58 protein-coding genes are annotated in these 57,671 nt (G+C 35.8%); 28 read left to right on the top strand and 30 right to left on the bottom strand.

Annotation, left to right across the window (positions count from 1 at the left end; translation table 11 throughout):
- Window positions 1–5 precede the first annotated feature (5 nt).
- Entirely contained in the window at window positions 6–617 is a 612-nt protein-coding gene (locus CM19_RS10500) for an IclR family transcriptional regulator (protein WP_048100398.1), read from the top strand.
- Window positions 618–697: 80 nt separating this feature from the next.
- Here the strand turns inward: CM19_RS10500 and CM19_RS10495 are convergent, their stop codons facing one another.
- From CM19_RS10495 to CM19_RS10470, 6 genes are all read right to left on the bottom strand, one after another.
- On the bottom strand, window positions 698–2,509 hold the full coding sequence (locus tag CM19_RS10495; protein WP_048100397.1) for an AMP-binding protein: 1,812 nt from the start codon (window positions 2,507–2,509) through the stop codon (window positions 698–700).
- A 446-nt stretch (window positions 2,510–2,955) separates the two neighbouring features.
- The gene (locus CM19_RS10490) at window positions 2,956–3,375 is read right to left on the bottom strand and encodes a Zn-ribbon domain-containing OB-fold protein (protein ID WP_048100396.1); all 420 of its coding nucleotides are present in this window, start codon (window positions 3,373–3,375) and stop codon (window positions 2,956–2,958) included.
- The gene (locus CM19_RS10485; RefSeq protein ID WP_048100499.1) at window positions 3,376–3,897 is read right to left on the bottom strand and encodes a Zn-ribbon domain-containing OB-fold protein; all 522 of its coding nucleotides are present in this window, start codon (window positions 3,895–3,897) and stop codon (window positions 3,376–3,378) included. It abuts the gene before it with no gap.
- 10 nt (window positions 3,898–3,907) lie between these two features.
- Entirely contained in the window at window positions 3,908–5,086 is a 1,179-nt protein-coding gene (locus tag CM19_RS10480; RefSeq protein WP_048100395.1) for a thiolase domain-containing protein, read from the bottom strand.
- Window positions 5,083–6,165, bottom strand: coding sequence for a thiolase domain-containing protein (locus CM19_RS10475; RefSeq protein WP_048100498.1), 1,083 nt, complete (start codon window positions 6,163–6,165; stop codon window positions 5,083–5,085). Before CM19_RS10475 ends, CM19_RS10480 begins: the two co-directional genes overlap by 4 nt.
- A gap of 95 nt (window positions 6,166–6,260) precedes the next feature.
- On the bottom strand, window positions 6,261–7,337 hold the full coding sequence (locus tag CM19_RS10470) for an acyl-CoA dehydrogenase family protein (protein ID WP_048100394.1): 1,077 nt from the start codon (window positions 7,335–7,337) through the stop codon (window positions 6,261–6,263).
- Between the two features lie 50 nt (window positions 7,338–7,387).
- Here CM19_RS10470 and CM19_RS10465 point away from each other — a divergent pair, with 50 nt between their 5' ends.
- Both CM19_RS10465 and CM19_RS10460 read left to right on the top strand, forming a co-directional pair.
- Entirely contained in the window at window positions 7,388–9,223 is a 1,836-nt protein-coding gene (locus CM19_RS10465) for an AMP-binding protein (protein ID WP_048100393.1), read from the top strand.
- A gap of 24 nt (window positions 9,224–9,247) precedes the next feature.
- The gene (locus CM19_RS10460; RefSeq protein WP_048100392.1) at window positions 9,248–9,979 is read left to right on the top strand and encodes an enoyl-CoA hydratase/isomerase family protein; all 732 of its coding nucleotides are present in this window, start codon (window positions 9,248–9,250) and stop codon (window positions 9,977–9,979) included.
- A gap of 172 nt (window positions 9,980–10,151) precedes the next feature.
- Here CM19_RS10460 and CM19_RS10455 read toward each other — a convergent pair whose 3' ends face one another.
- The 4 genes from CM19_RS10455 to CM19_RS10440 form a co-directional block, all read right to left on the bottom strand.
- Window positions 10,152–10,721, bottom strand: a complete 570-nt coding sequence (locus CM19_RS10455) for a 2-oxoacid:acceptor oxidoreductase family protein (protein ID WP_048100497.1) — start codon at window positions 10,719–10,721, stop codon at window positions 10,152–10,154.
- Window positions 10,709–12,523, bottom strand: coding sequence for a thiamine pyrophosphate-dependent enzyme (locus CM19_RS10450; protein WP_048100391.1), 1,815 nt, complete (start codon window positions 12,521–12,523; stop codon window positions 10,709–10,711). Before CM19_RS10450 ends, CM19_RS10455 begins: the two co-directional genes overlap by 13 nt.
- A gap of 251 nt (window positions 12,524–12,774) precedes the next feature.
- Window positions 12,775–13,068, bottom strand: coding sequence for a zinc ribbon domain-containing protein (locus CM19_RS13560; protein WP_081801270.1), 294 nt, complete (start codon window positions 13,066–13,068; stop codon window positions 12,775–12,777).
- Window positions 13,069–13,618: 550 nt separating this feature from the next.
- A complete protein-coding gene (locus tag CM19_RS10440) occupies window positions 13,619–14,017 on the bottom strand; it encodes a PaaI family thioesterase (RefSeq protein WP_048100390.1) in 399 nt (132 codons plus the stop codon).
- A 426-nt stretch (window positions 14,018–14,443) separates the two neighbouring features.
- On the opposite strand from CM19_RS10440, the gene CM19_RS10435 reads away from it, so the two are divergent.
- The gene (locus CM19_RS10435) at window positions 14,444–15,451 is read left to right on the top strand and encodes a hypothetical protein (RefSeq protein WP_048100389.1); all 1,008 of its coding nucleotides are present in this window, start codon (window positions 14,444–14,446) and stop codon (window positions 15,449–15,451) included.
- A gap of 442 nt (window positions 15,452–15,893) precedes the next feature.
- On the top strand, window positions 15,894–17,207 hold the full coding sequence (thiC, locus tag CM19_RS10430) for a phosphomethylpyrimidine synthase ThiC (RefSeq protein WP_048100388.1): 1,314 nt from the start codon (window positions 15,894–15,896) through the stop codon (window positions 17,205–17,207).
- Window positions 17,208–17,209: 2 nt separating this feature from the next.
- Here thiC and sepP read toward each other — a convergent pair whose 3' ends face one another.
- From sepP to acs, 3 genes are all read right to left on the bottom strand, one after another.
- Window positions 17,210–17,839 (bottom strand): undecaprenyl-diphosphatase SepP, encoded by a 630-nt coding sequence (gene sepP / locus CM19_RS10425; RefSeq protein WP_048100387.1) that lies wholly within the window; start codon window positions 17,837–17,839, stop codon window positions 17,210–17,212.
- A 27-nt stretch (window positions 17,840–17,866) separates the two neighbouring features.
- Entirely contained in the window at window positions 17,867–19,081 is a 1,215-nt protein-coding gene (locus tag CM19_RS10420; protein ID WP_048100386.1) for an MFS transporter, read from the bottom strand.
- A 512-nt stretch (window positions 19,082–19,593) separates the two neighbouring features.
- On the bottom strand, window positions 19,594–21,582 hold the full coding sequence (gene acs / locus CM19_RS10415; protein ID WP_048100385.1) for an acetate--CoA ligase: 1,989 nt from the start codon (window positions 21,580–21,582) through the stop codon (window positions 19,594–19,596).
- Window positions 21,583–21,671: 89 nt separating this feature from the next.
- On the opposite strand from acs, the gene CM19_RS10410 reads away from it, so the two are divergent.
- Together CM19_RS10410 and CM19_RS10405 are read left to right on the top strand one after the other, a co-directional pair.
- Entirely contained in the window at window positions 21,672–22,235 is a 564-nt protein-coding gene (locus tag CM19_RS10410) for an acetate uptake transporter (protein WP_048100384.1), read from the top strand.
- Between the two features lie 81 nt (window positions 22,236–22,316).
- Window positions 22,317–23,747, top strand: coding sequence for an MFS transporter (locus tag CM19_RS10405; RefSeq protein WP_048100383.1), 1,431 nt, complete (start codon window positions 22,317–22,319; stop codon window positions 23,745–23,747).
- A 1,079-nt stretch (window positions 23,748–24,826) separates the two neighbouring features.
- Here CM19_RS10405 and CM19_RS10400 read toward each other — a convergent pair.
- Genes CM19_RS10400 through CM19_RS10375 form a run of 6 tightly spaced genes read right to left on the bottom strand, consistent with a single transcriptional unit; the run spans window position 24,827 to window position 31,363 of the window.
- Complete coding sequence (locus tag CM19_RS10400; protein WP_048100382.1) at window positions 24,827–25,360, bottom strand: hypothetical protein; 534 nt, start codon at window positions 25,358–25,360, stop codon at window positions 24,827–24,829.
- The gene (locus CM19_RS10395) at window positions 25,347–25,682 is read right to left on the bottom strand and encodes a hypothetical protein (protein WP_048100381.1); all 336 of its coding nucleotides are present in this window, start codon (window positions 25,680–25,682) and stop codon (window positions 25,347–25,349) included. The genes CM19_RS10400 and CM19_RS10395 overlap by 14 nt, the downstream gene beginning before the upstream one ends.
- On the bottom strand, window positions 25,679–26,950 hold the full coding sequence (locus tag CM19_RS10390) for a (Fe-S)-binding protein (protein WP_048100380.1): 1,272 nt from the start codon (window positions 26,948–26,950) through the stop codon (window positions 25,679–25,681). Before CM19_RS10390 ends, CM19_RS10395 begins: the two co-directional genes overlap by 4 nt.
- Window positions 26,931–27,818: a hypothetical protein gene (locus CM19_RS10385; protein WP_048100379.1), complete on the bottom strand. Its 888-nt coding sequence runs from the start codon at window positions 27,816–27,818 to the stop codon at window positions 26,931–26,933. The genes CM19_RS10390 and CM19_RS10385 overlap by 20 nt, the downstream gene beginning before the upstream one ends.
- Window positions 27,819–30,056 (bottom strand): nickel-dependent hydrogenase large subunit, encoded by a 2,238-nt coding sequence (locus tag CM19_RS10380; RefSeq protein WP_048100378.1) that lies wholly within the window; start codon window positions 30,054–30,056, stop codon window positions 27,819–27,821. It lies immediately after the preceding gene.
- A gap of 5 nt (window positions 30,057–30,061) precedes the next feature.
- Entirely contained in the window at window positions 30,062–31,363 is a 1,302-nt protein-coding gene (locus CM19_RS10375) for a hydrogenase small subunit (RefSeq protein ID WP_048100377.1), read from the bottom strand.
- Window positions 31,364–31,528: 165 nt separating this feature from the next.
- Between CM19_RS10375 and CM19_RS10370 the strand changes: the two genes are divergently transcribed.
- Both CM19_RS10370 and CM19_RS10365 read left to right on the top strand, forming a co-directional pair.
- On the top strand, window positions 31,529–32,203 hold the full coding sequence (locus tag CM19_RS10370; protein WP_048100376.1) for a type 2 periplasmic-binding domain-containing protein: 675 nt from the start codon (window positions 31,529–31,531) through the stop codon (window positions 32,201–32,203).
- Window positions 32,200–32,661 (top strand): hypothetical protein, encoded by a 462-nt coding sequence (locus tag CM19_RS10365; protein WP_048100375.1) that lies wholly within the window; start codon window positions 32,200–32,202, stop codon window positions 32,659–32,661. The genes CM19_RS10370 and CM19_RS10365 overlap by 4 nt, the downstream gene beginning before the upstream one ends.
- On the opposite strand, the gene CM19_RS10360 is transcribed toward CM19_RS10365, so the two are convergent.
- Together CM19_RS10360 and CM19_RS10355 are read right to left on the bottom strand one after the other, a co-directional pair.
- Complete coding sequence (locus CM19_RS10360; protein ID WP_048100374.1) at window positions 32,635–33,120, bottom strand: hypothetical protein; 486 nt, start codon at window positions 33,118–33,120, stop codon at window positions 32,635–32,637. The genes CM19_RS10365 and CM19_RS10360 overlap by 27 nt on opposite strands.
- Window positions 33,107–34,354: a thioredoxin domain-containing protein gene (locus tag CM19_RS10355; RefSeq protein WP_048100373.1), complete on the bottom strand. Its 1,248-nt coding sequence runs from the start codon at window positions 34,352–34,354 to the stop codon at window positions 33,107–33,109. Before CM19_RS10355 ends, CM19_RS10360 begins: the two co-directional genes overlap by 14 nt.
- 146 nt (window positions 34,355–34,500) lie before the next feature.
- On the opposite strand from CM19_RS10355, the gene lrs14 reads away from it, so the two are divergent.
- Window positions 34,501–34,854 carry an Lrs14 family HTH-type transcriptional regulator gene (lrs14, locus tag CM19_RS10350; RefSeq protein WP_048100372.1) on the top strand — a complete coding sequence of 118 codons (354 nt, stop codon included), beginning with the start codon at window positions 34,501–34,503 and terminating at the stop codon, window positions 34,852–34,854.
- Here lrs14 and CM19_RS10345 read toward each other — a convergent pair.
- From CM19_RS10345 to CM19_RS10335, 3 genes are all read right to left on the bottom strand, one after another.
- Window positions 34,837–35,973 (bottom strand): YncE family protein, encoded by a 1,137-nt coding sequence (locus CM19_RS10345; RefSeq protein WP_048100371.1) that lies wholly within the window; start codon window positions 35,971–35,973, stop codon window positions 34,837–34,839. The genes lrs14 and CM19_RS10345 overlap by 18 nt on opposite strands.
- Window positions 35,973–36,743: a hypothetical protein gene (locus CM19_RS10340; RefSeq protein WP_048100370.1), complete on the bottom strand. Its 771-nt coding sequence runs from the start codon at window positions 36,741–36,743 to the stop codon at window positions 35,973–35,975. The genes CM19_RS10345 and CM19_RS10340 overlap by 1 nt, the downstream gene beginning before the upstream one ends.
- A gap of 117 nt (window positions 36,744–36,860) precedes the next feature.
- Complete coding sequence (locus tag CM19_RS10335; RefSeq protein ID WP_048100369.1) at window positions 36,861–38,336, bottom strand: APC family permease; 1,476 nt, start codon at window positions 38,334–38,336, stop codon at window positions 36,861–36,863.
- 234 nt (window positions 38,337–38,570) lie between these two features.
- Between CM19_RS10335 and CM19_RS10330 the strand changes: the two genes are divergently transcribed.
- The 9 genes from CM19_RS10330 to CM19_RS10290 all read left to right on the top strand — a co-directional run bounded on the left by CM19_RS10330 (window position 38,571) and on the right by CM19_RS10290 (window position 44,251).
- Window positions 38,571–39,554 (top strand): hypothetical protein, encoded by a 984-nt coding sequence (locus CM19_RS10330; RefSeq protein ID WP_048100368.1) that lies wholly within the window; start codon window positions 38,571–38,573, stop codon window positions 39,552–39,554.
- 165 nt (window positions 39,555–39,719) lie between these two features.
- On the top strand, window positions 39,720–40,775 hold the full coding sequence (gene hypE / locus CM19_RS10325; RefSeq protein ID WP_048100367.1) for a hydrogenase expression/formation protein HypE: 1,056 nt from the start codon (window positions 39,720–39,722) through the stop codon (window positions 40,773–40,775).
- A gap of 9 nt (window positions 40,776–40,784) precedes the next feature.
- Window positions 40,785–41,036 carry a hypothetical protein gene (locus tag CM19_RS10320; RefSeq protein WP_235185670.1) on the top strand — a complete coding sequence of 84 codons (252 nt, stop codon included), beginning with the start codon at window positions 40,785–40,787 and terminating at the stop codon, window positions 41,034–41,036.
- A 1-nt stretch (window position 41,037) separates the two neighbouring features.
- The gene (locus CM19_RS10315) at window positions 41,038–41,310 is read left to right on the top strand and encodes a HypC/HybG/HupF family hydrogenase formation chaperone (RefSeq protein ID WP_048100495.1); all 273 of its coding nucleotides are present in this window, start codon (window positions 41,038–41,040) and stop codon (window positions 41,308–41,310) included.
- Window positions 41,307–42,431: a hydrogenase formation protein HypD gene (gene hypD, locus CM19_RS10310; RefSeq protein ID WP_048100366.1), complete on the top strand. Its 1,125-nt coding sequence runs from the start codon at window positions 41,307–41,309 to the stop codon at window positions 42,429–42,431. The genes CM19_RS10315 and hypD overlap by 4 nt, the downstream gene beginning before the upstream one ends.
- Window positions 42,432–42,435: 4 nt before the next feature.
- On the top strand, window positions 42,436–43,161 hold the full coding sequence (locus CM19_RS10305; protein WP_048100365.1) for a class II aldolase/adducin family protein: 726 nt from the start codon (window positions 42,436–42,438) through the stop codon (window positions 43,159–43,161).
- On the top strand, window positions 43,133–43,357 hold the full coding sequence (locus CM19_RS10300; RefSeq protein ID WP_048100364.1) for a hypothetical protein: 225 nt from the start codon (window positions 43,133–43,135) through the stop codon (window positions 43,355–43,357). Before CM19_RS10305 ends, CM19_RS10300 begins: the two co-directional genes overlap by 29 nt.
- Complete coding sequence (locus CM19_RS10295) at window positions 43,357–43,665, top strand: hypothetical protein (protein WP_048100363.1); 309 nt, start codon at window positions 43,357–43,359, stop codon at window positions 43,663–43,665. The genes CM19_RS10300 and CM19_RS10295 overlap by 1 nt, the downstream gene beginning before the upstream one ends.
- Before the next feature lie 232 nt (window positions 43,666–43,897).
- Window positions 43,898–44,251, top strand: coding sequence for a winged helix-turn-helix transcriptional regulator (locus CM19_RS10290; RefSeq protein WP_048100362.1), 354 nt, complete (start codon window positions 43,898–43,900; stop codon window positions 44,249–44,251).
- Here CM19_RS10290 and CM19_RS10285 read toward each other — a convergent pair.
- Window positions 44,239–44,742 (bottom strand): helical membrane plugin domain-containing protein, encoded by a 504-nt coding sequence (locus tag CM19_RS10285; RefSeq protein WP_048100361.1) that lies wholly within the window; start codon window positions 44,740–44,742, stop codon window positions 44,239–44,241. The genes CM19_RS10290 and CM19_RS10285 overlap by 13 nt on opposite strands.
- A gap of 174 nt (window positions 44,743–44,916) precedes the next feature.
- Between CM19_RS10285 and CM19_RS10280 the strand changes: the two genes are divergently transcribed.
- The 4 genes from CM19_RS10280 to CM19_RS10265 are packed head-to-tail and all read left to right on the top strand — an operon-like array spanning window position 44,917 to window position 48,086.
- Window positions 44,917–45,882: an NADH-quinone oxidoreductase subunit B family protein gene (locus CM19_RS10280; RefSeq protein WP_048100360.1), complete on the top strand. Its 966-nt coding sequence runs from the start codon at window positions 44,917–44,919 to the stop codon at window positions 45,880–45,882.
- Complete coding sequence (locus CM19_RS10275) at window positions 45,875–47,407, top strand: nickel-dependent hydrogenase large subunit (protein WP_048100359.1); 1,533 nt, start codon at window positions 45,875–45,877, stop codon at window positions 47,405–47,407. The genes CM19_RS10280 and CM19_RS10275 overlap by 8 nt, the downstream gene beginning before the upstream one ends.
- Complete coding sequence (locus tag CM19_RS10270; RefSeq protein ID WP_048100358.1) at window positions 47,404–47,769, top strand: hypothetical protein; 366 nt, start codon at window positions 47,404–47,406, stop codon at window positions 47,767–47,769. Before CM19_RS10275 ends, CM19_RS10270 begins: the two co-directional genes overlap by 4 nt.
- On the top strand, window positions 47,715–48,086 hold the full coding sequence (locus CM19_RS10265) for a hypothetical protein (protein ID WP_048100357.1): 372 nt from the start codon (window positions 47,715–47,717) through the stop codon (window positions 48,084–48,086). The genes CM19_RS10270 and CM19_RS10265 overlap by 55 nt, the downstream gene beginning before the upstream one ends.
- Here the strand turns inward: CM19_RS10265 and CM19_RS10260 are convergent.
- Together CM19_RS10260 and CM19_RS10255 are read right to left on the bottom strand one after the other, a co-directional pair.
- The gene (locus CM19_RS10260; RefSeq protein WP_052349529.1) at window positions 48,083–49,237 is read right to left on the bottom strand and encodes a nickel-dependent hydrogenase large subunit; all 1,155 of its coding nucleotides are present in this window, start codon (window positions 49,235–49,237) and stop codon (window positions 48,083–48,085) included. The two genes, CM19_RS10265 and CM19_RS10260, sit on opposite strands and share 4 nt — an antisense overlap.
- 106 nt (window positions 49,238–49,343) lie before the next feature.
- Window positions 49,344–50,753 carry a cbb3-type cytochrome c oxidase subunit I gene (locus tag CM19_RS10255; RefSeq protein WP_150111428.1) on the bottom strand — a complete coding sequence of 470 codons (1,410 nt, stop codon included), beginning with the start codon at window positions 50,751–50,753 and terminating at the stop codon, window positions 49,344–49,346.
- A 188-nt stretch (window positions 50,754–50,941) separates the two neighbouring features.
- On the opposite strand from CM19_RS10255, the gene CM19_RS10250 reads away from it, so the two are divergent.
- From CM19_RS10250 to CM19_RS10240, 3 genes are all read left to right on the top strand, one after another.
- Window positions 50,942–52,324, top strand: a complete 1,383-nt coding sequence (locus tag CM19_RS10250) for an MFS transporter (RefSeq protein ID WP_048100354.1) — start codon at window positions 50,942–50,944, stop codon at window positions 52,322–52,324.
- A 188-nt stretch (window positions 52,325–52,512) separates the two neighbouring features.
- Window positions 52,513–52,737 (top strand): HypC/HybG/HupF family hydrogenase formation chaperone, encoded by a 225-nt coding sequence (locus CM19_RS10245; protein ID WP_048100353.1) that lies wholly within the window; start codon window positions 52,513–52,515, stop codon window positions 52,735–52,737.
- On the top strand, window positions 52,734–52,961 hold the full coding sequence (locus tag CM19_RS10240; protein WP_052349528.1) for a HypC/HybG/HupF family hydrogenase formation chaperone: 228 nt from the start codon (window positions 52,734–52,736) through the stop codon (window positions 52,959–52,961). Before CM19_RS10245 ends, CM19_RS10240 begins: the two co-directional genes overlap by 4 nt.
- Before the next feature lie 91 nt (window positions 52,962–53,052).
- Here the strand turns inward: CM19_RS10240 and CM19_RS10235 are convergent, their stop codons facing one another.
- Together CM19_RS10235 and CM19_RS10230 are read right to left on the bottom strand one after the other, a co-directional pair.
- Window positions 53,053–53,547, bottom strand: a complete 495-nt coding sequence (locus CM19_RS10235) for a hydrogenase maturation protease (protein WP_048100352.1) — start codon at window positions 53,545–53,547, stop codon at window positions 53,053–53,055.
- A 30-nt stretch (window positions 53,548–53,577) separates the two neighbouring features.
- Window positions 53,578–54,294, bottom strand: coding sequence for a peroxiredoxin (locus CM19_RS10230; RefSeq protein ID WP_235185669.1), 717 nt, complete (start codon window positions 54,292–54,294; stop codon window positions 53,578–53,580).
- A 33-nt stretch (window positions 54,295–54,327) separates the two neighbouring features.
- On the opposite strand from CM19_RS10230, the gene CM19_RS10225 reads away from it, so the two are divergent.
- Window positions 54,328–54,573, top strand: a complete 246-nt coding sequence (locus tag CM19_RS10225) for a winged helix-turn-helix domain-containing protein (RefSeq protein WP_048100351.1) — start codon at window positions 54,328–54,330, stop codon at window positions 54,571–54,573.
- Window positions 54,574–54,710: 137 nt separating this feature from the next.
- On the opposite strand, the gene CM19_RS10220 is transcribed toward CM19_RS10225, so the two are convergent.
- The gene (locus CM19_RS10220) at window positions 54,711–56,129 is read right to left on the bottom strand and encodes an MFS transporter (RefSeq protein ID WP_048100350.1); all 1,419 of its coding nucleotides are present in this window, start codon (window positions 56,127–56,129) and stop codon (window positions 54,711–54,713) included.
- A gap of 283 nt (window positions 56,130–56,412) precedes the next feature.
- Here CM19_RS10220 and CM19_RS10215 point away from each other — a divergent pair.
- On the top strand, window positions 56,413–57,671 hold a 1,259-nt coding region (locus CM19_RS10215), incomplete at its 3' end, for an MFS transporter (protein ID WP_048100492.1).

The raw sequence follows: 57,671 nt of genomic DNA, 5'->3' as shown, positions 1-57,671 counted from the left end.
TGATAATGATTGATCTAGATCCTCGTGACATTGAGGTTTTAGAAGTATTGACTAACCTTATAACAATATCATCCTACAAGCTTTCTAAAATAACTGGAATTCCTCCTGCCTCTGTATGGAGGACATTAGTTAAACTAGGTTATCTTAACCTTGTATGTAAGGATGGGAAACATTTTAGAATTACTGCAAGAGGTTTAGTTTTAACATATTTATTTACTAATAAGAAACAAATAAAGGCAGAGGTTATAGAACAGCTCAAAAGATTGTGGAAATATGAGGGAGACGAAAGAGAAATAGAACAATTCTTGACATATATAGTAAGCTTTTTAAAAGAACATAATATTTCTCCTTTCTCGATTTGTTTTAATCAGCCAATAACAATAGCAACTCTACTGTTGTCTAATGTAGATGAAGCTAGCGAAGACGTAAAAAAAGTAATAGCAAGACTAGTCTTGAATTTCTTTCCTAACACTAAAATTACGGAATTTTGTAAGGGAATAATAAGTATAGATGAGCATGGAATACCCTATGCTCTAGCTGTTGATTGCAAAAAGGATGGAGTTAGACTCTTTCATTATTGTGATATAATAAACAAATTATATTGTAAAAAAGTTTAGAAAAGATATACCAATAAGGCACATAAAAATTACTATCTTGAATTTCATAACTGGCTAATTTAATATAATATACTGGTTTTTTAACTAAGAGCCTTTTTTATGTCTTCCAGAACCCAAGGGTTCTCAAGGGATGAAATATCGCCTATATCTGAGCCTACTATGATAGATCTTATAACTCTTCTCATAATTTTTGCATTTCTCGTCCTTGGTAATTCAGGAACAAAAACTATATTTGAAGGAGAGATAGCCTTTCCTAACTTTCTTTCCACGTATTCCTTCAAGGTCTTTACGTCTATTTCTTGTCTTTTTACTGCAAGACAGACTATCTTCTCCCCTTTTAATTCGTCCGGAACGCCTACACAACCTGATTCAAGAACTCCAGGATAGGAGTCTATTACTGCCTCAACTTCGGCTGGTCCAATCCTCTTTCCTGATACCTTTATTGTATCATCGCTTCTGCCTACAATATAATAGTAACCATTATTATCATAAAACGCTAAGTCCCCATGAAGCCAAACATCTTTCCATTTGCTCCAATAGGTCCGTATATATCTTTCTGGATCTTTCCAGAATCCTCTAGTCATTCCGGGCCAAACACTTAAGATCACCAACTCTCCTACCTTATTTGGTTCCACCCTTTTTCCATCATCACCGAAAAAGTCAGCCTTTATCCCAGGACTAAATCCATTAAAGGATGAAGGTAGTATATCCTTGATCACATAATTACCAAGTATTCCGCCAGAGATTTCTGTACCTCCTGAATAATTTATTATTGGAGACGAAGTTGTTTTAAAGAGCCATTCCCACGTGGCTTGATCTATTGGCTCTCCTGTATTTCCAATTATCCTCGGAGAGAAATTAACGCTTGAAGTCTTTATTGCTCTTACTAGACTTGCTGAAAGACCAAGCACGTCAACATTAAGTTCGTTGACAAAGCTCTCTAGTAGTGAAGGTGATAGATATCCCTCAAATAAGGCTAATTTCCCTTTTAATAGATAGCTTGAGAATATTATCCAAGGTCCCATCATCCATCCTAAGTCTGTTATCCACGATATTGTCTCCCTTTCCTTCATATCAAATTGAAAGTAAACATCTGCGGCAGCCTTTATTGGAAAGCCGTCGTGGGTGTGGACACATCCCTTAGGCCTTCCTGTAGTTCCAGATGTGTAAAGTATCATTATTGGATCTTCTGTTTCGGTTTTCTCATATCCATCGCCTGTTGTTTTAAAGACTTCATATAAATTATGATAATTCTTTAACTCCTTTCTTCTAGGTAGGACAATCTTTTCTAAGTCTAGTTTTTCTATATTAGAAAACATATCTATCTCCTTTCCCTTTCTAGTAGATACATCAACGGTGAATATAGCCTTAATTCCTCCATCTTCTACCCTAATCCTTATTGGTTCCTCACCAAAGCCAGAAAAAAGGGGGATAGCAATCATTCCTGATCTAATAATGCCTAAAAAGACTGGTACAATTTCAGGAATCATTGGCATATAAATTCCTATTCTATCTCCTTTCTTATAGCCTTCTTTTTTTAACCAACTCGAAACAGATTTTATCTGAGAAAGCACTTGACTATAGCTAAGTTCACGTTTTTCCCCTTCCTCATTTATAGACTTCAAGTAAACTTGACTTCCCTCTGGAAAAGAAGATGTAATGTTTAGTTTTCCTCCAATAAACCATTTAGCCCACTGCTTACCGCCTGAAAGATCTAAAACCTTTGAGTAAGGAACATCGAATTGAATATTTAGAATATGAACAAGATTATCCCAGAATTCCTCAGTCCAAGTATGAGAAATGAAACCATTAAGATCGGGTATTCCTTTTTCTTCCATGTATCTTTTTACATTACTCTCCGCTATCCATTCCCGTGTAGGAATCCACTTCATAAATTAAAGTATTATGCACAGTTATTTCAACTTATTCTTTACTCGCTTAATATGAGATTTTACATGAAATTCATTTTTGTGGGAATTCTTTATGGAAAATAAATATTATGAGTAAAAACATTTTTTATATGAACTTCACATGCCTCTTGGTCGGCCTCTTGTTCCAATCCTTAGACTGTCACCATCTCACTACATGGAAGTCCCTTTTTTAAACTAACTCGTTGACATTATGTAGGGATTCGAGTCTTGGTATCCATACAATTTCATTGTTCTACGTTCAGCGCGCCATTTCTAGAGTCTATATGGTCTCTCAGCAATACGAAAATATATTACAAAAAGAGTTATATACCTTAAGAGGTGCCTCAATTTATATAAATGGAATCTTCCATACTCCCTATTTCCATAAAGATAAAAAATGTATTTAAAATTAAGAATCTACTTGAAAATTACACGACTTTAACTTTTAATGGTATATCGTAGCTTATAATTTCTACATTTTTATTTTGGTTAGCTTCGCCTTCTACATAAGCTAATAATCCTCCTTTAACTCCTTCAAACCTAATAATTGCTATGCTAACTGGTTTATCGAGTTTATTTCCCTCGTCGTCATAATAGATTGTTGTAAAGGAATCAATATACGGACTCCTTAAAGTTACATACTCATCCAGTTCTTCAAAACAGTCCTCACAGTACATCCGTGGAGGTACGTAAACCCTACCGCATTTTCTACACTTCCTCCCATATATTTTTCCTTCCTTAAGACCTTCAAGAAACTTCTCTCCTGCCTCACCCAAAGTATATACATACTTTTCGGCCTCCATAATGTCTTTCCATGATTTTGTTTCCTTTCCCTTATCCCACGACATTTAGATCACCTTAAAGCAATCTATATCGTTTATACTACCTTCTCTTTTTTCTTTAGATTTCCATATAGCCTTGACCTTTCTTCCCATTATTGACATATCTTTAACTTCCTCGTAACTACAACATATTCTATGGAAAAGAGCTGGGTATACGAAATCTCTATCGCTTGAAGGGAACAACCTTATGACTCCAACTATTTCTGGACTCTCTAATCTCTCCCTCGTCCAAGAGATGAAGCTAGCGACTGCAGTCATCACTATTCCCTCATCTTTAACCTCAATCCACTCATCAGTGGGTCTAAAACAGTCCTCACAGTACATCCGTGGAGGTACGTAAACCCTACCGCATTTTCTACACTTCCTCCCATATATTTTTCCTTCCTTAAGACCTTCAAGAAACTTCGTTATCGCCTGTCCTGCACTATAAGAATACTTAGCATACGGTTTGTACTCAATCTTTGGTCTCTTATCCAATTCCTCTTTAGATAGAGGATGTTCTAATCTTTTTTCCTCATGTATTTCCATTTCTCTCACCTTAATTTCTCATGACTATAACAGTTGAAGCTTGCATTAGATCTCCCCAAGCTTGAGCTACTCCAGTCTTTACCGGCCTCTTAACTTGCATTTTTCCCGCTATTCCCTTTAATTGCCAATAAATGCTTATTGTCTTCATTAAACCTGCTGCTGCGATTGGATTCCCTACTCCAAGGAGCCCACCGGAAGGACTACTAGGTATATCTCCATCTAGATCAAAGAATCCCTCCTTTAGAAGGAAGGGTGCTTGGCCCCTACCTGCGATTTGTAAGCCCTCTAAATGATGCAATTCTTTATAGTCAAACGGATCATAAGGCTCTACAACATCTATTTCTTTGTTAGGTCTTTCTATACCAGCCATTCTATAAGCCATCTTAGCTGCGTTCTCTAAATATCTCGGATAGAATAAATCCCTACCAGGCCAAGAAGTGTTATCTAAGGTCCATCCTACTCCTTCAATCCAAACTGGAGTGTCTGTATATCTTCTAGTCACGTCCTCTGATGCTAATACCATGGCAGCTGCTCCATCTGAGGTTGGACTTATGTCTAGCCTCTGGACTGGCCAAACTAGAACTTCACTATTCATTACATCATCTACGGTTATCTGGCCTGGGAGTTGAGCATAGGGATTATTTATTGCATTTCTCTTATTCTTTACAGAAACTAAGGCTATATCTTCTTTTTTAATTCCATATTTCTTCATATATCTGTGCATTTCCATTGCAAATATCCAAATTAAGTTTGGATTTAGAGGTTTTTCTGTAATTGGATCCCATATATACCTGAAGATTGCCTGTGGATGAGGAAGATCCCCACTCATCTTCTCTTCTGCTACAACAAGCACCTTTTCACAAAGTCCGCTTGCAACATGATACCAACCAGATATTGGAACCATAACGCCTGTAGCTCCTCCAACGTAAACTCTACTCACCATCTTTCTTATTCCGCCAGAACCGTGAGCTAGATACTCTCCTTTCATATGAACTCCATCAAAGGCGTCAGGAGCGCTTCCTATTACTACGCAATCTATATCCTTTAACTCTAATCCAGCCTCATCCAAAGCTCTCCTAGCTGCTATGAAAGCTAGTTCCTGAGGAGTTTCCAGCATCTTAGATCTGAAAAGAGTTAGCCCAGATCCTAGGATGCCTACTCTTTTACTATAGTATATATTTGGTCTCATCTTCTCATCACCAAAACTCCTCCAGTAAAAGTTGGAATTCCCCTCCAGCTTGCTACTATAGCGCTTTCCTTTCCAGAGAGTAAATACTCAAAACCGTCTAATGTAAGGGATAAACCAGAGGCCTCTAGAGGTATTCCCTTAGCTAAATGACCTCCAAGTGGGTTAACTGGAAAATCTCCATCCTTTTCAAGTTCTCCTTCCCTTAACATTTCCCTAGCATTTAAGCCTATTGATTCAACGTGCTCCAATTCCTTATAGCTATATCTATCATCGATAAAACCTCCCTTAAGTTTAGTAGGTGAATCTACTTTAGCCATCTTCAATGCCTCCCTAGACGAAATGGTTAAGTATTCTGCTTCACCTAGATACGAAAGTTCTAAAGTTGAGTCTGAGGAAAAATACATCCCATCTATCCATATTGGAGTGTCGGTTAACTTTCTCGCAACTTCTTCTGACGCTAGCACAGAAACAATAGAACCATCAACATATTCAGCTATATCTAACTTCGAAAGAGGATATACTACATAGTCTTGCGAAAGAATATCTTCCAAGCTTAATTTTGATGCGTAAGACGATCTTGGAGAACTCAGACCGTTTACCTTATTTTTCCTAACAACCTCCGCAAAATCCTCTCGAGTATAGCCCTTCTTCATAAACTTTGAAGCATCTAGACCAGCTAAAAAATGTACGTTGGGTGATTTTACTGTTCTTACATATATAGGATCCATCCCAAATTCTACAATTTTATGTATTTTTTCTATATCACTAGGCTTTGAGTGAGACTCTACTACTGTAATCTTAGATATTCCAGAGAGGATCTGCATTGCTCCATGCACTATTCCCTGAATGCCGTCTCCTGAGACAGTCATTGTAGGTCTCATTGATCCTCCTATAGGGTCTGGAGCAAATTCATCAGCTATCGATATACCTTCCCAAAAATCCTCCTGACATGAAATGAAAGTATCCACATCTTTCCTGGGATCTATATCAGCCATAGCATAGGCACGAGTAGCTGCTTCAAAAACCATCTCCCTAAAGGACACCTCAGGAGTTAAGGGCCTAAAACCATACCAACCCATAGCTACTATAGCAACTTTATGCAAAATTCATCACAATTAACTATATAAGTAATTTATAATAAGTTTTTAACTGTTTCTTAATGATAGAAAAATTTTTAAAAAAACTGCGTAGATCTATGATTCTCCTTAAGATACTTTCCGATTATATTCTTCTGAACTTCATCTGTTCCCTCTCCTATTCTAGTTAATCTTACATCTCTATATGCCCTTTCAGTTTTAGTTCCCTTTGCATAACCCATTCCTCCCATTATTTGCAGAGCTACGTCTACTGCCTCCTGTGAGACGTTTGAGGAAAAGAGCTTAAGGGATGAAACTGATAGATCAGACAAAGTCACAGATGCGTCCTTTAAGAGGGACTTTACTGCTAAGAGCTTGGACATCACGTCTGCTATATACCACCTTATCCCTTGATAATTGATAAGAAGTTGGCTCATAACTTCCCTTTGCCTGGCCCAGTCTAAAGCCTCCTGTATGGATCCTTCAGCTAAACCAATGGAAATAGCCGATATAGCAACCCTTCCTATAGTTAAAGCGTACTTTGCTACTTCCCAACCCTTCCCTAAATTTCCAATCTTTTGATCAGTCCAACAACCTTCTAGGAAGAGATGAGCTGTTCCTGTACCTCTATTTCCCATAACTTCAATTTTTTCAGTCTTCAAGCAGTCGGATTTGCGTACTAGAAATGCAGAAAGTCCCTCATCTGCCTTTGCTATTATCAAGAATACGTCGGCGTAAAGACCTTGGGTAGTCCACATTTTTTCTCCAGTTATCCTCCATCCTCCTCCATCCTTTTCTGCCTTGGTTTTTATTGACTTCGCATCGCTACCACAACAAGGTTCACTAAGCCCAAAACCACCTATGATCTTACCGCTTGAAAGTTCATCAACAACGTCATTATTACTGAACTTCCTAATAGGCTCTGTAACAAGTTCACCTTGAGCATCTTGAATTAGAGCCACAGATCCACTAACCTTGGCTAACTCCTCCAAAATTAGACAAGTCTGATAAAGACTCAAACCGTTCCCCATTGGATCTAAGTATCCTAATTCACCCATTTTTCTTACAAGGTCTCTAGGATACCAATCCTCCCTATCGATCTTTTCGGCTAAAGGTTCAACTTCTCTCAAAATAAAATCTCTTAAATTTTCTATCAATAGTTCTGTTTCTTGCATATTATAAAATTAGATAGTAAGTTTAAAACCTTTGGTAATACAATATTATTATGGAATCAAGTTCACTATCAAAAATAAATCAACTTTTAAACATTGCTGACAATAATCCAGAACAGTTCTGGTGGGAAAGAAGAAATCTCATATCATGGTTTAAGGAACCAGATTTACCAAAAGAAGGGAAAGCTCCTTTGGCTAAATGGTATGTAAATGGAACTACAAACATATCGTTTAATGCTATTGATAGACATCTAAATCAAGGAGATAAGATCGCTTTTTACTGGATTAATGAATTCAAGGAAAGTAGAAGAGTAACGTTCTCTGAACTATTCGACATGGTTAACGAGGCTTCATCCTTCCTTAGACAGTTAGGAGTTAGGAAAGGTGAAAGAGTATCACTATTAATGCCAAGTGTGCCTGAGGCAGTAGCGTTTTCACTAGCCGTACATAGGTTAGGAGGAGTTTTAGTTATACACTATATTGGCCTTAGCGATGAGACATTAGCCTTTAGACTTAAGGACTGTGAATCCAAAATTGCAATTATTTATCCAAAAACGTATAAGAACGGAAGGGAAATTGATATTCAGGATTACTTTGAAAAAGTAATACAATCACACGAAACTCCTATAGAAAAAGTCGTTATAGTTCCAAGGAAAGGAAATGCAGAAGTTAGAGATAAGAGAGAAATAGTCTACGAGAGAGGGGAAGTAAGAGGCAATAAAGTTAGCCCGGAAGAGATTGAGGCAAATGAACCATCAACAATCTATTATACCTCTGGAACAACCGGAAAACCTAAAGGGTTATACCATTCCACTGCAGGGTATATTATTTCATTAAATTGGGCGTTTTCTTGCCTTATGGGACCGAAAAACGATGAAATTTGGTGGACAATATCTGAGTTAGGTTGGCCTGTATGGCCTATGGCAAACCTTTACGTTATTCCCGTTATGGGATTGACTGGAGTTTTATTTGAAGGATATATAGGTTATGAAAAGGATATATTTATAAAGAACGTAGAAAACTTCAAAGTTAATCTTGTATGGAGCTCTACAACTACGCTTTATACTCTAAAAACATTAGGTGATGAATCAGTAACAGGTGATGCTACAAAATTAAGAATCATTTTGAACACTGGAGAGCCCCTTAATGTTGGAGCTTGGAAATGGTTAAAGGAAAGATTACCCAGAACTACCATCGCAGATGCTTACTGGATGACAGAACATCTATTCCCCGTTGCTGGAACTCCGTTTGGCTTAGGTGAAATTCCATATAAACTAGGATCAGCTGGTATACATTTTCCAGGATCTAGATTCATGGTATTAGACGATGATGGAAAGGAGGTTAAACCGGGAGAAAGAGGCTATATAGTAATTGCTTCAGATAGTCCCGCTTTCGCAAAGATGTGGCATGATCCTGATGGAGAAAGACTAAAGAAAACTTATTGGTCTAGATTTCCGGGCTATTTTTACACGGGAGATTATGGATATTATGATGAAGATGGTTATTTATACGTTCTAGGAAGAGCTGATGACGTAATACTTAAAGACGATTTAAGAATAGGAACTATGGAGATAGAAAACGTTTTAGTGTCTTATCCGGAGATCGCTGAGGCTTCTGCTGTTGGCGTCAATGGGAAAATTTTTGCCTTTATAGTACCAAGAAAAAGATATGAAGGTATGGAGAATACGATTAAAGAACACTTAAGAAATTCTGGATATATTATTAACTCTATTTATGTAGTCAATAAACTACCTAAGACGAAGAGCGGAAAAATAATGAGAAGGTTGTTAAGATCTATAATAGCTGGGGAAGAGTTAGGAGATTTCTCAACTCTTGATGATATAAAGATAATTGATGAAATAAAGGAGACTATAAAGAAAAGTAGTTAAGGAAAGGTATACTTTATATGTTATATGGTAATAAAATATGAAATTCAAGGAGATGTAGCCTGGATAACCTTAGATAGAGAGGAAAAATTAAATTCATTCGATGAAAAACACTGGTATGATCTAGGTAATTATATAAGGAAATCTAATGGAGAAGCGTTAGCGTTAGTCTTGACAGGAAAAGGTAGATCTTTTTCAGCTGGGGACGATATATTTGCTATGCTTAGCATAGAAAACGAAGAGAAATCTAGAAATTTCTTTTCTTCTCTATCCTATGCTATAAATTCTATCCTATCACTAGAAATTCCTTTCATTTCAGTAGTAAACGGAATAGCATATGGAGGAGGATGCGAGATCCTTTTACTTTCAGATATAGTTATAGCCTCAACAAACTCTAGGTTTTCTATTCCAGAGGGAAGATTAGGTTTAATCCCTCCAATGGCACTAGCTTTTGGAGAAAACTTAATCGGAAGAAGTATAAGAAGGCTAGCAATTACAGGCGAGGAAATAGGATCTGAGGAAGCTAGATTGTTGGGAATAGTTGATTACGTTGTACCTGAAGATAAATTATACGAAAAAGTTGACCACGTATTATCCATGATCAAAAAAATGAGTCCCAATTCAATAAGAGTTATGAAAAAATGGTTTCGATTAAATTCTTCCAACTTAGAAAAAACGATCTATGACTTAACTAGAATGGTTTTAGATGATGACGCAATAAAAAGGATGAAGGATTTCACCTTAAGGAAAAAAAGGTGAGACTTGGCCCTTAAGATATTCCTTATCATTTTTCTATAGGAAGTAAATTATTTATTAAATTAATATTATTTTTCTTTTCTAAAAATCTTAAACTATAAAATCTTATTTTAGAAATAATCTTAAACTAAAAGATTATATAAAGATGTTTTAAAATTCTAAAAATCTTTTATTTCTAATTTCTGATAAAATCATGTGCGATTCTCATTCCCATATAAAAAGATTTCACATTATTTTCTCCCCTCATAGTCTCAATAAAACTGCTTTCGCTTATCATAGGGAAAACGTTCAGACCATAGGCAAAGCCTAAAATAGCCGAGTTTATAACTCTTTTATCGCCTATTTTTTCAGAAATTTCTTTAAGGTTAACTTTAACAACTCTATAACCTGACAATAGTTTTTCCACTTCTTCTACTTTTTTTGGTATTATCCCAGGTAATACAGGACGGATCGAGAGCTCGTTTAGTATTATGAGCGTTTTATTATTTGCATAACTTAAGTTCCTCAAAGCTTCGTTTGTTTCAAGTCCCATGATACAGTCTGCCCCTCCTAATGGAATAGTAGGAGCATAAACGTCTCCTATCCTAACGTGAATATTAACAGCCCCCCCTCTTTGTGCTAAACCGTGCATCTCTGAAACTAATACTTTCAAACCCTCCTTCTCACACGCTGAGGTAATCATCTTACCTAAAGTTATTATCCCTTGTCCTCCTATTCCTCCAACAATCAGGTTTAGCTTAACCATGATTCCCATCCCTTTGGTTGTTCTCCTTTTATCGTTATTGCCTTAAAAGGACATATTGGAACGCATGCCCCACATCCTATACATTGATCTAAATCAATTTTTGCCTTCTTATTAGGCAAAGGAACTATAGCTGGACAGGTAAAATGATCATAGCATATCGTACAGCCGGTACACTTGTTTTCGTCGACTTCCGCAATAGGGAGATCTCCATTTACCGAATCTAGAACTTCTAACGCACAAGCCCTTTTAGCGATTACAACAGCTGGCTTACCATTTTTCCTAACCCAGTCCATGGCGTTCTTGATTTCCTTAATCGAGGTATAATCAAAGGGATCGAACTCGCTCACATATTCAATACCTAATCCGTTAGCTACCTTAGCTATACTTATATCCTTGGAAGGACTTCTTTGCTGTCCGGTCATAGCTGTTACCCTGTTATCTAGAACAAGGATTAGCATAGGAGTTTTATTAAAGACCGCGTTAGCTAAACCTGGTAAACCGGCATGAAAGAAAGTGGAATCACCTATTATTGCAACAGGAATTACTCCGGTGCTCCTATAGACTCCGTTAGCTACTCCCAAGCTACCTCCCATCTCTATTAAGCTATCTTGTTCGTTAAATGGAGGGAGTACACCTATTGAGTAACAACCTATATCTCCAGAAAAGTATACGTCCTTGACTCCTGCTAAAGCTAATGCCTTCTTTAAATCTATAAAGGAAGATCTGTGAGGACAACCTGGACATAAGGCTGGAGGTCTTGGAAGCACATCAACAGTAACCTCGCGTAATTTTTCAATTTTTACATTAAAGAATTCGCCTATCGCACTTGTAACTCTATCTAAGGTTAATTCACCTTCTCTTCCTATAAGGCTCTTTCCTCTCACCTTTAGATTTACGTCATTATCTACTATGAGTTCCTTAACTTGCATTTCAACTATTGGATCTAGCTCTTCAACAATGAGTATTTCCTCTACATCTTCCATAGCCTTTAGCGTCTTTTCCTTAGGTATCGGAACTGGAGTAGATAACTTAAGTATCTTAGCCCTTACTCCTAGGTTTTCTACAGCCTCTTTGACAAAGGCATAGGCGATCCCGGAAGCTATAATTAGTTTATTCCCATCCCCTTCTATTTCATTTAGCTTCTCTACTTCCATCTTTATTTTTTCCCATCTTTGTAGTTGTAGCTTTCTATCCTTTCTAGCAACTTCCGGAACTAACGAGAATCTTCCAGGATCCTTGTGGAATTTTCCCTTCACTGGAGGAGAACTGTCTAATAACTCGACTGGAGCCCTAACGTGGGAGATCCTTGTCGTTGTCCTAAATATAACTGGATGCTTTACCGAGAAACTTAAATCAAAGGCCTTAACTATAAGTTCGTGAGCGCTTTGTGGATCGTAAGGCTCTATAACTGGTATAAGCGCAAAGAGACCATAATACCTGTTATCTTGCTCGCTCTGAGAGGACCACATTGATGGATCGTCCGCAGAAACCACTACTAATGAACCATCAACTCCAGTATACGATGAACTCATTAATGCATCGGCCGCAACGTTCATACCCACATGCTTCATAGTAGCTAGTGCTTTACCTCCCATAATAGCTGCGCCATATGCCGTCTCTAAAGCTACTTTCTCGTTAGTGCTCCACTCAGCGTAAACGTTATCACCGTACTTCATTATGGTCTCAATAATCTCAGATGACGGAGTTCCAGGATAGCCAGCGGCTATTCCCACTCCCGAAGCTAAAGCTCCAAAGGCAATTGCCTCATTGCCTAATAAGATCCTTTTCCTCATGACTATCATGATAGATTTATATCTCATTTATTTATAAAGGTAGTTACGTAAGTTTCAAAACATTATTTCTAAAATTTATATGAAGTCATTAAGATCTAAACATCCTCTAGAATTGGATTAATTAAATCACTGAGAACTGTCCTGACCTTTAGATTAATCTTTCTGACTCCATCTATAGAATGGTCTCCTATTCACTAAGGAAGATCTAACCCTTTTGAGTTTATTTCCTTGACATTGCGTAGAGTTGCAGGTCTTGGAGTTCACACAAGTTCATTATTGCATAGGTTCATTGGCACTTCACAGGGTCTATTGTGATCCGCTCCGCACTGAAATGCGAAGCTTCCTGCCTTATCGTTAACTCTTGCCTTGGCTTTAAGAGGGGTCAACTCCACAGGCACTAAAGGTGACTCCCACCCCTCAATGTTAATGGAATCAACTAAATCGCGGTCTGCGATGTAACCACAACGAGGACAAGCCCTTGAGGTGTAGGCTGGGTTGACTAGTTTGAACTCCTTTTGATATTTCTCCATCTGCCAAGCGAATATCTCTCTCATCTCGTAAAAACCGATGTCAGTAAATGAAGGTGAGGAGACGAAGAGATTTTGATATCATGTTTCTGACATTTATATTCTCCATTACAAGAGTGTCGTAGTTCTCAACGAAATACTTACCAGTTTATAGCATAAATCACAACGAAAGTTAACTATTGATTCGTTGCGATTTTCACTTTCGCTTTCTCAAAGTTTTTAGAACCTTTTACATATCTAGAGGGGGACTTATATAGTCTATTTATTCTTTCTAGCAGTTTCTCAAAAGCTTGAGGTTTTCCACGTATTAACCATCTGAAGTTGTTAGAAGTCTATATATGAACATCAATAACTTGTTTTCCTGTTTTTCGACTAAGGTATCATAGCCCTTAACAATGAAGGACACGAATACCTTCCCTGTATTTATCAACTTCACTAATTATAAACGCAAATTAATCTTAAGGTTATAACGTTCCAAATAAATATTAATTATTTGTTCAAAAAGATAACTTAAAAGTAAAAACTATTTATTTTATACTAATAGGTTATCAATTATGCTAATGCAGTCTTCTGCTCATTAAGACAATAAAAACCACGTCCCCAAACCTTTTGCTCCTAATTTTCCCTCAGAGTCGTAAAACTCTACATCAACAACTGCTGTACTTTTCCCCTTTTTAACTACCCTAGCTACACATTTGAAGGGACCTTTTGTCATTGGATCAATAAAGTTTATCTTCAGCTCTTGAGTTACCTGATTTTTCTTGTCGTTTACACTTAAAACTGCTAACGCACCTGCATAGTCCATAGCACTCATTATCATTCCTCCGTGTAATATATTTCCTAATCTAGCGAATTCCTCTTTCCAAGGAAAGCTGATAATACACGTACCATTATCAATTTTATCTATATTTATTGATAAAAAGCTAAATAAATACTCTTTTTCTCTCAAAAAAGATTCAACATCCTTAGGGTTCATAAACTCAAATCAGTTTTGAAAAGCTTAAGATTATCGCAATAGTGTTTTTATAAATTTTGAAAAGCCTAGTAAGTTATATCATTAAATTTCAATATTTACTTATTTATTTTTGAAATTCCAGAATACTAAGAATGCAAAACACTTTTAAAATAAAGTATTATGTACTGATCCGTATAGTTATGTTAGATCTCCAATGAATTTTAGTCACGTCTTTTTTCATCTTTAATAGCCAATATTTTTGAGATTTTTATAAATGGAAAATAATAATTTTTTAAAAATAATTGTTAGCTTATATATCTAGTCTAAGAGTGATACCTATCCTCATCGTACGATTGGTCTTCTGTCCACCTAACCCTTGAAGAGATAAAATTGAAGAACATGGTGCAATGGGATCATACTTATAACTTATCTCTTGGAAAATAACATATGTATAATTCTCTGAAATTAATATTTTATCTCTTAATATCTAAATTCGTACTATATGTTGGATATATTGTAATTATTCATGATTCTTTTCATCACTTTGTTACGGCGTGGGATAGCGCTAACTTTGAGTATATTTCGATTCATGGATATAATAGTGCATATTACTATGCTTTTTCTCCGATCTATCCGTTACTTATAAAATCATTAAACTATATAATTCATAGGACTTCAGTTTCCGCACTACTCCTTACAAATGCCCTAAGTTTTATACCTCCCATAGTAATTAATAAGGTATTTAATTATAGAACTGCATTACTATTTACATTATTTCCAACTTATATTGTATTTACTACAATTCCTTACTCAGATGTAATTCCATTGGTATTTTTATCACTATCCTTTTTGGCTTTAAAAAATAAGAAACTTCTTACTTCCTCCATTCTAGTTTCTATCGCAATTGCTAGCTTCTATAATTTAGCACTAACATTACCCTCATATCTAATTAGATGGAAGAAATTGCATTATCTATTAATACCAATTGTTATAGGCCTAGGAATATTTTCTTGGTTTTATTTCAGCACAGGGACTCCATTTATCTACTTCTACGCTGAGGAGTTATGGGGAGTAAAATTTACTACCCCCTTGGGTCAAGCAGAATGGTTACTGACTGGGTGGTTTACATCACAAAACTGGAAGTTTTTGGGTTATTTAATACCTACTTATGTATGGTTAATTAGGAATTTGCTTTTTGAAGTATTTTATCTTTTAGGAATTATCAAACTTTACGTTATGGATAAGTTTTACTTTGCTTATTCTTTAGCTATTTTCCTTCCTCTGCTCTTCATAGAGGGCACTCCTGCGATATCAATACCACGGATACTTTTACAAGCGTTTCCCGTATTTTATGCCTATTCCACAATGTTTAAAGTTACTTGGATTTACGCTATTTTTTGCCTTGTTATTTCTATAGTAATATTGATTTGGCAGATGACCGCTTTCTTCGCGTAGGTAATTGATTAAGGACTACTTTATTATTTTTTGTAAATTAAATTGAGAGAACTTTATTTATATTAAAAATCGCAAGATAAAAAGAGTCCAAAGATCCTTCAATGAATTTATGAATTGCCCAGAGATCTTTCATTTAACATGTTTTTTTTAAAAAAAAGGAAGTAAATAAAGATCTGCGTTCCCTCCACAGTGAAGAATTGGTAAATGGAGAGTCAAAATTTTCTGACAAGGAAAGATCAATATCGGGAAGATTATACTATCTCCCATTAATTTAATCAACACATTTTTAATTATTTTTAATAAATTAAATGTAACTATAAAATGTTTTCATGAACTGATAATTTCTCCATGCTCTACTTTTTTACCCTTCTTCTATAGGCAAAAATTCTTGATGTTCTAACTTAAAATAATGTTTATTAGTTACTTTATAAGTTGCTTATATATGGGAACTCAAATCCAACAAGCACGGGAGGGATCAATTACAGAAGAAATGAAAATAATTTCTAAGGTTGAAGGTGTTGAACCTGAAAAGATTAGGGATAGAGTAGCTAAAGGAAAAGTGGTGATATTTAAGAACATAAATAGAGACAATATTTCTAGATACACCGCAATAGGTGAAGGTTTAACAACTAAAGTTAACGTAAATATAGGCGCGTCGACAGACCACTATATCCTTGAAGAGGAAATGAAAAAAGTTGAAATTGCCAATACTTTCGGAGCTGACACAATAATGGATCTAACGGATGGAGGAAATATAGATCTCATGAGAAGGGAAGTACTTAAAAAGGCGATTATGCCCGTCGGAACAGTACCGATATATCAAGTTTATTATGAGATGGTTGCAAAAAGAAAGTATGTAATTGACTTCACGGAGGATGATTTCTTCAACGTTATAGAGAGACACTTCAAAGATGGAGTAGACTTCGTAACTGTTCACACAGGGATAACCCTTGAACTCGCAAAGAGGATAGGGAAAGTTAAAAGACTTGCTGGAGTCGTTAGTAGAGGAGGCACAATATTGGCAGCCTGGGAAATCTACAACGAGAAGGAGAATCCGCTATATAGTAACTTTGATTATCTACTCGAAATTGCTAGGGAATATGATGTGGTTTTAAGTCTAGGCGATGCCCTAAGACCAGGAGGAACGGGCGACGCTCACGATGAACTGCAGGTTGGAGAGTTAATGATAAACGCAAGATTAGCTAAAAAGAGTTTAGAGCAAGGAGTTCAAGTAATGATAGAAGGTCCTGGTCATATGCCATTAGATCAAATAGATATGGACGTGAAACTTGAGAAAGAACTTACTGGAGGAATCCCTTATTACGTTCTAGGCATTCTTCCTACTGATATAGCTGCAGGTTATGATCATATTGCCGGAGCTATAGGAGGCGCTGTTGCTTCTGCTTCAGGAGCAGATATGTTATGTTACCTTACACCAGCTGAACATTTATCGCTTCCTAACCCAGATCAAGTTAAGGAAGGGCTTATTGCATTTAAGATTGCTGCCCATATTGGAGACATGGTAAAATTGGGAAATAAGATTAGAGAAGAGGATAACAAAATGAGTATAGCCAGAGGTTCATTAGATTGGAAATCTATGTTCTCCTATACATTTGATAAAGATAGAGCTAAAGAGATATATAGGCAGTACAAAGGATTTGAGGCTGGATCTTGTACAATGTGTGGAGATCTCTGCGTTTACTTGGTGTTACCTAGAGCCTTAAGAGCGAAGGAGAGAAATGTAAAGAAAACTTAAAATTATTTAGGATAATTTGTTTCACATCTGAACAGTTTTTCAACTGGACGTAATAACCCTCTTTTCATCATATCTGTTGTAAACAGTGAAATCCATCCACCCAATAACCAACCTCCTAATATGTCTGCAGGCCAATGAACTCCTACATAAACCCTTGAATAACTGACTATTATCGCCTCAATTAAAAACGGTATCCATAACCACTTTGGTGATGTCGCAGTTAAGACTATTGCCCCATCGCTTACTATTAAGGCATGTCCTGAAGGATAACTGTAGTCTGTAGGCTTTGGAACTAGCAAGTTAGCATGTATAAAGTAAAAGGGCCTCAGTTGTGCAAAAATATACTTTGATGCCTCTCCCAATATTATTGCTAAGATAAATGAGGCTGCAAGAGTTAATCCTACCTTTCTAAACTTTTTTGGAATAAGAAGAATTGCCGTTAAAGGAATCCAGATATATTCTCTACCATATTTAGAAAAGAATATCATTATCCAGTTCATTGGAGCATATTGATGATAATTAATTAACTGAAACAGTTCTACATTAAATATAACGTTATATTCCGAGACTATTTTTACGTAAATTGAAAAAGAGATAAATCCCAACAACAAGAACCAATACTTTTTGAGCATGAGCACAAGTTAAATACACTAAAGTATTTAATTTTTACCGAGAGTACGCGTTGGCTTTCGTTTTTCTCCCTCATCTACTTTCTTAGCGTCCTCCTGTCCTCTCTCACCTAAAAGCCAATAGTAGAGGTAACCTCCAATAGCTTGTAGTACGCCTCCAACTTCTAATGGTAGAGGTAATGCGTACTCCATAAGGAACCCTCCTAACCCAGAACTCATCTGTGAAACTCTAGTCGCAATACCTTGAACGCTTGACGCTGTCCCATAATCTTCGCTTTGAACTCCTCTTATGTTAACCATTGTCCTATTAGGGGAACCTATCCCTGCATTTAAACCTCTTATAATATAAAGAAGAGCTGCAAGACCAAAAAAAGGGGATAAAGCCATAGCAAGTAGAAATATTCCATTAAGAGCTCTGGTCAGTGAGGCCACCTTTAGAGGATTTATATGAATTTTTCCAGCAATGAGAGAACCTATACCTGTTGAAATATAAGATATAGTAAATACAATACCTATCTCAAATGAACCAACATGAAATGCTAACTTATACCAAAGAGGTAATAAAGGTATTGCCATTCCCAGCCCAACCCCTGCCAAGGAATTTGATAAGATAACTTTTCCAATATATTTAGCACTAGATTTTTGCATTATTTTCGTAGTTTTCTTAGGCCTTTCTACCTCTTTTACAAGAGAAATACAAGCTATAGAAGCAATCATGAGAAAAGCAGAAATCCCAAAGAAAAGTCTATAACCATCTATAACATTTTTGCCTACAACTGAGACTAAAGATAGCAAAATGCTTCCCCCTATACCCGCAAATGACGCGGTAGAGATCAATAAGCTCATCTTTCTAACTCTTTCCTCTTCATCAACCCAATTACTTGCAACTAATGGAGTTAGTCCAGTAGAGAATGCTCCCCTCATACCACCCGCTGCACCCCCAACCCCGCCTATTATAAAAGCTATAGCTGCAAGACTAGGCAAACTAAAATGCCAAAGTAATACTCCAGCTATCACTCCAGTCAAATCCCCTAGAATTAATGATTTCTTATATCCCTTTCTATCTCCAAACATTCCTAGACTAAGAGATAACACTGCGGTAACTCCTATCGCGCCTAGAAATATTAGTCCTATTTGAGCAGGAGAGAAGCCTAGGAGAGATAAGTATAGGGAAGATGATAATGTTATAAATATTATTCCTATACTCCTAAATACTCTTGAAAGCAATAAGAATTCGAATCTCATGTCAGACACCTAAAAAACACCTCCTACTACTCTTGTTTTACGAAATTTAAGTTCTACTATATGTTTGGATTCTAATTTTTAAAATCTTTATCTTTTGAGGTTTAAGGGAGTAAAGATCACTGCGAGGGTAAGAATAGATAGTCCCCTATAGAAATATAAAAACACACTTAGCATTAAGACATAAAAGTTAAGCAGTTGTTCAAGAAATTAACTAGGCTTCTTCATCTTCACTTGTTCGACGTTGGTTTCCATAAATGAGAGGAGTCTTTAAGTACAAAAACTTCAATTAGACTTTTAATCTTAACATTTGTCGTCAACAGATCTAAAACGAAAGACCAAGGTAAATATAATTTATTATCAGAAATAGACTTTATATTCTTTAGAAAGAATATATTTATTCCATTCTTACAGTTTTCTGCCCCATTAACTCTAAGAAAGGTAAAGATACTGTAAAATAGTATAAAAATCTTTTTAAAGTTTCTAGTTAAAATTATAGATTTGGTTTTTGATTACTATTTACTCCTGTTGTTAAGCTCCTCTTTGAATTCCTTTATTGCTCTCCTGATCTCGTCTACTGAGGCTTCGTCCTCTAGAGTAGTTATATCACCTACTTCTGCATTACTAGCAACTGCCCTTACTACCCTTCTCATTATTTTTCCAGACCTAGTCTTAGGTAACTTAGATACAACATAAGCTTTTTCAACATTGGCTATAGGACCAACTTTTTCCCTTGCTAAATTAATTATTTCTTTTATTAACCTATCATCCCCTACATATCCTTGCTTCAAAATTATGAATGCTACTGGCACCTCTCCCTTAACTTCATGAGGAATGCCTATTACAGCTGCCTCTGCTACGGCCGGATGCTCTATAATAGCTGACTCAAGTTCATATGTACCTAACCTATGCCCTGAGACCTTAATTACCTCATCTGCTCTTCCAAGAATCCAGAAATACCCATCCTCATCTTTAACAGCGTAATCTCCGGCATAGAATAATCCAGGAAATTTACTCCAATATACCTTAACGTATCTTTCTGGATCATTAAGGATTGTTAGTGGCATTCCTGGCCAGGGATTTTTCAAGACTAGATATCCTCTCTCTTCTGGTTTAGATGACATTCCTGCCTCATCTACTACATCAGCTTCAATACCAGGTATAGGCATACCGTTGCTCCCTGGCTTCATAGGAATCATATAGTATCCAGGGAGATTAGAAATTATTATACCTCCGGTTTCAGTCATCCACCAAGTTGATCCAAAGTCAACTTCTCCTCTTCCAACGTTATTAAAAAACCAATTGAACGCCTCAGGATTTATAGGTTCGCCAACAGAATGCATCAGCCTAATAGAGGATATATCATGTTTTTTAATCCACTCTTCGCCATACTTCATGAATGACCTTATTGCAGTTGGGGAAGTATAGAGAATAGTAGTCCCGTATCTCTCTACTATGGAAACCCATCTGTCAGGCTGAGGATAATCTAGTGCCCCCTCGTACATTATTTCTGTAAGACCCTCAAGGAGAGGTCCAAACACTATGTAAGAATGACCTGTAACCCAACCTATGTCCGCAGTACACCAAAATATATCATCTTCTCTTACATCAAATACCCACTTCATTGTAGCATGAAGGAGGGTCATATAACCTCCTATATCATGAACTATTCCCTTCGGTTTACCAGTAGTTCCAGATGTATATAGCACGTAGAGCGGATCCTCTGATCTCATCCTCTCAGGTTCTATGTATATATTCCACGGAATATCCTTCATTAATTCGTCATAGTAATAATCCCTCCCATTAACAATCCTCGTATTATTTCCAATTCTCCTAACAACTACTACTTTACTTACCTGAGCTTTCTCTAAAGCATTATCTACTATCCCTTTAAGGTCAACTATTTTACCTCTTCTCCAACCACCGTCTGCAGTAATGACGGCCTTTGCATTAGAATCGATAATTCTTGCGGCTAAAGCGTCAGAACTGAATCCGGAAAATACTACCGTAAACAGTATTCCAAGCCTTGCCGCTGCAAGCATAAATATTGGAAGCTCTGGAATCATTGGAAGGTAAATCGCTATACGATCTCCCTTCTTTAATCCTAGTTTCTCCTTCATCATATATGCTGTCCTATTAACTTCTCTAAATAAATCTCCATAAGTTAGGATCCTTATGTCTTTAGGCTTATCGTTATCTATTGGTTCTCCTTCCCAAATTATCGCTACTTTATTTTTTCTCCATGTCTTTGCATGTCTATCCACAGCTAAATAGGAGGCGTTTATCTCTCCTCCTACGAACCACTTGTAAAAAGGTGGATTACTATCATCTAAAATTTTTTCCCATGGCTTAAACCACTCAAGTTCTGAAGCTAAACTAGCCCAGAATTCCTTAAAGTTCTTTAGAGTACCTGAATGAATTTCCTTGTAAATTTGAGGCGATACGCTTTTGATCGATCTAGAGTTAATTTTTATGTTAAATGGAAGTGCCCAAGTTACAGACATAACAAAACTTTATTTGAAAAATTAAAGTATTTTACTTTCATGAAAAGTAATAGGTGATTTTTAAAAACTTTTAACTTTAGGCATTTCTCATGACAGAACAAAAAAGGGCAAATCCTGCGCCTTTAGGTCTATCTGGTTTCGCACTTACAACTCTAGTATTAAGCATATATAATTCTGGTCTATTAACCCAAGGGGTTGGAGCAGTTTTAGGCTTGGCAGCATTTTATGGAGGGCTTGCACAACTTCTAGCTGGAATCCTAGAATGGAGGGCTGGAAATACATTTGGATATGTGGCATTCTTTACTTATGGGGCTTTTTGGGAATGGTACTTCATTTCAGCAATGGGAATTTTACCGGGAATTACGAACCAAGGAGTTGGGATTGTTCTTATAGCATTTGGAATATTCACTCTCGCTATGTGGTTTGGAACTTTTAAAAGTAATTTAGGTCTATTTACTACGTTCCTGCTTTTATGGATAACCTTTTTCCTTCTAGGTATAGGAACAATGATCTCTAATTTAGCAGTTGTTCATGCTGGCGGCTATATAGGAATATTAACAGCTATAGCCGCATGGTATACAGGATTAATTCAGGTAGTCGCTGAAAGCTTAGGAGTAAAACCTCCATTAGGAAGAGCCCCACTATCTAAATAATTTAAAGATATAGAAAATTTTTGATTTTTTAAATGGTTAGGTTTGAAAACTTTTTTATGCCGCTAAACAAGAAGACTATATATGGATAGAGTATCAGTTGTGACTTTTGTAGTAGTTCTTGGGACAATGATGGCTGCAATAGATTCGACTATTGTTATATTAGCCTTACCTACAATAGTCCAGTCCCTTCATTCAAATTTATTTACAATTATCTGGGTAATCCTTATTTACCTACTAATAGCCGCAGTACTTACTACGCAGTTAGGAAGGTTAGGAGATAATTACGGCAGAGCTAGGATATATAACATTGGCTTTATTATATTTATAATCGGTTCTGCGTTATGCGGATTTGCCCCAACTGATATTTTCCTAATAGGCTCGAGAGCTATTCAAGCTATTGGAGCATCAATGTTACAGGCAAATAGTGGTGCAATAATAGCTGACTACTATCCACCAAATAGGAGAGGAAAGGCTTACGGTTATACGTCAATAGGTTGGAATGTTGGAGCTATATTGGGTATTATATTAGGAGGAATAATAACGACATTCATCGGTTGGAGGTATATATTCTATATTAACGTGCCAATAGGTATAGCTGCGACCTCAGTGGGATTAAAGGTAATAAAAGATGTAAATAAGGTTAGTAAAAAGTTTGACTTAGTTGGAACAACGTTATTGGGAACTTTATTAGCGCTAATAACTTATGGTGCAGCTTCAATTGCAGGTTCTGGAATTAACTACGTCGATATAAGCCTAATAATAATAGGAATCATTTTATTATTCCCATTTATATTTCTAGAAAGAAGAATTACATCACCGGTTATAGATTTTAGAGCTTTTAAAAATAAGGTTCTTAGCTTTTCTCTTATGTCATCCTTTCTCCAAAGCTCTGGATATCTTGCAACAGCTTTTATTCTTATAATGTATTTACAAGGAATTAGAGGACTCTCTCCCTTCAACGCTTCTGTACTGCTAGTTCCAGGCTATGTTATAGCTAGCATGTTAGGACCTTTTGCTGGGAGATTATCAGATAAAATAGGTGCAAGAATCCCTGCAACTATTGGTATTGGTATGATGATGATAGCTGCCTTCATATATACTTCTTTAACCCTTCACACTCCATATCTAGACATAATATTAGCGTCAATAATAGGCGGACTTGGTTCGTCAATGTTCTATCCTGCAAATAATAGTGCGGTAATGGCTAATTCCCCTAAGGAATTATACGGAAGTATATCCGGAATGCTCAGAACTCTTGCAAATATGGGAATAGTATTAAGTTATGTAATTGCAATTACTATTGCGTCCTTAACTGTTCCTAGATATGTTGCATTTGAGGTATTTCTAGGAACATCGAATTTGATAGGTGGAGTTGCTGGAAAATTCTTAGGAGGTATTCATGCTGCATTCTTCGCCTCTATAGCAATATTGGCTCTAGCGTTAGTGTTTTCCGCAGTTAGAGGAAAGGAACAGAGATCTCCAATTAAAGAACAAGTCAAGGAGAGAGCTTGATTTTTTCTTTTTAGTAGAGTCTAATCAAAGTAAAACCATGTAGACCTTTTAGTTCATCTTCCGTTTAATTTTTTAATTATTTCTTCATCACTGAATACAGGCCTCTTTATGTGTGGTTTGGGCTTTACGGACATTTATTGCCATGTCCATAAACCCGTGGGCCTCACCACGCTCTGAGTCAACACTCATCGTCACGATCCATTAGTGAGGTAACCCCTCCCACATCCTTAAAAGTGTTATCAAAGACATCGGGGACATGGGAAAACAGCACATCTTTAGTTTTTTCCAGCTCTCGTATGGTTCCTAATTCGGATCTACATTATCCGCATTCTGGGAATTAGATTTATATTGTGTTCTACGATATATAGGTATTTCTGAAGGGAGAAAGTGTTGCGTTTTGGAGAAAAACCATAACATACATAAAAAATATCATAATTTAGGTGAAACTGCTAACTATTGTTTTTCCAAAAACTTATCTAGGTCATATATGTTTGGGGATTTAACTTAATTTTACCTAATTCCATGTTGTAATATGTCCTCTGAGGAGCTGCAGAAGATCATGACTCTAGAACCTTAAGAAAAATCTCATTAAATGTTCTTATGTGGGATCAACGACATGAACCCTCCAGACACATATCATTCCACACCTCTGTGCAACGAATATCATCAATGTATAACTCATCAAAAATATCAAAGATCGCTTTAAAAATCTCTATCCATCCTAAAATCTGAAATAGTTCCAAAACTCCTCCACTAAATCTTCTTCCTTAATCCAAAACTTTAAAACTACTATTTATGGAGATTCTTTCTTAAAAAAATTATAGAAGGTGCTACTTAATCTAGAAAGTTTCAAATGCTATAGATGTTAAAATTCTTATGCTAAATAGATTATGTATTTACTAGATCTAAATCTTGGTGGTTACTTATACAACTGAAAACTTTCTTATATTATCGTATAATTATTTAAAAAAAACAAACTAGTTCATAAACTTCACTTTGATAAAATATATTACTATATAAAGGTTCTATTTATAACACTAAAAACTTTTTATATATATTATCTACAAGGATTAATGATCTTAGTTAGGTATTGATGTCTCACCATTAAAAACAATGTTTATTAGATTCTCTGCTTCTTTCTCTATTTTGGATAGACCAATATATTTCTTCGTCCTTTTTATAACCTTTAACTCATTATCTATCTGAACAATTGAGAATTCTCTTTGATGCATATCTAAATCCTTTACATTACTTAATATTATCCCCTTTAGCATTAAGTTTCCAACCAAAGGAAGAGTAGATGGAACTGACAACGGATAACTTTTCTCTAATTTACTTGTGAACTCTACGTGATAGGCCCAGACAAATTCATCTAATCTGGTTTTCAGAGACATCCAACGAAGAAGTTTCTCAAAAGTTTCCTGGGACTTTTTCCCTTCAGATGAAATCTCAATAACTTTTACGAATGACGGAACTCTTTCATCCTCCTCTATGATCACATTACAATCATCTATGTTAAAAACATTAGAGGTGTTGTTAAAGTATTCTCTCAGAAATGAGATAGGAAATGACCTAGAAAAAAGGATTGCATTTAAGGATCTAATTACTTCCAAGTTTCACACCAAATTTTTTTGCTATCTCCCATAATATATCTACAGCATTTTCTACTTCAACGGGTGTCATGTTTGAGGAAAGTGCAGTAGATCTTCTTACAGGATCTAACACAACTCCTTGCTTTAGTTCTACTTTAACACCAGCTGATTCAGCTAATTTTTTAAGTTCTTCAACTCCATTTGATTTCTGCCAAGAACCTGGATAAAGCAATCTTATTACCTCCTGGTCTTCATTTATTGTCCTTTCGAGTTCGTTAGCAACAGTCTTAATAGCCTCATCTATCCCAGAATATTTGGCAAATAATCTAAGGATGAAACTCAAGATCTCACCGAATTTGCTAATACTTCAGTAAAGTAAATTGATTTCTCTATTCCTTGAGAATCCTTCACAGCATTTTCCATAGACAATTGACAGTTGGGATCGAAAGTTACCACCGTCTTAGCCCAATTGGACAGCTGTTTTGCAGCATAGAGCCTTGCCTTCTTTACAATTTCCTTCTTCTCTGGAATCATCTCCAAATGATGCCCGCAAGTAAAAAGCACATGAGATGACGGATCAGGTTTTGGTTCCTTGAACGATGGTAGGACAATCTTCATCAACTCCCGAGGAGGTTTATGTAGCCCTCCGAGCCTACTTAGAAATTCTGAATCATGAACTGTAGCATCATCCTTGATATCAGCTTTTTCCAATTTCACTCTCCTATCGTTATATGCGTTATAAATTGTCTCAGTTAAGTGTTCTATTTGAATATCGAGTTTATATCTTAGGGATTTAGGTCCTTGCCATCTTAAGAAAAAGTAAGAGGAACCATCAGACACTATAATTTTCTTGACGTTAAGCTTCTTAGCTTCTTCGTATATATTCATGAAGCGTTTTCGTGCTGTCTCAAAATCTCCTGCAAGATACGCATAGTATCCGGAATCACTTATATCGCTACTAACTGTGAAGTTTGAATTCATACCATCCAATATCTTACTTATTTGCCCTAAGATATTTGAATTAACCTCTAGTGAACTTGGAACATACAATAATTCTGCTCCCTTCTTATCAATTTGCAGGCCTACAGAATTAGCAATTTCTACCCATTTTTCCTTAATTATCCCCATGGCATTTCCTGTTTCTTTAACGTTGGAGATCCATTTCTCCGGAACACCTAAATTAAAACCTGTAAAGTGTAATATTCTTCTCAGTAGAATAGCCGTATACCAATTAGGGATCTCAAGAGGTGACGTTTCAGTGCAACCACCACAAGCTGTACAGTTATAAGCTGAATCAAACCACTGCTTAAACTCACTATCCTTTAGCTTCCTTAGCCTTAAATATCTTGCCACTATCCCATATCCAGTGTAATACATCGAGAACAACTTATTGACTTCATAAGTTCTCCAAGCAGGCACATCGGTAGATTTTTCAGTGGTTAGCCAGAAAGGACAAGTATACCTACAAATTCCACATCTCATACATTCCTGAAGTCCCCATACATCAAATGGAGATATCTCGTCGAGAGTCCTAGACACTAACTGTCTTCCTATCTTGATTTTACCTTTCTCCAACTTGAACCCCCCACAATCACTTCTCCTTCTTTCCATAGGAATATCCTCTAAATCCTTTACCTAAATAATAACCAAACATGTGCCATCCCTTGCTAAATGGAACATAACCTATAAATGCCCCAACTAATGCTATATGAAGACCGTACCAGTTGGCTTGATTTGGCAAACCAAGGTATGGTATTGAAATATCATACATAGCTGCTAACCCTGAAACTATAATAGCTAATAATAAGATCAGGAAAACGTAATCACCAGAAGAACTTAACCTTTTATGCCCTGTAACGTCTTCAACAATCCTTGTAACTAGATAACCTACTAAACCGGCTAAAGCAAGTAAAGCCATCATAGTCCCATTAACAAGAATAGACAAGAAACCCCACGGGTCGAAAGTAGATGTAGATACTTCAGCCGAATTCCACGCACCTAAGGGATTTAGTATTCCTCCATGAGTGTATGAAGCTGAGCCAAGAAGTCCCATCTGATATGCCGAAGTAAATTGCTCTGGAGTTGAAATGCCAAAGAGAAACCATAAAGGATTAGAAACGCCAAATATCTGCCCAAAGATATAATTCCATGCAATTATATGGATTCCAACGACTATAATCACACCCAACATAAATACATGCCAAAATATAGTTTCAACGATTAGAAACGGATCGTGCCTGGAAGCGGATTTAAAGGGTGTAGGAATCGCCGATACTGCCTCTTTTAGTTCCGTTCCAAATCCGGCAACAGCATAAGAGGGAGCTCTTCTCCCTATAAAATACCTTGAAATTCTATAAATAGTTCCAAAAACAAAAAAGAGAAGACCCAACGGAAAAACTACATTAAGAGCCCACCAGTATAATGATAATGGGATTCCAGGACCTCCACTTGCCCCAATCGCAGCATGAGCTACTATCATCTACTTCACCTTCATTGCAAATCTATAGAAAGTCTTTATTGCGTTTGATAAATCTACAGGAGCACCCAAGGTAGTGTAGATCACTCTGCCATTTGGTATTGCAATGTGAACTCCGCATACAAAACAAGGATCAAAGGATCGTAAGGTTTGGGCATATTCAAATCCATCCCATTGATCTGTAGGAATTATGGTTAGTCTAGGCGTTCCTAGTATATTATAATCTGGGTTTCCCATTATTGCTTCTTCGAATGTACCAGCTCCGTGAGTTGGAGACGCTGGTTTAATTGTTTGAATTCCATCATCATAAGTTGACTTTACTCTTGGCCCTGCATTAACTGTTGTTGGTTGCATTTGCTGAGGATTAATTGTGGGTACATTAACTCCCATACCCGTACTAATTACCTCAGAATGGTACTGAGCACCTCTAGGAGCTTCCTTCATTCCAACACCAATCGCTACATCTTGATTCGTGTTCTTTTTGTAGGTCCAACTCGATGGAGGCATTGAACTAACCTCGGTTTTTCCCTGCTTAATATAACTCATTGCTGTAAGCCATGCTATCCAGGCTCCCATCGTATCAATACCGGCCATGAATGCTCTAGCTCTCATTCTTTCTATAGCGTTAGTAACTATCTTTCCTCCAGACAATTTATAAGGGGCTATATACTTGAATTCTATTTCACTTCCTTGCTGAAACTCTGGTGGTAATTTCACTGTACTCGAGCGAACAGTTGGAAGATACCAAGTGGCGCTCATTTCGTTACTGTTATACTTTATTCCATATCCTACAGGATATTCGCAGGTATATATAGGAGTAGGAGCTTGAGGCTGAAGTACTTGGGCATACATGACAGCCATAGGATCTGCCTCTACATTGTAGTAAAGATTGCTTATTGGCTTATGATTTTGATATGGAACAAATCTAGGTGACATAGACCATGAGTAAGGTATTGGATATGCCATTGGGATTGGTCTTGGTTCTGGTTTTGGAATCGTCCACTTTCTCCATGGATGATAATAACTTACTGGGTTGCCTATCGGATCCTCTGTAATTCCAGAAACGTTTGATGGTACTTCAGAGTTGAATGCACCATTTGAATACCATGGGGTATACCATGAACTTTCAACAAATTCTCTAACACCTAGATTAATATCTATTAAATCATTGGTGACAAGTTGAGGAGCGGAAGTAGGACTTGTCTGAATAACTAAACCAGGTTTAATAACCCTGGCCCTTCCCCATGCGCCCATATTTTCATAAGTTGCATCATAAGGTGAAACAGTAGTACTTGAGGGAGTTACAGTAGGAGCTTCTGACACATCACTTTGTCCATATGATACAAAGTTACCTGGTCTGTTTCCTTCTTCGGCAAAACCTAGTGTTCCATTTAACTTATCGTAAAGGCCTTGTATTCCAAACACGTTATCATAGTCTGCTAGAAATAGATCTAGGTATTCGTAAGCAGCCATCTGCTTCATCATCCACGCCGTTCCGTCGATCATCCTTTGTAGATACCTCTGCATATTTTCAACTGTAGGAGGTACACCTATGCCACCTGGAACCATAGATATTGGGTGCGGTATTCTTAGGTAGTAAAGTACTTCAGCTTCATGCCAAATTCTCCACGAATATGCTCCTTCAAGGAAGTAGGCTCCAATTATTGGTACTAATGAGTCCATTAAATCAGCAATAGTATTTATCGTGGTTCCTGCCATCTGTAATTGGGTCGGTGCTCCCATAGGGAAGGCTTTTGAATATTGGGCAACTTTACTAAGAGGGGTTTGTTGAGCAATCTCATATATTTGTGGTGGAAAGTAACCAGCAATTTTAAAGAATAATGAACTCCAATCAGGTCCACCTAACGCTGTAAGATGAGCTGTGGCATCATAACTCATTGCAGCGTCATTAGCAAGCATAATACCCTCTAACCCTAAGGGAGGAGGTGGATTACCGCCTTGAGCCATTTCCTGAGCAACTCTCTCTATATATTGGTGATGTTCACCGCAAATCCCACACTCTCTACTGCTTAGCATTATGACATCTGGAGCTGGCTTACTTCTCATGAAAATTTCAAAGCCTCTAAACATCCCAGCAGAGGCATAAGCATCAGTTGCTCTACTTATATTTGAGTCATAAGTAACTTGTATTCCTAGCTCTGGCTTAATTCTGACTACTGGCTCAATTAGAACTGGTTTTGTCCAGTCAAACGTAAAGTAATATGGAGAAGAGGTTGCCATTCATATCACCCCTTAGGTGCCCTCCTCCTCCTCGATAGAGCGTAACTTCCAACTCCAACTATTATCCCAGCAGCTGCTGCTGCGGCAAACAGTGTTGTACTAGGAACAGTTGGGGCATTAGGAGGAGCGTAAAACGGTTCATAAAGATCAGGAAATCCAGGTGCCGTACATGCTATGCATACTCCTCCCCTTGTACAGCCTCCTACTCCAGCTATCCATCCTAATCTAGGCGCTGGACTGTTGGCCTCAGTACCTTTACAGCCTAAACTATATGTACATTGAGGGTCTCCAAACTCGTACGCAAACTTTCCCTCTGCAAAAAAGCCCGCCCTCGGACAATTTTGATGGGTCTCATTTCCATAAAAGAACTTAGGTCTATTAAACACGTCTAAATCGTCAGCAGGATTAGGTCCTAATCCTCTTGCATATAAAACTAATGAAACGAGAGTTCTCATAATCCAATCCCCTGCAGGAGGATCTGCTGCTATGGATATTATAGGCAGACCGCTCTTTGTTTTCCAATGATAACTTGGCCCAGGATAGGCAGTGTTAATAGATGAACCTGTAACAGAATATATGTTCTCATCTATTATGTCAGGAGCCAGATCCTTTTGATATACCTGGTAAGCGTAATATGGAAAACCATTAATTCCCCTGTAAGGATCATCTAACATCCCCATGGCATAAGTTGGAGATCTCTTACCTAAACCGTTAGTAGTTGACGGAATTCCTCCATATGTCGCGCACGCTCCAGTAGCTGCTACTCCATATGCATTTTTCATTAAGTTAAATACAAATTCGTCACAAAGCAACACACTACCGTCTGGCTTTCTTCCAGCAGAACACCAGAACGATCCAGAGGGCTTTTTATAATATAAACCAAATTCATCAAACATCGTTCCCTCAACTACTAACACATATGGATCAAGCTCACCATTTAATGCTTGTTCCATTGTCGCGTATGCCATACTGTCCTGAGGCATCAGAATAGGGTGATATACCAAGTTTATCAGACCGAGATCTGAAATACTAGGTTGTCTTAATTGAATTGATTTACCATCGAAATAAACACCAGTAAAGACATCCTCAAGCGATGGATTCATAGCGTCTAAGAAAGCTATAGTGTTCCCACCGCACCATCCATTTCCTGTCCATATTATATTGATTGGCTGATCAGGATCTTTTGCCTTTGTTACTAGGTCTTGATATGATAATCCTGATATTGCTAACGTGGTACCAAGAGCTGTAACTCCGGAAAGCTTTAGAAAATCTCTCCTAGTTACACCCTTTCCCTTATGACTACTCATTTTTCAACCACATCCCCGGTATACTCTCTGATACTTGATATATAAATTTTTTTAAGCATATAGCTCAACAATCAGATAAATCAAGATAACTCAATAATACTATATAAACTAAAGATTAGATAATCTAAAAATAAGTTTATTATCTCTTTTCTCAAAGTTATAAATGTGATTGACCTAAGCCAAGATTATCAAATAAATGAGCTTTGGGGCGAGATAAGTAGTGAAAACGTAATTTTCTTTGACGCATCGTTAAACGTAGCTATGAACGAAATTGATTCTGTTCTTAAAAGGAATTTTCTAAAATACTTCGCTGAAGTGTTTCCCTCAGGAATATTGATTAGACAAATATTTAATGACAAAGTTAGGCTAGGCAAATTAATTTTAGATAAACCGCCCAAAGTGGTAATACTACCATCGAATGATATGAAAGCACTAAAGGAATGGGACATAGTTTTCGCAGTAAAGCCGCTTTGCAAATTAAAGCCTTCCCTAATATATATAAAGAAAAACGAATGGAAGACCCTTGGAATTCCAGACCCTAACTTTTCACCATTGGGTAAAATAGGTTTAGATTATGGGAAGGAGTATGAGCTTAGAAAATACATACTTTATAATAAAGATATACCAAGCGCAATTAAAAGACGTGAAATCGACATAGGAGTTATGTGGGCCCATGAAGGGAAAGAATATGGATTTGAAGTTAGTGAACTTAACAAGAGTATAACTCTAGAAATAGGATTAATAAAAGGATTTGGAAAATTCTCTGAAAGAGCTTTTGAAATCATTCTTTCGGAAGGTAAGGAAATCTTAAAATCTCACCATTTAGAGGTGTTTACATGAAAAGCGTACAAGTTTGCGCGCTAGGATATTTTTATCAAGGAGACTATAGTATACCGCTAGACGCTGCTAGGGAATTAAGAAACCACAATATCAACGTGATGGATATCAGTCTAGGCGCTATAAAAGCTGCTTCTTTTCTTCAGATAATTTCTCCAAATAGCCTTCTAATTCTTACCTCAGAAAAAAGGGGAAATAAAGAACTAAGGATCTATAGACCGACTATCGATAGAGATAGCGTTATGGGATGGACAGATATAACCATGGGAATGAGGGGCTATTTTATGGATATAGATTCTTTTATCTCAGCAGCAGGATCATTAGGAGCCTTACCTGAAGATACTACAGTATTTGAATGTGAAGCTGAGAAAACTGAAGGAATAGGACTCAGCGAATGGGGAAGACATTGCTTACAGGAAATGGTTGACAGAGTGCTAAGCTTTATTGAATCTCCCCAATAAATAAAATATGTATAAAAGAAAACCTAAATTAAAGGCGTCAGCTATACCTAAAGTTGCGCTAAAAAGCTTTAACGCTGAGGCTGAAGCTGGAAATTCTGGAATAGCAACATAGTTTGAAGAAATAATGGAAAAAATATAGATTATATAAAATAAAACTGTATAAAGTATTTTCTTTCCATTTTTAATTTTAAGAATTATATAAACTCCAACCATAATCTGCCCAATTACGGGAATTAGAAGAAGCGGAAGTGAGTACTTTAGTTTACTATCACTTAATGGGAAATATAGCGCAAATATTAAAGTGAACTGTATTGCAAAGAGGAAGAAGTAATTCACTACTGTGAAGTATCCATAGTGAGAGTTGAAAAATCCTGGAGTAACTAACATACTAATAATTTCTAGAATAAAGGGTATTTGGCCTGCTATAACTATTAAGAGAAAGAATTTACGCAATTCCATTTAGGCTCGCCAATAGACTTCCATAATCTGCTTGTGAAAAATATGCGAATTCTTGAAATTTATCAAGAAAATATTCAGAAATTCTCTGAGCAAGATCTATCTTGCCCATACTTAAAAGGGCTTGGGCTAACACTGAGTTGCTATCTATTAACTTAAATCTACCTATCATCTGAGACATAGCATGGTCTTTAGTAGTGTCAAAAAACGCATCACCACCATAAAAATTTTCCATGATATAATCTAATACGTGATTACCTCTTCCCATATTTCCCAAGAATCTAAGTAAGTAAGAAAGATCCTGAAGAAAAATAGGGCCATTTTCACCTATAACGTGAGATTTAACTGTAAGATTTCTTGCAAGCTTTTCTGCAACTTGTAAAAATGTCTTATCCTCTAACAATAAATACAGATTATATATTGCTTCCCCGACTTTGCTATTTACGTCCAGTAATGGTTTTCCCATTTTCCTTCCATCTACTATTGCTATTGGAAAAAAGGGATCTCCAAATTGTAAAATCCAGTTTCCCGTCTCTATAGCGTAGTCCAAGTAGTATTCATCTTTTGTAACTTTATATGCTTCAATTAACGTTAATATCATATCAGCATTTACATCAATTAATTTAACGTTACTATGATCTTTCCAATCTTCTGATTTTGAATAAGCGTAGAACCCATCATCCCATAGATAATATATAGCGGCATCTAATGTGTATTTAACCACTTCAAGGGAATATGGATCTCCCATTTTTAACAAAAATCTAAGAACGTTAGGTAAATAATACTTAGGCGATTTTTCAAAACCTCCAAAATTTATGTCAAAAAAAGCTAAACATTTTCTCCTTATCTCGTTAACCGCTTGTCTCCAGCTAACCTTTTGAGCACTATGAGGAACAGTTATAGGTGTTATTATCTTTCCACCGCCTTGAACTAAGTCCAAGGTGATTAAAAGTAATTCATTTATTTTTGCAAACTCCACATATCCGTAGGTTCCTCCTATTACCGCTCTATCAGAGATGAAGGATATAGAAGGATAGATCTGAGGAGAATATCTGATAGCTAGGTCTGGTCTCTCATCAGCGTTAATTTCTATAAAATCTAGATTATCCCAATTTTTCTCTATTTTTTCTAGTTCTTTCTTCTCTTCCTCACAACCTTCACACCATTCAGTCCAGAAATAAACGACCTTAAATGGAGTCTTCCTTTTCAGCGAGTCTACCCATTCTACAAAGCCCATATTTTACTATCATTATGAAAGTTTATAAAAATTTATTTATATTAAACTCCATGAAATGTTAGTATTTTACCTTAATCATAGAAATTTCTATCTACTCACAATCTTCAGAAAACTATATATTCAAGTTTATATAAATTCATTCTAATATGGAAAGAGAGAGTATTTCCAGATATTCTTCAGTTCTCTCAACGAATTCCGGGCTAAAAGTCAGATCAGATCAGCTTATAAAGGCGATCTATGGTTTATCTGAGACAGATCTAATGGTGTTAAAGGCACTAACAGAACTAAATAACGCCACAGCGAATCAGATAAGTAAAAGAATCAATGTAAATAAATCAAGCGTTATAAAATCATTGAAGATATTAAATGAGAGGGGTTTTGTAGAAAGATCAAAATCGAGATCTGCTGGGAAAGGTAGACCAACTTTCGTTTATACTATCAATATACAATTACCTTCAAAAATAAGGGAAGATCTTAAACAACTAGCCGAATCTTTTTAGTTTTCTAAGAAATAAAGATGCTATAAAGAATAGAGCTATTGTTAATATGATTATAATTTTTAACATATTTATACCCGTACTTGAGGCGGATGAAACGTAGGAATTAGAGGGAAGAGTTACCTCTTGTGTATTTCCTTCAGGAGGTTTCCCTGGGGATATGATAGACAACGTACCAGAGAAAAAATTTGATACAAATATGAGCTTACTTACTGGGTTGAATATAATATCAATTGGAGTTACAACTCCATATATTCTTCCAACTATGTTTGTGCCTTTAATCACAAGAACAAAATCTGGACCGTATAAGCTATGAGCAGCGACGTAAACTAAATCGTTTATAGGATCATAAGCCATTCCATAAAAATCCTCGCCCAAGTAAGTGATTTTTGAGAAAGTATTATTTTGATATATTAAAATACAACCATCTCCTCCTATATATGTTTTTCCATTAATGTAGCTAACAAAATTAAAAAAAGTGCTAAAGTTATCTTCTAGTTTTACAGTAAAATTATTGTCTAGAATCGAAAAAAATCCTCTGTTTGCGCTTAAATTGTATCCAACAACGTATATATTACCTATATTATTAACGGCTAAAGAGGATACAATTCCTGGCATTCTCACAATATCGGTAATGTTATCTCCTTTAAGGATTCCTATACCGCCTATAAGGCCTACAATTACCTTATCAGAAACGTTGTCATAAGCTATAGAGAGAGGATAGACGCTTAAGTAGTCTCGATCAAGCAATGATAAATTATCATCACTTATGAATGAGATTACGTGATTCGGTAAAGTTCCACTAGTTGTAATAATGACTTGTGATCTCGGATCATATGTTAAATATTCTACACCGCTCACATTAATTTCTTTACTTATATTTCCATTATTCTTTAATACGTAAATTGTATTGACTGCAGCAACAAACACGTTTCCAGAACTATCCACTACCATTTCTGAAGGAGATATAGGAGAGAATAAGTTAGAAGAGTTTGTCTCTACAATACTATCGTTAGACAAAAATATAGTATATTTTATATAACCTATTTGTACCTCCTGAGAATAAGTTAGAACGACATTTAGTAAGAAAATTAGTAGTAGAAAAAAACTAATTCCTCTCATCAAAAGTCTCTCCAATACTTCTCTTCATCACCTTTAGGAATCCATTTATCTCCCTTTTTAGAGTTCATTAGCTCTCCATGAATTTTTATCGAAGTAACAATTGCTTTTTTTAATCTATCCTTAACTCTAGGATTATCCATTTCAAGCCTTGAAGCTAATTGCCTTACTTTTTCTAAGTTTGATATAGAGTCCTTCCATAATCCATAATCGTTTGATATTGTCTCTATTATCTTGCTCCGTGAAATTTCTTCATCCTTTAATATGATCGCTATAATGTCAGCAATATCTTTATCTAAAGGAAAGTGTATCTGTAATTTACTAAGTAAGAGATCGGTCAAATTAAATGCTAGAAACTCACTCCAATCTATTGGAATATCGTGATTAAATTTCATTTCATCCATGTAATAAACCTTGATAATATAGTTATCAAGAAAGAACATTCCAGCTAAGTTTCCGATCGTAAATTCTAGATGATAATATGGAGTGAATCCAGCCTTTTGTATAACTTCCTTAAATACTTCTCGATCTTTCTCCATTACTATTACATTCATATCTTGTGGACCATTCTTTCTGTAAAGTTTCATCAATTCTACTGCATCATCTACAGATGATAATCTATAAAATATTCCTACAGAACCGTATACTAAAGCCTTTACATTTTTTGCATCTAATTCCTTTTTTAATTCTAACCATAACTTAAGATACTCTTTACACTTCACATCGAATGATACTTTCTCTTGAGATAGATTAAACGAGGGTACACTCGACATACAACTCTATATATCTTTTATGAGTTATATAACTTTTCTTATTTAAGCTAAAAAAGACCAATTAGCCATTAAACTAAAAGTTATATGGAATTTTATCTAAAGAAGTAAAATACGTTTTCACTTACTGTTTTCTTGTTCTTTATGCATTTCTTGTTTTTCAAGGTTGAGTATGTAACTTGGAATAATAATTTTTACCTTATTGGATCTAGACATAAAATATATCCCGGGAATTAGCATAGCTATAACTATTATCAGGTAATTGAGACTAGGTATTCCAAATACAGTGGCTGAATTAACTATCCCAAGACTTATAATCAAGAACATGGCAGTTACAGTTATTGGAGAGATTAGTTTGTAAAACCAATTTCCTCTTTGTTTAAAGAATATAAAAGTAGAAGTAAGAGCATCGATACCAAACTCCATAAGCAAAAAAGTGCCTGCTGCACTTAACATTATTACGAAGAAAGACAAAATTGTTGGAGAAGTAAGTTCAAGGAGTTGAACTGCGATCTCGGCTATTGTCATTATAATTATTGCAGAAGATGGTGAACCATACTTATTAACTTTAGAAAAAAACGATGGCATTAAACCTTCTCTTCCAGCAGCGTACCAAGCTCTACTCAAAATATAAGCAGTTAGCCACAAAGAACTAGCTGTTGAAGCAATTACAGCAATATCCATTAACCAAACAAACCCAGGAATTACGTAGGAAGCCCACCTTGCTAGAGGATCAACTGATACGCTCAAAGCTGAAATTGGAGTTTCAATTGTCATGATTGGCATTGTTATTAGATATATAATGAAAACAGAGACCAGACCAATTATACCAGAAGTACCTGGCCATTTGTGTGGTTTCTTTGATTCCTCAGATGAATAGGAATCGATTTCCCAACCATCTAGAATGGTTGCTACTATAACCATTGTCGCAGCTAGGCCTAAAAAAGTGGGAAGAGATGAAATCCAAGAGATACTAAACAACCAATTCCAGCTAAATTGATTAATAACGTGTTCTGGTAAAGAGATTAAACCCAGCACTATAAAGGAAGAGAGAATAATTAGTTCCATAACGAGAAATACCTCAGTAAATCTAGCAGTTGGTTTTGCCCCTAAAAGTAATGGAATAGAAGCAAATATTGCCCAAAATATTCCCACGATCGAGTCCCAGAATACGCTCATCTCTATCATTCTAGTTATTATACCAAGCCTATACAGAAGGTCAAGCGTATATTCTCCTGCAGGTATTATTATTGGAGGTAAAGACAGAAAATAGGCTAAAGTTACTACCCAAAATTGAAAGGAACCATACTTCTTCCCCATAAACTTCATACCCCAATGATAGGAAGCTCCAGCATGTGGAGATTTTCTATTTAACTTCCTCAAAATGAAAGAAGAGAAGAGAAAGAGTGGGAAGCTAACAACTACGGCCATTATAGCATTAGGCCCCATAATTGCCACCATACTTCCGTAGGCTGCTGCAATACTAAAAGTAGGAGCAACACTAGAGGTGGAAAGAGGAATTAAGTCTAGGATATGAAGAACTTCTCTTTTTAACCACTTCGCTTCTCCCATATTATCACCTGGTATGAACTCCATCCATTAATATTCCTACCCGATTCGTATATAAAAACATTGCTTTTTAGTTTATTTCCTTTAAAAAAATAAACTATTATTTTTTGAATATATTAACACTTTACTATAAATAAAGAGAACTCACGGTATTAACCACGAATCATTAAACTAAGGTATATGTTATTATACCGGCTTTTCCCTATATTAGGCCATGTTAAAAGTAAAGCTAAATAGCCATACGCTTAATAGAATCATGCAATGCCCAATCCTTTAATAATTGCCTATATTGTATTTATAGCTCTTATGACAATAGGAATAGCTCTTGCCTTTGACTTTGGGAATAGGAAAAATTTCACTATCTCATTTATCCTTCTTTTTATCTTTTACGTGTCTAGCTCGATTTATATAACTCTTTTTGCAGGAAGTGGAGAAATCATTTTGTCCATTCTTATTTGTATTATATTAGGAACAATCCCATTTATTCTTAGAAATTTTGGTAAAAACAATATTTCTCTAATTTCTCTCTTAATTATTAATGAGATTATAATGAGTTTTACTTATTATGAAATATTAAGGGGGTTCTCAAATGCAGTAATTAGCCTAGACTTTTATGCTACAGACGTACCAACTGTAACTGTTACGCCAATAGGAATAATTATATCACTAATGGAATTACCTAACTCATTTATGTTCCTTCTTATGATATATCCAGAGATAGCGTATCTCTGTATTAAGAAAAAAGATCCTTATCCAATAATACTTTCTTCTCTGTCCTTAGCTGGGGCAAATATTGCGTCACAGATGACTCATTCTATTCTTCCCTTACCTTATGATCCGATCAAAGAAGCAAACGTCTTTGCCTCTATCATATCACTAATTTTTTCTATTTATTTTACTCTCAATTTCTTAAAAAATAAAATAGATATTGGAAAGTATATTTCCTTTCTTATCGTAGATCTATTTTTAAGTATTGGTTCAGTATATTACGCCCTAACCTTAAATGAGATTCCTTACGGTATAGCTACCATTTGCGGCATAGTACTAGGAATAGCTCCACTAAAGTTTAACGTAATACGAAACTTCAAAATCGCTTATTTGTTCTCATGGATACCTCAGCTTTTATGGGGATTTAGTATTGCATTATGGTATTTTTATGGTCTAGTTTACCTATCTGGAATAATGTTCTCATTATTTTATATAATTACATTAATAACATTAAAGACTTGGTTAGTTTCTAAATAATAAATTTATAGTATTGTTCAAAATTATTTTTCTCTCCTTTGAGTATAAATCTACTTATTTTTAATCAGATTAATTAGTCCATATTTAATATTAGTTAAACTTGTATTCATTTTAACATTCATAATATTCACGGAAATTCTTATTAGCGTTTATTCAAAAAAGTATATGATAAACATGGAAAAGGAGATCGTAACCCTATTGCATGGAGCTGGAGGTTCATACATGAATTCTTTGATTAAAGATGTTTTCCTAGGGCTTTACGATGGATATGGAGAAATAGGCTTAAACGCCTTAGATGATGGTGCAGTAATAAACAACATCATCTTTACTACTGATTCGTATACTGTTAGACCAATATTCTTTAAAGGGGGCAATATAGGGAGACTTAGCGTTACTGGGACGGTAAACGATGTTGCTATGATGGGTGGACAACCGATTGCTCTAAGCTTAGGTGTAGTGTTAGAAGAGGGATTTCCTATTCAAGATTTAAAAAAGATAACCGATGGAATACTTTCGACTGCAAAAGAGGCCGGAGTTCACGTAGTTACTGGAGATACAAAAGTTATGGAAAGGGGTAAAATAGATGGTATAATAATAAACACTGCTGGGATAGGTGTAAGGCCTTCTCAACTAGATCATAATATCCAAAATCTAAGAAAAACTAGAGAACCTAAGAACTGGCTAGTTCCACTAAATCTTAGACCTGGAGATAAAATAATTGTTACCGGAACTATAGGTGATCACGCTATTTCAATACTGTCCTCTAGAGAAGGAATAGGCTTTGAAGTTAACGTTAGTTCTGACGCTGCTCCTCTAAACAGAACTATGCTCAATGTAATGGAAGTTGGAGGTGTAGCTGACGCAAAAGATCCTACAAGAGGTGGACTAGCGGATCTCCTTAACGATTGGGCTGAAAAATCTGGATTAGGGATTTACATAAAGGAGGAAAAAATACCAGCAAGAGAAGAGGTAAAATCTGCTGTTGAATTCCTAGGATTAGATCTTCTTGAATTAGGTAATGAAGGTAAAGCAGTTCTTGCAGTTTCTCCAGAATATGAAAATGATGTACTTAACGCCTTGTGGTCCGATCCTCTAGGTAAAGACGCTCAGAGTATAGGTGAAGTTAGAAAGGATATAGAAGGGGTAATCTTAGAGACAATAATTGGAGGGAAAAGATACATAAGTCGACCAATTGGAGACCCCGTACCTAGAATATGTTAGGTGATAAAGATGGGAAAGCTAGTATGCATGATTTGCGAAAAAGAGATGCGTATTCCAAAGCATCATGAAGAAGAGATGATATTTATTCAAAAGGGGAACTTCAGAAAAATAGATTTTCTAAAATGTAAAAATTGTGACTATGAAATTGAAATTCCAAAGCATTGTGGAGTGCCTATGCTTTACGTCGACGAGAACTACTATCCTGTCTATAAGTTAAGTGAAGGAGAAATTAAAGAAATGAAAAAAATATATGGTGATTAAATTGTGCGTTGCATTTCCTGGAAGGGTTTTAGAAATATATGGAGATTTCGGTAAAGTTGACTTCGGTAATGGAACAATAAAGGACAACGTTCTACTATCTCTAGTTAACGTAAATGTAGGAGATTACGTTCTAGTACATGCTGGATATGCTATTCAAGTAATTGATGAGGTAGAGGCTAGAAGAACTATAGAAATGTGGGAAGAAATGAATAACGGTATATCTAACGAAAAGAGAAAGCAAGACTTTTATGAAGCTATTGGTGGTAAGCTATGAGTTATTCATCTCTTCTAAGATATTATAAGGACCCAACACTATCTAAGGCAATAACACAAAAAATAGCTGAACTAGCGAAGAAAATAGACGAGGGAATTATGATAATGCACGTATGCGGAAGTCATGAGTGGACAATAACGCATTATGGCATAAGAAGTTTACTGCCAGACAACGTTGAAGTAAGAGCTGGACCTGGATGCCCTGTTTGCATTACCCCTGCCACTGACATAGACGATGCAGTAAAACTAGCCTTGGACGGTATAGTAGTGACAACATATGGAGATATGAGTAGGGCCAAAGGGACTAAAATGTCATTAGAAGAAGCCAAGGCAAATGGCGGTGATATTAGAGTAATCTATGGCATTCAAGATGCTGTAAAAATGGCTAGAATGGAACCAAATAAACAATTCACCTTCTTTGCCGTCGGAATGGATACTACTGCTCCTGCAACCGCCTTCGAACTACTTAAGGGCATTCCCAATAATCTAAGCTTCCTTATATCCTATAGATATACTCCAGCAATTCAAGGTTCTGTTATGGAATCTAATGTACTGGGAATAGATGCATTCATATCTGCTGGACATTCTGTTACAGTGACCGGATTGAAGCCATATTATCCCTATTTTCTTAAATCAAAGAAACCAATGGTAGCTACTGGTTTCGAACCTCTAGATGTATTAATGTCAATTTATATGATTCTTAAGCAGATCGAAGAGGGATATCCTAAAATTGAGAATGAATATACTAGGTCAGTAACATGGGAAGGTAACATTAAAGCGCAAGAAGTTATGGAAAAAGTTTACGATCTAGATGAAGGTTATGTTAGAGGTGTAGCAGTTTTCCCTCGAGCGGGATTTAGATTAAAAGAGGATTTTAAGAAGTATGATGCAAGGGTCCAATACGGCTTGAAGGATAGGACAAAAACTTCAGATGAGCATGTAGCTGGAGCCAGATGCGGTGAAGTAGTCATGGGTACTATAGATCCTCCAGAATGCCCATTATATATGAAAAAATGTAGTCCACAAGACCCTAAGGGAGCCCCAATGGTCTCCCAAGAAGGCACATGCTGGATATGGGCTATGCATAAAATAGCTAATCCAAGTCCTAAATGCAGAAGGTGAAAATATGGTTTACATGATAGGTAACACTTTTTGTAAGTTATGTCAAAATAATGAGGATAGCCTTAAGAGAGAACTGGTGAACAGCGTAAAAACCCTTTACTGGAAAGGTATGATAAATAATGCTGGAGGAAACCAAAGTGCTAGAATGCCTGGAGAAGATAAAATCTGGATCACTCCTTCAGGATATCCAAGAGTTGACCTAACAGCAGATGACTTAATAAAAGTAGATCTTGAAGGCAATATTCTGAAAGGAGATCTTAAACCGTCAATTGAGATTTATATGCACTTAGCAGTATATAAGGTAAGACCTGACGTAAACGCAGTGATTCATGCTCATTCTCCTTATACTCTTGGGGCAACTATCGCAGGTAGATTAGAAGTAACACATGGAGAGGCAGCCGCAATCCTAGGCGATGTGAAAGTAATACCGTATTCTCATCCAGGTACAGTAGAATTAGCAAAAAACGTAGCTGAGGCTATTAGAGGCGAAGGTGCTAAAGTACCTAGAATAGTGATTCTCTTGAACCATGGAGTTCTTTCTGTAGGTGCATGTATTCACGAGGCTAGGGCTTATGTTGAAATAATGGAGGAATGGGCAAGATTTAACATTGCTGCATCAGCTCTTGGGGGAATAAGACATACGTTGGATCCAAGGGACTTGAGAAAACCTGGAGCTAGATATATTAGATCGGTGAAGTTTGGTGGTAGAGAAGGAAGAAACGATAATTGAGCCAGAAACTAAGCTCCCTATAGAGTATTTTATTGAAAAGAGAAATGGAAAACTAGTGTATAGACCTCCCTCCCCATTTACTCCCCCAATACTGGTAATTGCTGTATGTATTTTTATTAAACGTAAAGGTATGGATGTCGTAGTTGATGATACATATTACTTAGCAAAGGAAATAAATAAGAGGTTGCATTCTTAATGGATCACTCTCGACTTGCGGATATATACCTAAAATTATCATCCTCTTCAGAAGATCCTGTAATTGCTCTCTCATTTCTACTTAAGGCAATTGAAGAAATGGCCATGCATAAGATAGTCGAAGAAAGTGGACAGGATATATTTGATAATACGGTACAGAAAAAAATCATGGAAAAAATAACTGAAGACGAAAAACTTTATTCTGGATTAGATAGAGTACTTACAGCTATGTTTATGTTTCTTCAAAATGAGAATGGTGATAATATAGGAACTTATATCGAGAGTATTATAAAGGATTTAAGTAGATAGCGCCATTTTTCTTAAGGCGTGAATATTGTTTAACACTATACAATCTAGGATGAAAAAATCGACGTTAAATAACCATGATAAATAATTATATTTTAATTTACCCTTCAATACGACTATGTCCAAGATATACGCTTTAAATTAGAAAGTATTCAACATTTTCTTGATATAGTTTGATTGCTTTAGATGTCTAAAAAAACCCAAAATTTTTATTATATTATAAGTCATACATTTTGTGGATTGCTGTTTAAAAAACGATAAAGATCTATGTATTTTATATAACCCTAAGATATTCGATCTAATGGTAAAGAAATACACTCTCACTATACTAACCATTCTAGACAAGTATGGAACAATGCGATTTAGTGAAATAAGGAGAAAGATTGAAGGTATGACCCAGAGATCTCTATCCTTAAGACTTAAAGAAATGGAGGATGCATCGCTAGTGAAGAGAGAACTACACGGAGAAAAACCTCTAAAAGTTACGTACTCTCTTACCACCGAAGGAAAGGCACTTAAAAACGCGATGTTAATGATACTACAGCTAACTCTTTTAGTATCTCCAGATAACAGGGATTACTTTTGTTGATTTTTTCCGTCATTAACTACTAGTTCAGTAGCCTTTCCCAATTCCTTTAACATAAACCTAAAATACGCTAATGTCTTTTTTACGTCAGGATCATCAAAGGAAGCTAGCAATTCAACTATATTAGACTGATCTTTATCTTTGATCATTTCTTCAGCAGCTTTAGACATTCCTGTAGTAATTACATCCAATACTCCATGTTTTTCCAGGATCGAAATTATTTTACCTATCTTATCTAAGTGCTTTGCAATCGCTATCGTTCCATTAATGAAGTCATCAGCACTAACTTGTCCATTGTCTATAAGTTCCTTAAGTTCTCCTAACATCTCTACAATTGCCCTATAAGTCTTTGAAGTCAAGAACGATCTAAGCTTATTTTCGTCTTTAAGAACGTCGAGAACACTATCTAAAATACCAGTGGAGTTAAGATAAATAACTATCTGCTTAATTTTTTCAACGCCTTCAATATAATCCTCGTCTCTATCGATGCTCATCAAACTATTGTTTTCATTTCAGTATAAAAGTCTAATTAAAGGTTGCTTATATATTTTTTATATTTTTTTAAATAATTAAAATTATTAATTTTTTATCAAATTATTATACAATCTCAAAACATGACAGTTTATAAACTAAAGTTTAAATCCTTCCTTTTTTTAACTAACAATATAATGAAAACAATTTTGTGGTTACAAGGAGGATCATGTGGAGGAAACACATTATCACTTTTAAACGCTTCAGATCCAGATATTCTTCAATTTCTAGATGAGAATAATGCAAAATTGATCTGGCACCCATCACTTTCGATAGAAAGCGCTGAAAGTATACTAAAGTCAATCATAGATCAACGTATAGAGCTTGATGTCCTCATGTTTGAAGGTTCAGTAGTGTTGGGTCCAGAAGGAACAGGCTTATTTAACCTCTTCGCTGGGATGCCAATGAAGGAATGGGTATCTAAACTTGCCCCAATGAGCAGGTACATAGTTGCAGTTGGCGATTGCGCTTCCTTCGGAGGCATACCTGCAGCCGAACCAAATCCTACTGAGTCTACTGGACTCCAATATTATAAAAAGGAATTAGGAGGCTTTCTGGGGAAGGATTTCAGAAGTAAATCTGGACTTCCCGTGATCAACTTAGCCGGATGTCCTGCACATCCTTCATGGATTTTAACTGTGCTTCATTTAGTCCTTACTGATAGGTTAACTCCTGATATGCTAGATGAGTATGGAAGGCCAAAGATGTTCTACTCGACGACAACGCAATTTGGTTGCCCTAGACAACCTTACTTTACTTATAAGATCGCGTTAAAGGAATTAGGGCATAAAGAGGGATGTCTTTACTTTGAGTTAGGATGTAGAGGGCCATATACAAGAAGTTCATGTAATAATATCTTATGGAACAATCAAAGTAGTAAGACTAGAGTAGGAACACCTTGTATGGGTTGTACAGAATTCGATTTTCCAACATTCAACTTCTTTAGAACGGAAAAAAACAGATCCGGAATACCAAAGAGGTTACCGTTAGGAGTAAGTAGAGGATCCTATGTGACATTCTCAGCAATAGCAAAAGGTAGCGCACCAGCATTCCTCCTAAAACCTCTTTTCAAGAAAAAGGAAAAGGGAGATTGGATTGAGTAGTAAGATAATCAGTCCATTTAATAGAGTAGAGGGAGATTTAGATCTCAAAATAGAATTTAGTGGGAATACTGTAGTTAAGGCATATGCAATATCAAGACTCTTTAGAGGAATAGAGATAATTCTAAAGGAAAAATATCCAATGGACGCTTTAGTTATTACACCAAGGGTTTGCGGAATATGTGGTGGATCTCATCTTTTAGCGTCTGCTCAAGCTTTAGACATGGCTTATAAGGCAGAAGTTCCTGAAAATGGTGTAAGATTAAGGAATGTAATGAGCATGGCAGAAATGGGCCAGAATGATGCTAGACATATATACCTAATGTTCCTTATAGATACAGTAAACAGAAAATATGAAAAATTTCCCTTTTATAAGGATATGGTAATGAGATGGGCTCCTTTTTACGGAAGCTCATACAAGGCTGCAGTAGTATGGTCAAAGAGGTATACAGAAATCTACGCTATATTTGGAGGACAATGGCCTCATGGATCCTCAATAGTTCCTGGCGGAATAACTTGCGAACCGACTCCAGAAGATATAATTAAGGCAAAGGCTATCTTAAAAACAATTAAAGAAAACTTTATTGAGAAAGTTCTACTAGGAGGACCTCTCACTCAGTTTCTTGAACTCAAATCTCAATCTGATCTAGACCAATGGAGCGAGGACTATCCGCAAGGAGATATATCAAAGATTTGGATATATGGAAAAGAGATGGAGTGGGATAAACTGGGGTCTGGTTCTCAATATTTGATGTCTTTTGGTCATCTTCCTTTAGCTGAGAACTATTCTCAAGGAAAAGGAGAATTACGCTTTAGGTCTGGAATACTAAATCTAAAAACATGGGAAATTTTCCCCTTAGAGCAAGGTAACATAGCTGAGTTCGTAACTCATTCCTTTTATACCTACACTAAGGGAAATGTAGGACTTCATCCGTTTAAAGGAGAGACCATACCAATAATGCCTAAGGAAAACGGAAAGTATACGTTTACCAAAGCGTTTAGGTATAGTCTTAATGGAGAGTATATAGCGCCAGAAGTAGGATCATTAGCTATGCTTTCTGTAAGCTTAAATCCACTTATAGTCGACATCCTAAGGAGAAGAGGTAAAAGTGTGTTAGTTAGAGAGATTTCGAGGATATTAAGACTGGTACTTATTCATAAATTTGTTGAGGAAGAGCTTGGAAATTATGAACCTAATGGAAAAACGTATATAAAACCGGATGAAAAGAATGAAGGAGAAGGTTTCGGGCTAGTTGAAGCATCAAGAGGTTCATTAGGCCACTGGATCTCGATTAAAGATGGAAAAATAAATAATTATCAAATAATTACACCTACACAGATAAATATGGGACCTGAAGATCCTTTTGGAAATCCTAGTCATATGTCACAAGCTTTAGTAGGAACGAAAGTAGACTATACAGATAATCCAATAGAGATCGTGCATATAGTGAGATCTCATGACGCTTGTATGGTATGTAATGTTCATTTCCTAGACGGAAATCAGGAAAGATTTTCAGTGAGAATATGAAAATAATTGGTATAGGGAATAAACTAAACGGAGAAGATATAGAGAGCTTAATCAAAGAATTTGGTGGGGTATTTCTCGGAGAGAGGCTTCAGGACCTAGACAAAATAATAGGAGAAGGTGATGAAGAAGTAGTAATCGTTGATCTTTCAAAAAACGTTAAATTCATAGTGTTAGGACTTGATGATATTTATCCCGGAATTCTTTCATATAATGAACTAGAGAACTACTTATTAGAGATAATAAGCAAGGGGATTAAAGTAAATGTCACAATTGTCGCATTTTCTAAAGAAAAGGAGGAGATAGGGAGATGCTTTCTGAAATGCTTGCTCTTGAAGAAATCTACATTGCCCCTAGAAAGATAAATGAGATAAAAGTAAAGGAAATAAATGTTAACGAATTAGTAAATAATGGGCTGATCAAGGAAGAAGAAGGTTTCCTTTATCTCACAGATAAAGGAATAAGAAGATTAATGGAATTGCGTGGAATAATGGACGAGCTACAGAGAATTTACATGAGTATAGCTTCTGGTAAAGAGATAAAGCAAAGCGAAGTAAGAAATATTGAACAGTTGATCTTGGATGGATATATTATTATTGACGACGATAAGGTAACGTTAACGTTCGAAGGAATTAAATTAGTTGCTCAAAGAATCGCTGAAAAAATGACGAGGGGACATTAACAGAATCCTCCAATTCTCTTTTTTGTTACAACTATGCCTTTTGATTGAACTTCAACTTCCGTGACGAAGCATGAATCTAGAGAGCTTACAGCTAAGGATAGCTCCCAAGGATCTTTTAAATCTGAAATTGGTATACCCTTAACTGCCTCCTCTAACGCTCCTCCAGGTGTTGCGTTAAATGTAGTAGGTTGTATTATAGAGTAATCAGTAATGAATCCGTTATCTATTCTCACTCGATGGATTAAGGTTCCCCTAATAGACTCAACAACACCTGAACCACTACCTCTTATCTCGTATTGATCTGCTACATTTTCGAACTCCTTCAATTCGCTTAGGAGTTTTCCAGCTACTCTAATTCTTGATAGTTCCCTTAGAACTGGAGATGCACCGTATTTATAATGTAACTTTTTAATTAAAGGATCAAAAGTCAACGCCTGAGCTAAAGGTCCTACTTCTACTTTCTTTCCATCATATTCTACGCCTATTCCATAGTCCCTTATCTTCCCTAGATCAATAGACCTAGAAAATGGAAATCCAGAAGTCAAATACTCTTCTAATCCAGATCTCCAAAACGGAACCGAGTTAAGTAAAGATATATCTCCTTTAAGCTCTTCCATAGAGGAAATATCCATGAAATCCTGTAAACTCATTCCTACAATCCTCTCCTCGAAGAATTTAACAACCGGGTCTAATCCTAAAAGTTCAATCTTCTGCCCACTAGTAAGATATCCCACAGATGGCCACTTCCCCCCAATTCTTTCCATTAATTCTCTGATTTTTCTTGATATAGCTGAAACTTCTCTAAATTTTTTCCCAGAAGGAAAATCGAATTCCTTTCCACCTATCTTCGGAAACCAATAAGCGTAAGGATGCCTTAAATGGCTCTCTATTATCTCTAAATCAACCATAGACCTTGCCGCTATAATTGTTGCTTCTCCTAGATTAGAGGTAGCCTCCAGGAAAGCGAAAACGTGAGAATTCGCGCATGTAGAAAGCACTCTAGGTATGATAAATGGAATTTTGTTTGCTTCTTTTGATATAAAAGCTTTCTCATAATTCCTTAACCTGTTACCTGAGGACTTAGCATTTAAGACTCTGCCATCATCTACTTCAACTTTAAGTTTAATAACTTCCAATAAAGGATCTAACACAAAGATTTATTGACATGCCAAACTAAAAATCTTATCATATACGTTTATTAGATAAAAAATTTAAAATTATATTATAGAAATCATATTCAGATTTAATAAAAAATTTTTATTTACTGAAACTTTTCACTATAATTGAAACTCTAGAAACAATTTTCTTTATACTTTTAGGTCCTTTAATAGAGGATATAAATATCCAAAGAGGTATAGAAACCACTAGCGTTATGGATGTTAATGCATCATATGCGAGGAAACTCATAAATACCATTATAGGCTTAAATCCTGGAGAATAAATAATCTCCCTTCTGATCAATCCGAAATATCCTACTTCCATCATTAAATAGGCCAAGACAGTGGAAGTTATACTCCACAAGATTATTCCAAGATTTAATAATATAGTTTCTGATTCACTATATTTTCTTCTCTCTTCCGCAAATGATACTAATCCAGTCATTAGACCTACAATAAGAAAATCCCATATTATCGAATGAAAACTTCCAACCACATAGTACGTGTTATGGAAAAACGTATCCAGAAAAGGCTCTGGAAGAAGTAACGAAGGAATAGCAGATATTATGAATCCTATGTAGCAAAGTAGAGAGAAGAAAGATTTTACGTCGCCTAATTTGTACATATTTAGTGATTTTATAAGGTTAATTATAAGTAATCCAAGAAATCCAGATAAAAGGTATGATGATATAACTCCCATAATTTTAAGAGGTACAGGAATAGGCCAAGTCAGTAAATCGCTCGAAAAAGATAGAATTGGAAGAATAAGTAAAGGTAATGAGAACCATTTTACCCATTTTTCGCTAATTGGTCTAGAGCCATAATATGGAATAAAGTAATATAACAGTCCAAAAGTTGCATAAGTCATGTAATAATCTGAAGATGAACCAAAAATCCAAAAAACTGAAGTTGGTATTATTGCAGATAACGTTTTTCCAAATATTCCTACTATATCTATTACAGCAACTATACCTAAGAACGGCTCAGTTATACCCATTAAAATACTAGATGTTCGTAAGATAGTATCCCTTACAACTTTAAATAATCTAAGACCTAAAATAGAAAAGGAAACAGAGATAATTATTATTCCAACATAACTTATCCAATAATCTATACCATAGATTCCAATAAAACTTCCAGGCTGAAGGGATAAAGGGTACTGTAAATACCATCCTGTTATCGGACCTCCTAAAAAGTAAATTACAGCACCTATATTTGCTGTCCAAAAAAGGAGAGATAATAGTCTACCTCCTAATTCTTGACCTCGTAAATGCGATATATATAAAACTAAAAAAACTGTTGCTATTTCTATAAAAATAAAAAATCCAGAATCACCGTGAAAAGTGAGGAAAAAATAGTAGATTTCATCAAACTTTATAGAACCTTGTGACTCTAGATATGTTCTCATATTCATAGCTCCAATACCAATTAATGCTAACCAGAACACGGAGCCAATAAGGTAAAGAAATCTAATTCTATGAGAGTCTTTTGGGAGGAACAATTCTAACATATCTAACACCCTTTAATTTAATCAATTTATTTTTGGAAGTTACTTTTACTGTACAATATTCCATGATTAACTTTTTAGAATGAAGATTAAAAAATGTTTTGCACTGTAAAAATCATTTTACTCTATCAATTCTAGCTAGAAGGTAATCTATAACTAGGTTTATAAGTAAGTTTTACAACAAAAAACTCATGGAAGATAACGAAATAATAGGAAAAGTAGACAAGGCTAAATGGTCATCTATTCATATCCTTATGTCCATCTCGTTGTTTGTTGGCTTTTTTATGTGGGGAATTATAGCAAGTATTGCCCCACTATTTTATCCTAGTGTGAAGAACGTTCTTTTCCTCTTGACTCCTACATTTGCAACATTAGTTGGAAACTTGATTCTTCCGTTATTCTCAGACAAGACTTTGGGAAGAAAAACGACATTTTTCATTACTATGGGTATGTATGCAATGGGAACTCTATTAATTGGAATATCGACAGTTTTATCTCGATTTAATGTTGACATGCTATCATCTCCTCCTTATATTTATTTAATAGTTATAGGTATAATTCTAGGAGTACTGGGAGTAGAGGGTGAAGTTCCTGTAATGTTATCATATACCGCTGAGATGATACCTTTAAATCAAAGGGATAGAATGCTAGTACTTGCCCCAAATTTTGATAATGTAGGGGCAATGATAGCAGCATTGGTGGGTTACCTTACATATAATATAACTAGTTCAGCAGCAATAGAACTACTTTCTTTAGTAATAGTTGCAATTTTAGGTATTATAACTGCAGTTGTTGTAAGACTACTACTACCAGAATCTGTAAGGTGGCTCATAACTAAAGGGAAGGAAAATATAGCAAAGAAGGAAGTTAGTAAACTCAAAGAAAAAAATAATGTTAGAGAAAGAACAAACATAAGACAAATTAGCTTATCTAAAAGATATATATTTCTAGCGTTAATTGGAATATCCCAATACGTAACATATGGACTAATGGCATACGTTGTTGCCGACTATTACTTTACAGGAGCAGAGATACCGCTTATAATTTTCGTTGCTAATCTAGGTGCATCGGTTGCTGGATTTGTAGCCTTTTTCGCAATAGACAAAATAGGGTCAAGGAAATTTAGTCTTATGTCCTTTTTTGGAGGACTAGTCTCTACTTTGGCTATTTTGGTATCTATATTATATTATGGTCAATTGCTAAAGCCTATCAATGGAGAAATTCAGATGTCTGAAATGGTATCATCTGGATTCATTTTCATCTTTTATACCCTTCTTTTAATCAATATGTTTTTCAGCGAATTTGGGTGGGCTTCCAGAACAGTTCATGAACCTACTCTAATGCCAACAGATTCAAGAGCTTTTCTAATAGGTGTTGTAAGAGTAGCTCCAGTAGTTGCTAACAGCGTATCAGTTTATGCTACGTCCTCGTTCAACCTTACGTCATTCATAATTTACAACGCAATACTTTGGGCACTAGGTCTAGGAGCTAGTAGTTGGTGGTTCTATGATGGTTATGACGTAAATATGGTTCCTTTAGAGTTAACTAGCGGATCTACTACAAGTAACGGATAATTACGCTGTTAAATGCATATAAATTATTACTTATTAATAACCTTAACACAGAACATTACGGAGGATGACATACAACTACCAGGAAAATATTTAACGGACTTTAATGGATTACTCATCCTCATCTACGTTGGTTCTTCCCCTTCAACCCGCATAAAGATATATAGTCTTAAGAGTAATAAAATAAAATAATGTGTTTAAGTTTTCCCGCAAAGATAGTAAACGTTCAGGACTTTATCGCATTTGTTGATTATGGTAATGGTATAGTTGAACCAGTAATACTAAACGGTGTCGAAGTTAAGGAAGGGGATTACGTTGTAGTGAGTTATGGTATGATATTAGAAAGAATAGATGAAAAAGAATACAAAGAACTGATAGAATATGAAAAAGAAATAGTTAAGGCGATAGAAAATTGAGTAATTTTGACCCATATGATATAGCTTTTCTAGGGAAGGTGATCAAACTAAGTGGAAGTACAGCTATAGTTAACTTTGGCGGAATTAACAGAGAAGTTGAAGTTGGACTTGTTGATGTTAAAGAGGGGGATTATGTTTTAGCACATGCTGGCTATGCCATAAAAGTAATTGCAGAGGACGAAATAAATGGAAACTTATTTCGTATAATTAATGAGCTCAGATAACTACATAAGAATGATTAGAAATTTTAGTGTTATTTTTAATATTAAATCTAATTGATCTATAAATCTTATCATTTATCTTAGGATGCAAATTCTATATTTCATTTTTAAGAAAGTTTTCCTTAGATTCCTCTACATTTAACTTAACGTTAAAGATTTCTAGAAGTTTACCCAGCTCTTCGATGGCTTTAATACAATTTTGCTTCATTTCAGTGGATAGACCAATCCCAACGTCAATTTTGTGTGGCTTACATCCTACTAAAATAAACCTTGTCTTTAACCTTCCAGTACTAAGAAAAGTAACTATGTCTTCAATTCCAATACCGTGAGAACCTGAAGAGATCATTGAAAGGACAGAATCTCCTAGTTCTCTTGGTTTTAATTCAATTACTTCTACATCTTTTTCAATTGCTGCTGCATCTATAACTATAACTAAGTCATAATTTTCGGCATCGTCAAATAAAGACATACTACCGGTAGAATAATCTCTTACGTCTACTCCTTCGACTTTTAGAGAATTCACTACGTAGCTACCACAACCATCGTCCATCATAAATGAATTACCTATACCTGCAATAAGAATTCTCATGTAAAGAATAAAAAAGCTTAAAATAAAAGCTTATACTCTTTGGTCTTGCGGGAGCTCATCATATTTCTTAAATGCAAGATACCACATTTTGGCGTTCGGAAGTTTCATCCTAATTTCAGCTTCATCTAAAGTCGTTGGCGCAGGAATTATTACCTCTTTTCCTGGCTCCCAATCAACCGGAAGCGAAACTTTTGCCTTATAATTAACTATAGCCGCCTTAGTTATCCTTAGAAGTTCCTCTATCTTTCTTCCATATTCGATGGGATAATAGGCCATAAATCTAATTGTACCTTCTGGATTAACTAGGAACACTGCTCTAATAGTTACTCCTGATGCTTCGTCAATTATATCTAGAAGTCTAGCTAGCTTTTTGTCAGGATCGGCAATTAAAGGAAATGGTATCTTTACTCCATACCGCTGTTCTATATCACTTAACCAAGCTATATGAGAATATATGCTATCTACACTCATTCCTACCAATTCAACGCCTAACTTCTTGAACTCATCATAAGCATTTGCAAACGCTACAAATTCCGTTGTGCAGACAGGAGTAAAGTCTGCAGGATGTGCAAACAGAAATAACCATTTTCCTTTTCCAAATATATCTTTATAAAAATCTATTGGACCTTTTGTCGTTAGAACTTGAGTATCAGGAAACCTCTGATATAGTTTCATTTCTATCTCCATGTATTTATCAGATTTTATGGCTATAAAGTTAGTTGTTAGTGCAACATTTGCAGATATCATTAAAATTATAAAGTTCGCAAACTTAGATATTCTATGTCCTCTAATAGCTTTGATGAACTTCCATGTTCCGCAAAACTAGTCTATAAAATTCTCGAATTCTATGGACCCATGACTTTTTCACAGTTGAGAAACCAGACTAAATTACCAACTAGAACGTTAAGACAAGCATTGAGAGTACTCAAGGAGAATGGAATGATAAATGCTGGAATTTGCTTAGAGGATATTAGATCTAGAATCTACTCACTAACTGAATGCATAGAACTAGCTAAAGATGTCTGAGTTAATCCATTTTATTCTATAATTATCCATATTTAATTCGAATAAAAGTTTTTTAGAATTAATAACTATAAAAATTGATAAGAAAAATTTTAAGATAGATAAAAATAATTTTACAATTTTCTAAAAATATTCACTATCTATGTCCCTGACTTTGACTCATTAACTTCTTCTAAGCTTTTTCCTATTGTATTTGGCAATATCGTTATAAGTATTATTCCCATCACAACCATTGGAATTTGAAAACCTATCCAAGTAGTTAAAGCACCTATTGAAGCTATCACTGATAAAATTATTCCTGTTGAAATAGCAGCTCCTAAATGCCCTAATCCATCGCTGAAGGAAAATGCTGTAGCCCTAGCATAAGTTGGTACATTCTCTGTACCGTTTAAGTAATTAAGCTGATTACTCCATCCAACTCCTATTAAGTTTGTTAATACAAATCCTCCAAGCATAAGACCAAGATCTCCTGAAAGTGCACCTAAAACTGCTATCGTAACACCTGCTAGCATCCCTACAGCATATGCAACCGTAACTAGAATCGCTCTCCTAACTTTTTCAACAATATATCTGAGTAAAATTGCTCCTATAAATGTTGCAACTCCTGCATCACCATAGTAGAGAGTTACTTGGTTGCTAATACTGTGCAGAGCAGTAACACTAGAAGTCCATAGCAAAAATTCAGTTAGATAAGGATATTCTCCAAAATAAAAGAAAAAAATAGCCAACATTATTGGAATTATTCTTTTCCTATAGTCTGGATTTTTAAATATATAGAATGGATCAACCTTTTTCTCAGAGAATTTTAGAGGTTTAGGTTCGGGTAAAGAAGTTAGTCCTGTCTTTTGCTTAACCTTATCTTCCATATCCTTAACAACTTGCTCAGCCTCAGCTATTTTTCCCTTTAATGCTAACATTCTTACAGTTTCGGACGCGTGACCTCTTATCACCAAAACTATAAAAGCTAATGCTGCACCTATTGCGAAAATTATTCTCCAACCTATTGCTGGATTAGCTACATCAATATATGATGCCATAAAAGGGCCTAAACCTAGACCGGCCCAGCCTGCAATATAGACTAAATTAAAGTACTTTCCTCTATCCTTTGCTGGTACCATCTCCACAATATATGTGGGCACAAGAATTAAGTCTCCACCAATTCCCATACCAGTGATAAACCTAAAAACAATAAACATTGGATAATTTATCGAAAGAGCATTACCTAGGCTACCTATAGCAGTGAGTAACGCTGTAAGAATAAGAGTAGGTTTCCTTCCAACTTTATCGCCCATATAGCCTAGGATTATAGCTCCCGGAATATAGCCAAAAAGTCCCATAGAAATGACAAATGATGCCTCAGGTAATGTTAGATGTGTATAAGCAAGAGATGTAGAAGAAAAAGCTATTCCAACGTTTATTACGTCGTACAATGAAATGAAATATCCAAAGGCTAAAGCCAAAATAACTGAAAGAGGCAAGCCAATAGTGGGTAATCTATCTATTCTAGCTGTTAGTTTTGAAACTATTTCCCCATTATTAGGAGATTTACTTTCTGCCATATGAAAGATAAATAATGGAAAGTTTATAAGCTTTATATCCACTATAACGATTAAGTATAATTCTACTCATAATAAATATTACTTATAGAGATGGAAAAAGCTGTCTCATGCTTTATCATATTAAATATAAATCTCTCTGATTAAACTTACAGATATATGAATACTTAACGCAATATATAAGTAGATATTATATAGATTCTATTATATTTGATAGAATTTAATGTTATTCCTATTGCTTATACTAAAACATTATGTTTTTATTCTATAATGACTATATTTCCCTATGGCATCATCTTCACTTCAAGAAATACTCAACCAGCTGGACAATCGAAAAGTTACTAGACTATACTGGATCATAACCATCTTGGCGGCAATAGGTGGCTTTCTATTTGGTTATGATACTGAAGTCATAGGTATAGCGGCAGTATTTGTTCCTTTCAAGTTTACTGGTTTTGCTCTGGGATATGAAATAGCAAGTGCGTCACTTGGTGCCGCAATTGGAGCTATAATAGCTTTCTTTTATACGGATAAATATGGAAGAAAATCCCTGCTAATAGCCGACGCTGCAATATATTCTGCAGCAGCAATTCTTACTTCCTTAAGCGTAAATGGGATAATGTTACTTACTCTAAGGACTATAATAGGAGTTGCTATAGGTGCAGATTCTGCTGTTGCTACCGCATATATAACAGAATATGCGCCAAGAGATAGAAGAGGTTCATTAGCGATAATGCAACAGTGGATGATTACTATAGGAATTATGGGCTCTTACATAGTAGGTATCGCAGTTCTAGCTATAGCTCCATCACTTGCCTTTACTCTTGATTGGAGACTGCTTTTTGCAATAGCTGCCATTCCAGCGCTAGTTGGTCTTGTGTTAAGGTTTATGATGCCCGAATCCCCAAGATGGTTGCTCCTTTCTGGAAAAATTGACAGGTTAAAGAAAGACTTCGCCAAATTAGGACTAAATGTCGACAATTCTCAAATTGATAGGGCTATATTTGAGGTTAGGAATGAAGAAAAGAGCAAGTTTGATACTGCAGCTAAGAGAGCTTTATTTATTGTTAGTCTATGGATAATATTCCAGCAAATCACAGGAATTAACGTACCTTTTTACTATGGGCCTACGATACTTCTTAGTCTTCACTTGTTTGGTTCTTCTAGTAATCCAGTTTATAGCGAAATATCCTCAGTTGAGGCCGCATCAATCTTAGCAGCGATAAATGTTGCTGCAACCTATATTGCTTTTAAGTATATTGATAGAATAGGCAGAAGAAGCTTAGGTTTATCGGCATATGCAGGTATGCTAGCTTTCGACTTGCTTGGAGGAATTCTACTTATGAGAGGAATTTTAATAGGAGCACTCATAGCTTTTGCAGGATTTATAGTATTCTTCGCTTATGGAGTTGGGGGAACTGGATGGTTAATTCAAGCTGAGTATTTCGATACTCGCATAAGGGGAAGAATGGCAGCATTAATAGCTTTCATTGACTGGATATCAAACTTTGTAATAATAGAAGTATTTCCTGTAATGTTATCAAC

Origin of the sequence: Candidatus Acidianus copahuensis, assembly GCF_000632495.1 — an archaeon.
GTDB classification, from domain to species: domain Archaea; phylum Thermoproteota; class Thermoprotei_A; order Sulfolobales; family Sulfolobaceae; genus Acidianus; species Acidianus copahuensis.
The sequence above is the reverse complement of the archived record's forward strand: the minus strand, read 5'-3'. Positions and strand labels throughout refer to the sequence as shown.

Coding starts and splice junctions, on each gene's coding strand:
- CM19_RS10250 (WP_048100354.1), top strand. CDS start 50,942: ATGGAAGATAACGAAATAATAGGAAAAGTAGACAAGGCTAAATGGTCA.
- CM19_RS10335 (WP_048100369.1), bottom strand. CDS start 38,336: ATGGAGTTCATACCAGGTGATAATATGGGAGAAGCGAAGTGGTTAAAA.
- CM19_RS10480 (WP_048100395.1), bottom strand. CDS start 5,086: ATGAGACCAAATATATACTATAGTAAAAGAGTAGGCATCCTAGGATCT.
- CM19_RS10450 (WP_048100391.1), bottom strand. CDS start 12,523: ATGATAGTCATGAGGAAAAGGATCTTATTAGGCAATGAGGCAATTGCC.
- CM19_RS10225 (WP_048100351.1), top strand. CDS start 54,328: ATGTCCTCTAATAGCTTTGATGAACTTCCATGTTCCGCAAAACTAGTC.
- CM19_RS10380 (WP_048100378.1), bottom strand. CDS start 30,056: ATGGCAACCTCTTCTCCATATTACTTTACGTTTGACTGGACAAAACCA.
- CM19_RS10355 (WP_048100373.1), bottom strand. CDS start 34,354: ATGGGCTTTGTAGAATGGGTAGACTCGCTGAAAAGGAAGACTCCATTT.
- CM19_RS10455 (WP_048100497.1), bottom strand. CDS start 10,721: ATGGTTAAGCTAAACCTGATTGTTGGAGGAATAGGAGGACAAGGGATA.
- sepP (WP_048100387.1), bottom strand. CDS start 17,839: ATGCTCAAAAAGTATTGGTTCTTGTTGTTGGGATTTATCTCTTTTTCA.
- CM19_RS10255 (WP_150111428.1), bottom strand. CDS start 50,753: ATGTTAGAATTGTTCCTCCCAAAAGACTCTCATAGAATTAGATTTCTT.
- CM19_RS10485 (WP_048100499.1), bottom strand. CDS start 3,897: ATGGAAATACATGAGGAAAAAAGATTAGAACATCCTCTATCTAAAGAG.
- CM19_RS10470 (WP_048100394.1), bottom strand. CDS start 7,337: ATGCAAGAAACAGAACTATTGATAGAAAATTTAAGAGATTTTATTTTG.
- CM19_RS13560 (WP_081801270.1), bottom strand. CDS start 13,068: ATGAGAGAGATATTCGCTTGGCAGATGGAGAAATATCAAAAGGAGTTC.
- CM19_RS10460 (WP_048100392.1), top strand. CDS start 9,248: ATGGTAATAAAATATGAAATTCAAGGAGATGTAGCCTGGATAACCTTA.
- CM19_RS10265 (WP_048100357.1), top strand. CDS start 47,715: ATGCTTTCTGAAATGCTTGCTCTTGAAGAAATCTACATTGCCCCTAGA.
- CM19_RS10410 (WP_048100384.1), top strand. CDS start 21,672: ATGACAGAACAAAAAAGGGCAAATCCTGCGCCTTTAGGTCTATCTGGT.
- CM19_RS10375 (WP_048100377.1), bottom strand. CDS start 31,363: ATGAGTAGTCATAAGGGAAAGGGTGTAACTAGGAGAGATTTTCTAAAG.
- CM19_RS10230 (WP_235185669.1), bottom strand. CDS start 54,294: ATGATATCTGCAAATGTTGCACTAACAACTAACTTTATAGCCATAAAA.
- CM19_RS10340 (WP_048100370.1), bottom strand. CDS start 36,743: ATGTCGAGTGTACCCTCGTTTAATCTATCTCAAGAGAAAGTATCATTC.
- CM19_RS10360 (WP_048100374.1), bottom strand. CDS start 33,120: ATGGAATTGCGTAAATTCTTTCTCTTAATAGTTATAGCAGGCCAAATA.
- CM19_RS10245 (WP_048100353.1), top strand. CDS start 52,513: ATGTGTTTAAGTTTTCCCGCAAAGATAGTAAACGTTCAGGACTTTATC.
- CM19_RS10490 (WP_048100396.1), bottom strand. CDS start 3,375: ATGTCGTGGGATAAGGGAAAGGAAACAAAATCATGGAAAGACATTATG.
- CM19_RS10500 (WP_048100398.1), top strand. CDS start 6: ATGATTGATCTAGATCCTCGTGACATTGAGGTTTTAGAAGTATTGACT.
- CM19_RS10405 (WP_048100383.1), top strand. CDS start 22,317: ATGGATAGAGTATCAGTTGTGACTTTTGTAGTAGTTCTTGGGACAATG.
- CM19_RS10280 (WP_048100360.1), top strand. CDS start 44,917: ATGAAAACAATTTTGTGGTTACAAGGAGGATCATGTGGAGGAAACACA.
- CM19_RS10435 (WP_048100389.1), top strand. CDS start 14,444: ATGTATAATTCTCTGAAATTAATATTTTATCTCTTAATATCTAAATTC.
- CM19_RS10320 (WP_235185670.1), top strand. CDS start 40,785: ATGGGAAAGCTAGTATGCATGATTTGCGAAAAAGAGATGCGTATTCCA.
- CM19_RS10420 (WP_048100386.1), bottom strand. CDS start 19,081: ATGAGATTCGAATTCTTATTGCTTTCAAGAGTATTTAGGAGTATAGGA.
- CM19_RS10285 (WP_048100361.1), bottom strand. CDS start 44,742: ATGAGCATCGATAGAGACGAGGATTATATTGAAGGCGTTGAAAAAATT.
- CM19_RS10385 (WP_048100379.1), bottom strand. CDS start 27,818: ATGATAGTAGCTCATGCTGCGATTGGGGCAAGTGGAGGTCCTGGAATC.
- CM19_RS10440 (WP_048100390.1), bottom strand. CDS start 14,017: ATGAACCCTAAGGATGTTGAATCTTTTTTGAGAGAAAAAGAGTATTTA.
- CM19_RS10465 (WP_048100393.1), top strand. CDS start 7,388: ATGGAATCAAGTTCACTATCAAAAATAAATCAACTTTTAAACATTGCT.
- CM19_RS10235 (WP_048100352.1), bottom strand. CDS start 53,547: ATGAGAATTCTTATTGCAGGTATAGGTAATTCATTTATGATGGACGAT.
- lrs14 (WP_048100372.1), top strand. CDS start 34,501: ATGGAAAGAGAGAGTATTTCCAGATATTCTTCAGTTCTCTCAACGAAT.
- CM19_RS10390 (WP_048100380.1), bottom strand. CDS start 26,950: ATGGAAAGAAGGAGAAGTGATTGTGGGGGGTTCAAGTTGGAGAAAGGT.
- CM19_RS10330 (WP_048100368.1), top strand. CDS start 38,571: ATGCCCAATCCTTTAATAATTGCCTATATTGTATTTATAGCTCTTATG.
- CM19_RS10475 (WP_048100498.1), bottom strand. CDS start 6,165: ATGGGTTGGTATGGTTTTAGGCCCTTAACTCCTGAGGTGTCCTTTAGG.
- hypD (WP_048100366.1), top strand. CDS start 41,307: ATGAGTTATTCATCTCTTCTAAGATATTATAAGGACCCAACACTATCT.
- CM19_RS10305 (WP_048100365.1), top strand. CDS start 42,436: ATGGTTTACATGATAGGTAACACTTTTTGTAAGTTATGTCAAAATAAT.
- thiC (WP_048100388.1), top strand. CDS start 15,894: ATGGGAACTCAAATCCAACAAGCACGGGAGGGATCAATTACAGAAGAA.
- CM19_RS10345 (WP_048100371.1), bottom strand. CDS start 35,973: ATGAGAGGAATTAGTTTTTTTCTACTACTAATTTTCTTACTAAATGTC.
- acs (WP_048100385.1), bottom strand. CDS start 21,582: ATGTCTGTAACTTGGGCACTTCCATTTAACATAAAAATTAACTCTAGA.
- CM19_RS10295 (WP_048100363.1), top strand. CDS start 43,357: ATGGATCACTCTCGACTTGCGGATATATACCTAAAATTATCATCCTCT.
- CM19_RS10270 (WP_048100358.1), top strand. CDS start 47,404: ATGAAAATAATTGGTATAGGGAATAAACTAAACGGAGAAGATATAGAG.
- hypE (WP_048100367.1), top strand. CDS start 39,720: ATGATAAACATGGAAAAGGAGATCGTAACCCTATTGCATGGAGCTGGA.
- CM19_RS10365 (WP_048100375.1), top strand. CDS start 32,200: ATGAAAAGCGTACAAGTTTGCGCGCTAGGATATTTTTATCAAGGAGAC.
- CM19_RS10220 (WP_048100350.1), bottom strand. CDS start 56,129: ATGGCAGAAAGTAAATCTCCTAATAATGGGGAAATAGTTTCAAAACTA.
- CM19_RS10495 (WP_048100397.1), bottom strand. CDS start 2,509: ATGAAGTGGATTCCTACACGGGAATGGATAGCGGAGAGTAATGTAAAA.